This is a genomic window from Neobacillus cucumis (assembly GCF_023715505.1).
The window spans coordinates 1-56988 of record NZ_JAMBOH010000022.1 but is presented as its reverse complement, the minus strand read 5'-3'; the positions used below and the strand labels follow the sequence as shown (position 1 = coordinate 56988).

At 40.8% G+C, this 56988-nt stretch carries 70 protein-coding genes, 1 rRNA gene and 2 other annotated features (1 of these 73 only partly in view); of the genes, 1 reads left to right on the top strand and 70 read right to left on the bottom strand.

What is annotated here, in order from left to right:
* The 3 genes from M3226_RS23430 to M3226_RS23425 all read right to left on the bottom strand — a co-directional run.
* Positions 1–28, bottom strand: partial view of a hypothetical protein gene (locus M3226_RS23430; protein ID WP_251571064.1) — the start only. 212 nt of this gene lie to the left of the window's left edge; the window shows 28 of its 240 coding nt (coding positions 1–28); its start codon is at positions 26–28; its stop codon lies beyond the left edge, outside the window.
* A gap of 55 nt (positions 29–83) precedes the next feature.
* A complete protein-coding gene (gene pqqA / locus M3226_RS32825; protein ID WP_368731454.1) occupies positions 84–158 on the bottom strand; it encodes a pyrroloquinoline quinone precursor peptide PqqA in 75 nt (24 codons plus the stop codon).
* Positions 159–685: 527 nt separating this feature from the next.
* Entirely contained in the window at positions 686–2668 is a 1983-nt protein-coding gene (locus tag M3226_RS23425) for an outer membrane protein assembly factor BamB family protein (RefSeq protein ID WP_251571063.1), read from the bottom strand.
* A 259-nt stretch (positions 2669–2927) separates the two neighbouring features.
* Between M3226_RS23425 and M3226_RS23420 the strand changes: the two genes are divergently transcribed.
* Entirely contained in the window at positions 2928–3389 is a 462-nt protein-coding gene (locus M3226_RS23420) for a hypothetical protein (RefSeq protein ID WP_251571062.1), read from the top strand.
* Positions 3390–3492: 103 nt separating this feature from the next.
* Here M3226_RS23420 and rpsI read toward each other — a convergent pair whose 3' ends face one another.
* From rpsI to rrf, 67 genes are all read right to left on the bottom strand, one after another.
* A complete protein-coding gene (gene rpsI / locus M3226_RS23415; RefSeq protein ID WP_098533175.1) occupies positions 3493–3885 on the bottom strand; it encodes a 30S ribosomal protein S9 in 393 nt (130 codons plus the stop codon).
* 22 nt (positions 3886–3907) lie between these two features.
* A complete protein-coding gene (gene rplM, locus M3226_RS23410; protein ID WP_098533177.1) occupies positions 3908–4345 on the bottom strand; it encodes a 50S ribosomal protein L13 in 438 nt (145 codons plus the stop codon).
* Positions 4346–4597: 252 nt separating this feature from the next.
* Entirely contained in the window at positions 4598–5338 is a 741-nt protein-coding gene (gene truA / locus M3226_RS23405) for a tRNA pseudouridine(38-40) synthase TruA (protein WP_251571061.1), read from the bottom strand.
* 12 nt (positions 5339–5350) lie between these two features.
* Entirely contained in the window at positions 5351–6148 is a 798-nt protein-coding gene (locus tag M3226_RS23400) for an energy-coupling factor transporter transmembrane component T family protein (RefSeq protein ID WP_251571060.1), read from the bottom strand.
* Complete coding sequence (locus M3226_RS23395; RefSeq protein ID WP_251571059.1) at positions 6145–7014, bottom strand: energy-coupling factor ABC transporter ATP-binding protein; 870 nt, start codon at positions 7012–7014, stop codon at positions 6145–6147. Before M3226_RS23395 ends, M3226_RS23400 begins: the two co-directional genes overlap by 4 nt.
* A complete protein-coding gene (locus tag M3226_RS23390) occupies positions 6990–7829 on the bottom strand; it encodes an energy-coupling factor ABC transporter ATP-binding protein (protein WP_251571058.1) in 840 nt (279 codons plus the stop codon). The genes M3226_RS23395 and M3226_RS23390 overlap by 25 nt, the downstream gene beginning before the upstream one ends.
* A gap of 412 nt (positions 7830–8241) precedes the next feature.
* Positions 8242–8604 carry a 50S ribosomal protein L17 gene (gene rplQ / locus M3226_RS23385; RefSeq protein ID WP_098533186.1) on the bottom strand — a complete coding sequence of 121 codons (363 nt, stop codon included), beginning with the start codon at positions 8602–8604 and terminating at the stop codon, positions 8242–8244.
* 52 nt (positions 8605–8656) lie between these two features.
* Positions 8657–9601, bottom strand: a complete 945-nt coding sequence (locus M3226_RS23380) for a DNA-directed RNA polymerase subunit alpha (RefSeq protein ID WP_098533188.1) — start codon at positions 9599–9601, stop codon at positions 8657–8659.
* Positions 9602–9775: 174 nt separating this feature from the next.
* Complete coding sequence (gene rpsK / locus M3226_RS23375; RefSeq protein WP_024027886.1) at positions 9776–10165, bottom strand: 30S ribosomal protein S11; 390 nt, start codon at positions 10163–10165, stop codon at positions 9776–9778.
* A 22-nt stretch (positions 10166–10187) separates the two neighbouring features.
* Positions 10188–10553, bottom strand: coding sequence for a 30S ribosomal protein S13 (gene rpsM / locus M3226_RS23370; RefSeq protein WP_098533190.1), 366 nt, complete (start codon positions 10551–10553; stop codon positions 10188–10190).
* A 21-nt stretch (positions 10554–10574) separates the two neighbouring features.
* On the bottom strand, positions 10575–10688 hold the full coding sequence (gene rpmJ, locus M3226_RS23365; protein WP_000868344.1) for a 50S ribosomal protein L36: 114 nt from the start codon (positions 10686–10688) through the stop codon (positions 10575–10577).
* 42 nt (positions 10689–10730) lie between these two features.
* The gene (gene infA / locus M3226_RS23360) at positions 10731–10949 is read right to left on the bottom strand and encodes a translation initiation factor IF-1 (RefSeq protein ID WP_034676129.1); all 219 of its coding nucleotides are present in this window, start codon (positions 10947–10949) and stop codon (positions 10731–10733) included.
* Between the two features lie 277 nt (positions 10950–11226).
* The gene (locus M3226_RS23355; protein WP_251571057.1) at positions 11227–11877 is read right to left on the bottom strand and encodes an adenylate kinase; all 651 of its coding nucleotides are present in this window, start codon (positions 11875–11877) and stop codon (positions 11227–11229) included.
* 55 nt (positions 11878–11932) lie between these two features.
* On the bottom strand, positions 11933–13228 hold the full coding sequence (gene secY, locus M3226_RS23350) for a preprotein translocase subunit SecY (protein ID WP_251571056.1): 1296 nt from the start codon (positions 13226–13228) through the stop codon (positions 11933–11935).
* Entirely contained in the window at positions 13228–13668 is a 441-nt protein-coding gene (rplO, locus tag M3226_RS23345; RefSeq protein WP_098533196.1) for a 50S ribosomal protein L15, read from the bottom strand. The genes secY and rplO overlap by 1 nt, the downstream gene beginning before the upstream one ends.
* Before the next feature lie 32 nt (positions 13669–13700).
* Entirely contained in the window at positions 13701–13880 is a 180-nt protein-coding gene (gene rpmD, locus M3226_RS23340; RefSeq protein WP_098533198.1) for a 50S ribosomal protein L30, read from the bottom strand.
* Positions 13881–13893: 13 nt separating this feature from the next.
* Positions 13894–14394 (bottom strand): 30S ribosomal protein S5, encoded by a 501-nt coding sequence (gene rpsE, locus M3226_RS23335; protein ID WP_251571055.1) that lies wholly within the window; start codon positions 14392–14394, stop codon positions 13894–13896.
* 24 nt (positions 14395–14418) lie between these two features.
* The gene (rplR, locus tag M3226_RS23330) at positions 14419–14781 is read right to left on the bottom strand and encodes a 50S ribosomal protein L18 (protein WP_251571054.1); all 363 of its coding nucleotides are present in this window, start codon (positions 14779–14781) and stop codon (positions 14419–14421) included.
* Between the two features lie 32 nt (positions 14782–14813).
* Positions 14814–15350, bottom strand: a complete 537-nt coding sequence (gene rplF, locus M3226_RS23325; protein WP_251571053.1) for a 50S ribosomal protein L6 — start codon at positions 15348–15350, stop codon at positions 14814–14816.
* 30 nt (positions 15351–15380) lie between these two features.
* Positions 15381–15779, bottom strand: coding sequence for a 30S ribosomal protein S8 (gene rpsH / locus M3226_RS23320; RefSeq protein WP_098533206.1), 399 nt, complete (start codon positions 15777–15779; stop codon positions 15381–15383).
* 29 nt (positions 15780–15808) lie between these two features.
* Positions 15809–15994, bottom strand: coding sequence for a 30S ribosomal protein S14 (gene rpsN / locus M3226_RS23315; RefSeq protein ID WP_007085277.1), 186 nt, complete (start codon positions 15992–15994; stop codon positions 15809–15811).
* A gap of 24 nt (positions 15995–16018) precedes the next feature.
* Entirely contained in the window at positions 16019–16558 is a 540-nt protein-coding gene (rplE, locus tag M3226_RS23310) for a 50S ribosomal protein L5 (RefSeq protein WP_251571052.1), read from the bottom strand.
* Between the two features lie 26 nt (positions 16559–16584).
* Positions 16585–16893 carry a 50S ribosomal protein L24 gene (gene rplX / locus M3226_RS23305; RefSeq protein ID WP_144568245.1) on the bottom strand — a complete coding sequence of 103 codons (309 nt, stop codon included), beginning with the start codon at positions 16891–16893 and terminating at the stop codon, positions 16585–16587.
* A 36-nt stretch (positions 16894–16929) separates the two neighbouring features.
* Positions 16930–17298, bottom strand: coding sequence for a 50S ribosomal protein L14 (gene rplN / locus M3226_RS23300; protein WP_034676100.1), 369 nt, complete (start codon positions 17296–17298; stop codon positions 16930–16932).
* 41 nt (positions 17299–17339) lie between these two features.
* Positions 17340–17603, bottom strand: a complete 264-nt coding sequence (rpsQ, locus tag M3226_RS23295; RefSeq protein WP_066094707.1) for a 30S ribosomal protein S17 — start codon at positions 17601–17603, stop codon at positions 17340–17342.
* A gap of 23 nt (positions 17604–17626) precedes the next feature.
* Complete coding sequence (gene rpmC, locus M3226_RS23290) at positions 17627–17827, bottom strand: 50S ribosomal protein L29 (protein ID WP_098533209.1); 201 nt, start codon at positions 17825–17827, stop codon at positions 17627–17629.
* Positions 17817–18251: a 50S ribosomal protein L16 gene (gene rplP, locus M3226_RS23285; protein WP_098533210.1), complete on the bottom strand. Its 435-nt coding sequence runs from the start codon at positions 18249–18251 to the stop codon at positions 17817–17819. Before rplP ends, rpmC begins: the two co-directional genes overlap by 11 nt.
* A gap of 2 nt (positions 18252–18253) precedes the next feature.
* On the bottom strand, positions 18254–18910 hold the full coding sequence (gene rpsC, locus M3226_RS23280; RefSeq protein ID WP_251571051.1) for a 30S ribosomal protein S3: 657 nt from the start codon (positions 18908–18910) through the stop codon (positions 18254–18256).
* Positions 18911–18913: 3 nt separating this feature from the next.
* Positions 18914–19255 carry a 50S ribosomal protein L22 gene (gene rplV, locus M3226_RS23275; RefSeq protein ID WP_251571050.1) on the bottom strand — a complete coding sequence of 114 codons (342 nt, stop codon included), beginning with the start codon at positions 19253–19255 and terminating at the stop codon, positions 18914–18916.
* 17 nt (positions 19256–19272) lie between these two features.
* Complete coding sequence (gene rpsS / locus M3226_RS23270; RefSeq protein WP_026565526.1) at positions 19273–19551, bottom strand: 30S ribosomal protein S19; 279 nt, start codon at positions 19549–19551, stop codon at positions 19273–19275.
* Between the two features lie 60 nt (positions 19552–19611).
* Entirely contained in the window at positions 19612–20442 is an 831-nt protein-coding gene (gene rplB, locus M3226_RS23265; RefSeq protein ID WP_251571049.1) for a 50S ribosomal protein L2, read from the bottom strand.
* 29 nt (positions 20443–20471) lie between these two features.
* On the bottom strand, positions 20472–20756 hold the full coding sequence (gene rplW / locus M3226_RS23260; RefSeq protein WP_098533217.1) for a 50S ribosomal protein L23: 285 nt from the start codon (positions 20754–20756) through the stop codon (positions 20472–20474).
* A complete protein-coding gene (rplD, locus tag M3226_RS23255) occupies positions 20756–21379 on the bottom strand; it encodes a 50S ribosomal protein L4 (protein ID WP_144568244.1) in 624 nt (207 codons plus the stop codon). The genes rplW and rplD overlap by 1 nt, the downstream gene beginning before the upstream one ends.
* Positions 21380–21409: 30 nt before the next feature.
* Positions 21410–22036: a 50S ribosomal protein L3 gene (gene rplC / locus M3226_RS23250; RefSeq protein ID WP_098533221.1), complete on the bottom strand. Its 627-nt coding sequence runs from the start codon at positions 22034–22036 to the stop codon at positions 21410–21412.
* Between the two features lie 38 nt (positions 22037–22074).
* Positions 22075–22383, bottom strand: a complete 309-nt coding sequence (gene rpsJ, locus M3226_RS23245; protein WP_007085291.1) for a 30S ribosomal protein S10 — start codon at positions 22381–22383, stop codon at positions 22075–22077.
* A gap of 389 nt (positions 22384–22772) precedes the next feature.
* The gene (gene tuf / locus M3226_RS23240; RefSeq protein WP_251571048.1) at positions 22773–23960 is read right to left on the bottom strand and encodes an elongation factor Tu; all 1188 of its coding nucleotides are present in this window, start codon (positions 23958–23960) and stop codon (positions 22773–22775) included.
* A 131-nt stretch (positions 23961–24091) separates the two neighbouring features.
* Positions 24092–26173 carry an elongation factor G gene (gene fusA / locus M3226_RS23235; protein WP_251571047.1) on the bottom strand — a complete coding sequence of 694 codons (2082 nt, stop codon included), beginning with the start codon at positions 26171–26173 and terminating at the stop codon, positions 24092–24094.
* Between the two features lie 48 nt (positions 26174–26221).
* A complete protein-coding gene (rpsG, locus tag M3226_RS23230; protein WP_101645932.1) occupies positions 26222–26692 on the bottom strand; it encodes a 30S ribosomal protein S7 in 471 nt (156 codons plus the stop codon).
* 41 nt (positions 26693–26733) lie between these two features.
* Positions 26734–27156 carry a 30S ribosomal protein S12 gene (gene rpsL / locus M3226_RS23225; RefSeq protein ID WP_026565517.1) on the bottom strand — a complete coding sequence of 141 codons (423 nt, stop codon included), beginning with the start codon at positions 27154–27156 and terminating at the stop codon, positions 26734–26736.
* 102 nt (positions 27157–27258) lie between these two features.
* The gene (locus M3226_RS23220; protein ID WP_251571046.1) at positions 27259–27507 is read right to left on the bottom strand and encodes a 50S ribosomal protein L7ae-like protein; all 249 of its coding nucleotides are present in this window, start codon (positions 27505–27507) and stop codon (positions 27259–27261) included.
* Positions 27508–27669: 162 nt separating this feature from the next.
* Complete coding sequence (gene rpoC, locus M3226_RS23215; protein ID WP_251571045.1) at positions 27670–31269, bottom strand: DNA-directed RNA polymerase subunit beta'; 3600 nt, start codon at positions 31267–31269, stop codon at positions 27670–27672.
* A 150-nt stretch (positions 31270–31419) separates the two neighbouring features.
* Entirely contained in the window at positions 31420–34980 is a 3561-nt protein-coding gene (gene rpoB, locus M3226_RS23210; RefSeq protein ID WP_251571044.1) for a DNA-directed RNA polymerase subunit beta, read from the bottom strand.
* A 254-nt stretch (positions 34981–35234) separates the two neighbouring features.
* Positions 35235–35834, bottom strand: coding sequence for a class I SAM-dependent methyltransferase (locus M3226_RS23205; protein ID WP_251571043.1), 600 nt, complete (start codon positions 35832–35834; stop codon positions 35235–35237).
* A gap of 111 nt (positions 35835–35945) precedes the next feature.
* Complete coding sequence (rplL, locus tag M3226_RS23200) at positions 35946–36308, bottom strand: 50S ribosomal protein L7/L12 (RefSeq protein ID WP_101645926.1); 363 nt, start codon at positions 36306–36308, stop codon at positions 35946–35948.
* 210 nt (positions 36309–36518) lie between these two features.
* Entirely contained in the window at positions 36519–37019 is a 501-nt protein-coding gene (gene rplJ / locus M3226_RS23195) for a 50S ribosomal protein L10 (RefSeq protein ID WP_251571042.1), read from the bottom strand.
* A 127-nt stretch (positions 37020–37146) separates the two neighbouring features.
* Positions 37147–37292 (bottom strand) — a sequence feature (ribosomal protein L10 leader region).
* A gap of 53 nt (positions 37293–37345) precedes the next feature.
* The gene (gene rplA / locus M3226_RS23190) at positions 37346–38044 is read right to left on the bottom strand and encodes a 50S ribosomal protein L1 (RefSeq protein ID WP_251571041.1); all 699 of its coding nucleotides are present in this window, start codon (positions 38042–38044) and stop codon (positions 37346–37348) included.
* A gap of 180 nt (positions 38045–38224) precedes the next feature.
* Positions 38225–38650, bottom strand: a complete 426-nt coding sequence (rplK, locus tag M3226_RS23185) for a 50S ribosomal protein L11 (RefSeq protein WP_141561102.1) — start codon at positions 38648–38650, stop codon at positions 38225–38227.
* Positions 38651–38898: 248 nt separating this feature from the next.
* Positions 38899–39432, bottom strand: a complete 534-nt coding sequence (nusG, locus tag M3226_RS23180) for a transcription termination/antitermination protein NusG (RefSeq protein ID WP_251571040.1) — start codon at positions 39430–39432, stop codon at positions 38899–38901.
* A gap of 184 nt (positions 39433–39616) precedes the next feature.
* Positions 39617–39799, bottom strand: a complete 183-nt coding sequence (gene secE, locus M3226_RS23175) for a preprotein translocase subunit SecE (RefSeq protein WP_251571039.1) — start codon at positions 39797–39799, stop codon at positions 39617–39619.
* Positions 39800–39854: 55 nt separating this feature from the next.
* Entirely contained in the window at positions 39855–40001 is a 147-nt protein-coding gene (gene rpmG / locus M3226_RS23170; RefSeq protein ID WP_251571038.1) for a 50S ribosomal protein L33, read from the bottom strand.
* A 115-nt stretch (positions 40002–40116) separates the two neighbouring features.
* Positions 40117–40767, bottom strand: coding sequence for an RNA polymerase sporulation sigma factor SigH (sigH, locus tag M3226_RS23165; protein ID WP_251571037.1), 651 nt, complete (start codon positions 40765–40767; stop codon positions 40117–40119).
* Positions 40768–40837: 70 nt separating this feature from the next.
* Complete coding sequence (locus M3226_RS23160) at positions 40838–41347, bottom strand: NYN domain-containing protein (protein ID WP_251571036.1); 510 nt, start codon at positions 41345–41347, stop codon at positions 40838–40840.
* Positions 41348–41349: 2 nt separating this feature from the next.
* Positions 41350–42093, bottom strand: coding sequence for a 23S rRNA (guanosine(2251)-2'-O)-methyltransferase RlmB (gene rlmB, locus M3226_RS23155; protein ID WP_251571035.1), 744 nt, complete (start codon positions 42091–42093; stop codon positions 41350–41352).
* Positions 42090–42512, bottom strand: a complete 423-nt coding sequence (locus M3226_RS23150) for a Mini-ribonuclease 3 (RefSeq protein ID WP_251571034.1) — start codon at positions 42510–42512, stop codon at positions 42090–42092. The genes rlmB and M3226_RS23150 overlap by 4 nt, the downstream gene beginning before the upstream one ends.
* Positions 42513–42515: 3 nt before the next feature.
* Positions 42516–43913: a cysteine--tRNA ligase gene (gene cysS, locus M3226_RS23145; RefSeq protein WP_251571033.1), complete on the bottom strand. Its 1398-nt coding sequence runs from the start codon at positions 43911–43913 to the stop codon at positions 42516–42518.
* The gene (gene cysE, locus M3226_RS23140; protein WP_251571088.1) at positions 43894–44568 is read right to left on the bottom strand and encodes a serine O-acetyltransferase; all 675 of its coding nucleotides are present in this window, start codon (positions 44566–44568) and stop codon (positions 43894–43896) included. The genes cysS and cysE overlap by 20 nt, the downstream gene beginning before the upstream one ends.
* A gap of 49 nt (positions 44569–44617) precedes the next feature.
* Positions 44618–44876 (bottom strand) — a binding site (T-box leader).
* 111 nt (positions 44877–44987) lie between these two features.
* Positions 44988–46445, bottom strand: a complete 1458-nt coding sequence (gene gltX / locus M3226_RS23135; RefSeq protein WP_251571032.1) for a glutamate--tRNA ligase — start codon at positions 46443–46445, stop codon at positions 44988–44990.
* Positions 46446–46732: 287 nt separating this feature from the next.
* The gene (ispF, locus tag M3226_RS23130; RefSeq protein WP_251571031.1) at positions 46733–47215 is read right to left on the bottom strand and encodes a 2-C-methyl-D-erythritol 2,4-cyclodiphosphate synthase; all 483 of its coding nucleotides are present in this window, start codon (positions 47213–47215) and stop codon (positions 46733–46735) included.
* Between the two features lie 135 nt (positions 47216–47350).
* Positions 47351–48055, bottom strand: a complete 705-nt coding sequence (gene ispD / locus M3226_RS23125) for a 2-C-methyl-D-erythritol 4-phosphate cytidylyltransferase (protein WP_251571030.1) — start codon at positions 48053–48055, stop codon at positions 47351–47353.
* 78 nt (positions 48056–48133) lie between these two features.
* Positions 48134–49222, bottom strand: a complete 1089-nt coding sequence (locus tag M3226_RS23120) for a PIN/TRAM domain-containing protein (RefSeq protein ID WP_251571029.1) — start codon at positions 49220–49222, stop codon at positions 48134–48136.
* Between the two features lie 203 nt (positions 49223–49425).
* Positions 49426–50499, bottom strand: coding sequence for a DNA integrity scanning diadenylate cyclase DisA (disA, locus tag M3226_RS23115; protein ID WP_251571028.1), 1074 nt, complete (start codon positions 50497–50499; stop codon positions 49426–49428).
* 3 nt (positions 50500–50502) lie between these two features.
* Positions 50503–51885 carry a DNA repair protein RadA gene (gene radA / locus M3226_RS23110; protein ID WP_251571087.1) on the bottom strand — a complete coding sequence of 461 codons (1383 nt, stop codon included), beginning with the start codon at positions 51883–51885 and terminating at the stop codon, positions 50503–50505.
* 153 nt (positions 51886–52038) lie between these two features.
* Entirely contained in the window at positions 52039–54480 is a 2442-nt protein-coding gene (gene clpC, locus M3226_RS23105) for an ATP-dependent protease ATP-binding subunit ClpC (protein WP_251571027.1), read from the bottom strand.
* 17 nt (positions 54481–54497) lie between these two features.
* Positions 54498–55568, bottom strand: coding sequence for a protein arginine kinase (locus tag M3226_RS23100; protein ID WP_251571026.1), 1071 nt, complete (start codon positions 55566–55568; stop codon positions 54498–54500).
* A 1-nt stretch (position 55569) separates the two neighbouring features.
* Positions 55570–56118, bottom strand: a complete 549-nt coding sequence (locus M3226_RS23095) for a UvrB/UvrC motif-containing protein (protein ID WP_251571025.1) — start codon at positions 56116–56118, stop codon at positions 55570–55572.
* Positions 56119–56145: 27 nt separating this feature from the next.
* Positions 56146–56607 (bottom strand): CtsR family transcriptional regulator, encoded by a 462-nt coding sequence (locus M3226_RS23090; RefSeq protein ID WP_251571024.1) that lies wholly within the window; start codon positions 56605–56607, stop codon positions 56146–56148.
* Between the two features lie 244 nt (positions 56608–56851).
* Positions 56852–56968 (bottom strand): 5S ribosomal RNA (rrf, locus tag M3226_RS23085).
* Positions 56969–56988 lie beyond the last annotated feature (20 nt).

Genomic DNA, 56988 nt, shown 5'->3' with positions numbered 1-56988 from the left:
CCATCAGTGATTTTGAGTAACGATTCATTTGGCACACCCCCTGTGTTTTAGTTAAAATCATAACAAGAGGCAAGCAGTCTGCGCTACTTGCCGATGTAGGAATACATCGTCACCTCGCAAGAAGTATTGATTACTTCGTACTCAGGCTTTATCCACATGTGCCCCCCCCCTTTCACGACACTTTCAAATGATTATTTTTTAAAGGAGTGTCTGATTTACCTTTCGAAACTATCTTATGTCGGCGGAAACGCCAAAATAACTAGAATTTCAACTTGAAGTTGTCCAAAAATAAGCCCGTGTTTTGCAAAATGCTGCAAAAAAGGACAAGCTTGGAGGCACCACTCCTTAAAGTCTAAGAAAAGCGCAACGCGCCTTGGTCAGCCCCGACAAGCACAAGACGAGCCGGCCGAAAGGTTGCTCTTTAACCTTTTGGACGGATTGACCTAAATATGGAGGCGACTGTCCTGGGACTCAAGGTTAAGACGGCCCCTGCAAGAAGGCGGTTTTGGCCTTCTTCAGGGGATGGCTAGACTTGCGTCCCAAGGAGCCGCAACTGGATATGCTTGTGACCTCGAGGGGCTAGGCGCTGGAACTGGACAATTCTCTAGGTGAAAACTTTTATACTTTTTACCTGACCAAAAAAAAACCTGAGTCCGTAAACTCAGGTTGTCTTGGTTCCATTAAATTACTTCTTCTGAGACAGCCATTTTGCCAATACTTCGGCCTGATCCTTATCAACAAGACCTCCAGGCATACGTCCGCCTCCGTTAATGATTTGATTTAATATCTCTTCTTCAGTCATGGATACACCAACATGTCTTAGGTCAGGGCCTGCCCCTCCTTCTAGATTTCCACCATGACAGGACATACAGCTTTTTTTGTAAATTACTTCAGCATTCATAGCAGAAGGCTGCTTCTTATCTTTTTCTTTATTCCCGTGGCTGCCATGATTGGCGTTATCAGTTTTCCCTGAGCCTTCTGGATCGGCGCCTCCCGGATCTTTTGAAGGAGCTACTGATTTATTCCCCCCCAGTCCGTAGGTTACAACCTTTGTCCCAGTAACAAAAGTAACGTATTGTTTACCACCATCCATATAAATAGTCGGTGCCATCATAATCTGAGCCCCGCCGCTTTTCATGTTCCATAAAACTTTTCCAGTTTTAATATCAAGGGCATTTACCGTTCCATCCAATTCGCCGTAAAAAGCAAGTCCTGTAGTCGTACTTGTAAAACCTCCGCGCATTGGTTGTTTAGTCTTATTCTGATAGGCACGCTTGCCAGTATTTACATCAATGGCGGTGATAGTACCGGATATGTCTTCACCTTTTGGCCCCAGCGTTATCGCAGTTCCTGGGAATAAACCATTTTTTTGCTCGATTTCATTTTCATCTTTCGCTGCAACCTCTAAAGATGGCTTATTAATACCAGGAATCAATACATAATTCGTTTTAGGATCATAAGTTTCCGGAGCATAGTTTTGTCCGCCTTCTGCTCCCGGCCATTGCATCGCGGGTTTATTTGGATCCGTCGGCTGTGACGTGTGCTGGATTTTGACGAATGGAACGCCATTATAAATGGTATCTCCTGTTTTGGCATCCCACGCAAACCATTTCCCGTTCTTTCCGCCGTGTACGACGATTTTTTGCTTTTTGTTGTTGACCGTAGCATTGAGAATCATCGGAGTCGAGGTCGCATCATAATCCCATTCGTCCTCCTCATCCATCTCTGAATTTGCCCAAATCAATTTGCCTGTTTTACTTTCAAGAGCAACGACCGAATCTGTATAAGGGTTTTTACCTGGACGTATTTTCTTAAAAAAGTCAGGAGCCGGATTACCCGTGCCAAAATACATCACGTCAGTGTCCGGGTCAAAGGCAATCTCTCCCCAGACGGCTCCGCCCCCTGTATATTTGCCCTTCACCCAACCTTCCCCCTTCTCAGGGACTGTCCAGAAGGGTCCATTCCAGGCTGGCGTCAAGTCACTTGCTTTATAGGCCATCACAAAGCCGCGAACGCCATTATCACCGCCGCTGCTTCCCACGTAGACAGTTCCTTTATAGTACATCGGAGCCATTGTTTCATAATATCGGTTTTCAAGCTTGGCTCCTGGTACTGTATCCCAAAGGTTGATCATTTTAATCAATTTTCCGTCTTTCGCGTTAAGTTTGGCTAAGCGATTATCCGCAATAAGGACAAACACATTGCCTTCCGCAACAGCTACACCCCGGCTGGCAACAACCTCTAAAAGGCTTAGATCCGCATGGTCAAGATGGTCAAGTACATCTTTTGGCGGCGTCCATTGCCAAATTTTCTTCCCATTTGAGGCATCAATAGCAAACACCCGGTTCATTGATGTCGTGACATACATGACACCATCTTTCACTACCGGGAAATCCTCCGAGGCATTAGGAATCTTCTTATCCCAATTTGCCAAATCTGCCTGCCAGACAATACCTAAATCCTTCACATTGTCTTTTGTAATTTTGTTATAAGGGACATGCCGAGTTTGTTGTAAGTCATACCCCCAAAGTGGAAAACCTTTATCTTTTTTAGAACTGGTGGTTTGTTTATTGGCAGTGTCCTGCTTTTTTGTAGGTTTCTGCTGACAGCCAACAATTAATACGACCGCCAATAAAGCTACCATTATCGCTTTTAAATAACGATTCAAAAAAAGACCCTCCTTATGCTTATAAGTTCAGAGTGATTGCCTCTATTTTTGGATGTCTCTGAATTTTCCCATTCTGGGAGAACCCTACTTTATTGGTCCTCACTCTTTTTTCTATATTGAGTAAAAGATTCCTTAATTATGCAAAAGGTCATTTAAATCACATTAATTATTTTTAACCATGGTGGGTGAGGAATATTTACCAAATGTGGAGACATTCTATATTTGAAATGAATTTTAAGAATCTCAGGATGGTGATTGAATGAAGGCTTTCTCAAAAATGACAAATCGTTTGGGTGGGTTTGTCTTATTACTTGGCTTTCTCGTTGGGGGAGCATGGGCTTCTTCCCAAAGCGCTTTGGCCGCACCGGAAAAAACGGTCGGTTCCGTGGAAAATGGCGGGATCAAACTTACGATTACTAACTATGCGATCAAAAACTACGGTCAAGAGATGGTTCTGTATTATACCGTAGAATCTACAAAAGGTAATTTGATGGATGAAAACGGGAAAGGGCTGTTAAAAAACCTGGAAATTTCCATTGCGGATAATCGTCTTCAGGGGAATGATGCCGAGCATAAAAAAATAAGCAGCCAAAAATATCAAGGTGTGGTCAAGGTGAACATGCCGCAATATATACCTGCAACTTCAAATGCGGCAATTAGTACAGATGCAATTCTAAATCAAAAAGGACAGTGGACAATTAACTTCCAAATTAAAAAATAGTCAAAAAAATATACTTTTAGATCCCTAGGCCAAGCCTGGGGTTTTTATTTGTAAAAAAGACCCCCAACCAAAAGGTTGAGAGTCTTTGTATGTTCGCAAAAGATTAACGTTTTGAGAACTGAGGCGCACGACGAGCACCTTTAAGACCGTATTTCTTACGCTCTTTCATACGTGCATCACGAGTTAATAAACCTGCGCGCTTTAATGTTGGACGGAATTCTGGGTCAGCTTGAAGTAATGCACGAGCAATACCGTGGCGGATTGCGCCAGCTTGACCAGTGTATCCACCACCGCTTACGTTTACAAGAACATCATAGCTGCCAACTGTTTCAGTTGCAACTAGTGGTTGTCTTACAACAACACGTAATGCTTCAAATGGGATATAATCTTCAATTTCACGACCATTAACTACAATTTTACCTGTGCCTGGAACTAAGCGCACACGTGCGACAGAGCTCTTACGACGACCAGTACCGATATATTGAACTTGTGCCATAGTTTTTGTCCCTCCCTCTAAATTAACCGCGAAGTTCGTAAACTTCAGGTTTTTGTGCTTGATGTGGATGCTCACTGCCAGCATACACGTGTAATTTTTTGAACATTTGACGACCAAGAGAATTCTTTGGAAGCATGCCTTTAACAGCAAGCTCAATCATTTTCTCAGCGTAGTTTGTACGCATTTCAAGAGCCGTTCTAGTTTTTAAACCACCTGGGTGCATTGTGTGACGGTAGTAGATCTTGTCAGTTAATTTCTTACCGGTTAGTTCTACTTTAGAAGCGTTAAGAATGATTACATTATCACCAGTGTCAACATGTGGTGTAAAAGTTGGTTTGTTTTTACCGCGTAAAATTGAAGCTACTTCAGAAGCAAGACGACCAAGAGTTTTGCCTTCAGCATCAATCACATACCATTTACGCTCGATATTGTTGGCATTTGCCATAAACGTTGAACGCATGAGTTTCCCTCCTATTAAATCCATTAAAGATTATTATTTTCGCACTTTTAAAGCTATTAGCGTTCTATTCTGTTCCGGGAATAAACATCTAATGCCCTTGTGCAGTAATTTTTCAAATCATATATTTTCAATCACGATGAAGACTTTCCGGGGCTTTATCGTGGGATTAAAAACACGCACATCTAATATAATAAATACTACAGGTCTAAATGTCAAGAAAATGTTACACCAGGTCGGGTTGCTTTAGAAAATTTATTCATAGAATACTTTCCAGAGGTATAGACCCTGGGCTGGAGCAGTTTTTCCGGCAAAGCGGCGGTCCTTTTTAACCAAAATATCCGCCATTTCTTCCGGTCTCAGCTTTCCACTGCCCACTTCCAATAGCGTTCCTGTAAGAATACGCACCATATTATATAAAAATCCATTGCCCACAAAACGTAGAGTAAGGAAATTATCTTCTAGTAAAAAATCAATCGTCTCGATGGTGCGAATTTTATCCTTTACTTCCGTCTTTGCCGAACAAAAACTAGTAAAGTCATGGGTTCCAATGAAAAAGCAGCTAGCTTCCTTCATGGCCTCTATATTTAAATCATAAGGGAATAGAAAAGAGAAATTCCGTTGAAAAGGATCCCTCTTTTTCGAAAGCTGCAGGACATAGCGATATTCTTTTCCAATCACATCAAAACGGGCATGAAACAATGAATCTACTTTTATGACAGAAAGAACAGATATATCTTCCGGCAGCATCGAATTAAGAGCTAATTCCCATTTTTGCTCCGAAATCGGAAGTGGAGAATCAAAGTGTATAACCTGCCCTTTTGCATGGACGCCGGCATCTGTTCTTCCAGATGCAGAAACTTTAATATTTTCCCCTTTATGCATTTTGGCTAAGACAGCTTCCAAATCCGATTGAACGGTCCGTTTATTTGGTTGAACTTGGTAACCGGAAAATCCTGAACCATCATATGAAATAATCGACTTATACCTTTGCATTATTTCGCTCCATTATGACCGTAATAGAATTAGTAAAATAGTTAAAACAACTAATAAAAGGATTTGGAGCGTATCCACAGTCCTCCAGCTCAGCTGACGATATTTTGTCCTTCCTTCACCGCCGCGGTAACCGCGTGCCTCCATGGCGATTGCAAGCTCCTCGGCCCGTTTAAAGGCGCTGACAAACAAAGGAATTAAAAGTGGAATGACCGACTTAATTCGCTCCTTTAGGGGTCCGCTGTCAAACTCCACTCCACGGGCCATTTGCGCTTTCATAATCTTGTCTGTTTCCTGCATCAGCGTTGGGATAAACCGTAAGGAAATAGACATCATTAGCGCCATTTCATGTACTGGAAACCGGACCTTTTTTAAAGGATTTAAAAGTGTTTCCATCCCATCGGTGATTTCTATTGGACTAGTCGTTAGAGTTAGTAAGGAAGTCATGAGGATTAAGAAAAAAAATCTTAGCGAAATAAAGATCCCCTGTCTTACTCCTTCTTCATATATCTCCAATGGACCAAATTTAAATAGGAGGTCACCCTGCTTCGTGAAAAATAACTGGAGAACTAATGTAAATAAAACAAGCCATATGACAGGTTTGAGTCCACCGTATAAAAAGCGAACCGGAATCTTCGACATACCAAGCATATAAAAAGTATAAATACCAATAAGTGCATAAGTCATCCAGTTATTAGCAAAAAAGATAATACAGACAAATAAAAAGATAATTAATAGTTTTGATCGAGGATCCATTTTGTGGACGGTCGAATCAGCAGGTACATAACGGCCAAAAATCATTTTTTCCATCATGAGCGAACACCTCTGCTTAATACCTCGGTTATTTTAGACGATAACTCGTCAATTGTAAGATAGATTTTATCTAGTTTTATGCCTGTTTGTTTTTCTAATTTGAGCTGAAACCGGACTACTTCTGGAACATCAAGTCCCATTTGCATTAATTCAACCGGCGAAGAGAAGATTTCCTCAGGTGTTCCCTTTTTAGCGACTTTGCCTTGCTGCATGATGACGATCTGGTCGGCATACCTTGCTGCATCTTCCATACTATGAGTAACTAGTATAGTGGATAACTGTCTCTCTTGATGAAGTGCATAAAACATATCCATGATTTCTTTCCGGCCTCTCGGATCTAACCCCGCTGTAGGCTCGTCTAGGACAATCACATCAGGTTCCATCGCTAATACACCAGCAATTGCTACACGCCGCATTTGTCCCCCTGAAAGGTCAAATGGGGATTTTTCTAGGATGTCCTCCCCAAGACCCACTTGTTTTAATGCAAGCCGCGCCCGCTCTTTTGCCTCTGTTTCAGATACACCAAAATTCATAGGCCCAAAAATAATATCCTTTTCAACTGTTTCTTCAAATAGCTGATGCTCTGGAAATTGAAAGACGATACCGACCTTTTGTCGGACCGATTTTAAATGTTTATTTTTCTGCCCTGATTTAATTTCATGATCACCGATTCTTACAGTCCCCTTCGAAGGCTGCAGCAATGCATTTAAGTGCTGCAGGACAGTTGATTTTCCCGAACCCGTATGGCCGATAACCGCCATATACGTGCCAGCTGGGATATCAATTGAAACATCTTCAATGGCCAGCCGCTCAAAAGGGGTGTTGGCCTGGTACCGGTATTCTACATTCTGAAGCGAGATGTCCATAACTCTGTCACCAACTCTTCTTCCGATAAATAATGCTTTGATAGTGTAATCCCATTTTGACGAAAAGCTTTGCTCATTTTTACAGAGAAGGGAATGTCCAAACCCAATTGAACCAATTGATCATCCATGGCAAAAATTTCTTCCGGAGTACCCTCACGATATACTTCTCCCTGATTCATAACAATAATCCGATCAGCCTTGGCTGCCTCCTCAAGGTCATGAGTAATGGAAATTACCGTAAGAGACTTCTCTTGTTTGAGACGACGTACGGTCTCCAATACCTCCTCACGCCCCCTTGGGTCTAGCATAGAAGTGGCTTCATCGAGGATAATAATGGACGGTCTTAATGCCAATACTCCAGCAATCGCTACACGCTGCTTCTGTCCCCCTGAAAGATGGTGGGGCTCTTGATATAGAAACTGATCCATTTTCACTCTTTTTAATGAATCCTCAACACGCTGCACCATTTCTTCTCGGGGTACCCCATTATTTTCTAAACCAAAAGCCACATCATCTTGTACAGTTGTCCCAACAAATTGGTTGTCAGGATTTTGAAAGACCATACCGACCTTCTTTCGAACATCCCATATCGTCTCTTCATTCAACATTACGTTAGAGATGGTGATTTCACCTTCTTGGGGAAACTGAAGACCGTTTAATAATTTCGCCATCGTTGACTTACCAGAACCATTATGTCCAACGATCGCAAGCCATTCCCCTTCATAGATATCAAAGCTTACATTTTTCAAGGCATACCGTTCCTGTGTATCATACTGAAAGGATACTCCTTTAAGAGAAACAATTGACTTTTTCATCTCGTTTTTCTCCCTAGCTAGACTATACTCCGCTCTTCGTTGCAAAAAAAATTGAACTTTCTATATAACAAAAAAAGCCTGCACCTCGTCCCTAAGCAGCACGTATTCAACTGCAGAAAAAGGGATTTCTAAAAGAAATGGGAGGAGGTGCATGAGCTAGACGAGACGTATTTCAATCAACGCATTCAAGTGAATGCGATATATTAAAAGAATCAAGAAATCAGGCAAATCAACATAATGAATATCCGATATCAACTTGGACTCTTAAGATCTCTCCATGATAATGGAGTTACGCTCATCATAACACTCGTTTGGCTTGTGTCGGACAATTATAAAAATTCCACACAGAAAAAGGGCAAAGAACAAGTTTGATTGTAAACTGTCCAGCGCCCTTGTTGTCTGTTAAAGTGTATTAAACTAACTCGATAATAACCATTGGCGCACCGTCACCGCGGCGAGGTCCAAGTTTCATAATACGAGTGTATCCACCTTGACGCTCTTGGTAACGTGGAGCGATATCAGCGAAAAGTTTTTGAACAGCATCTTGACCATTTTCAGCATTAGCAACTTCATTACGAACGTAAGAAGCAGCTTGACGGCGAGCATGTAGATCTCCGCGCTTACCAAGTGTGATCATTTTTTCAACAGTCGAACGAATTTCCTTCGCACGAGTTTCTGTTGTTTCGATGCGCTCGTTGATAATTAAATCTGTAGTTAAATCACGTAGCATAGCTTTACGCTGTGCACTTGTGCGTCCTAACTTTCTGTATGCCATGAAGGGTTCCCTCCTTTGTTGAAGTCATAAAGCGGATATAAGCAACGCTTGACTAGTCGTCTTTACGTAAGCCTAATCCAAGCTCTTCTAGTTTTGCCTTCACTTCTTCGAGTGATTTGCGGCCTAAGTTACGAACTTTCATCATATCTTCTTCAGTCTTATTTGCTAATTCCTGAACAGTATTGATTCCAGCACGCTTTAAGCAGTTATAAGAACGAACAGAAAGATCTAGTTCTTCAATTGTCATTTCAAGAACTTTTTCTTTTTGATCTTCTTCTTTTTCAATCATAATTTCAGCATTTTGAGCTTCGTCGGTTAAACCTACGAATATATTCAAATGCTCGGTCAAAATTTTCGAACCAAGAGCAATCGCTTCTTTTGGCCCAGTGCTTCCATCTGTCCAAACATCAAGTGTTAGCTTATCATAGTTTGATAATTGACCTACACGAGTATTTTCAACCTGATAGGATACACGAGAAATTGGCGTAAAGATAGAATCAATAGGAATAACACCAATCGGTTGATCTTCTCTTTTGTTCTGTTCAGCCGGTGTATATCCACGTCCGCGTTTAGCCGTTAAACGCATGCGAAGATGTCCATTTGCAGCTAATGTAGCAATATGAAGGTCAGGATTTAAAATCTCAACATCACTGTCATGGGTAATATTGCCAGCCTTGACAGGTCCTTCACCCTGTACATCAAATTCAAGTGTTTTCTCTTCGTCAGAGTAGATTTTTAAAGCTAATTTTTTAATGTTTAGTATGATGGATGTTACATCCTCTACGACGCCTTCAATTGTTGAGAACTCATGAAGTACCCCATCGATTTGAATCGATGTAACAGCGGCACCTGGGAGTGAAGATAATAGGATACGACGTAAGGAGTTACCCAAAGTGGTACCATATCCACGCTCAAGTGGCTCTACGACGAACTTCCCGTACTTGGCATCATCGTTGATCTCAATCGTTTCGATTTTTGGTTTTTCTATTTCGATCATCAAATAACCCTCCTTCAAAACGTCGAAACTTCATTAGGTATTCCTAGACTGAAATTCCCCCATGTATACGTTCCCGTTTTGTGCACAACAACTGGAATAAATCTTCTGTATTAGTGCAAATAATTAATATCATATCCCATTATAGACACATGATAAGAATCTTATACAGAAAAATTAAACACGACGACGTTTTGGTGGGCGGCATCCATTATGAGGAACAGGTGTAACGTCTTTAATAGCAGTTACTTCAAGACCAGCAGCTTGAAGAGCACGGATAGCAGCTTCACGGCCTGCACCAGGTCCTTTTACAGTAACTTCAAGAGTTTTCATACCATGTTCAATGGAAGTCTTAGCTGCAGTTTCTGCTGCCATTTGAGCTGCGAATGGAGTAGATTTACGAGAACCTCTAAATCCAAGCGCACCTGCACTTGACCAAGAAATTGCATTACCATGAACATCAGTGATAGTTACAATCGTATTGTTAAATGTTGAACGAATATGAGCGATACCAGATTCAATATTCTTTTTAACACGACGTTTACGTGTATTAGTTTTACGTGCCATTTAAATTAACCTCCTTTGCCGATTACTTCTTCTTATTCGCAACAGTCTTACGAGGACCTTTGCGAGTACGAGCGTTGTTTTTCGTATTTTGTCCACGAACCGGTAAACCACGACGATGACGTAATCCGCGGTAGCAGCCGATTTCCATTAAACGCTTAATGTTAAGAGAAATTTCACGGCGAAGATCACCCTCGACTTTTAATTTGTCGATGATGTCACGGATTTTATTTAATTCATCTTCTGTTAAATCACGTACACGAGTATTTTCAGAAACACCAGCTTCAGCCAATACTTTTTGTGCAGTAGCTTTACCAATACCATAAATGTAAGTCAAAGAGATAACTACACGTTTTTCACGTGGAATATCTACACCAGCAATACGTGCCATAATGAGCGCACCTCCTTAAAATTAACCTTGTTTTTGTTTATGTTTAGGGTTTTCACAGATAACCATAACTTTTCCGCGTCTACGGATAACTTTGCACTTTTCGCAGATCGGTTTGACAGATGGTCTTACTTTCATTATCCTAACCTCCTTAATAGTACGGAGTGCAAGCAAGCATTTTTATTTGAAGCGGTAAGTAATTCTTCCGCGTGTTAAGTCATATGGAGAAAGCTCAACTGTTACTTTATCACCAGGAAGAATTCGAATAAAATGCATACGAATTTTACCGGAAACATGAGCCAGCACTGTATGACCATTTTCTAATTCTACCTTAAACATCGCATTCGGCAAAGTTTCAAGTACTTTACCTTCAATTTCAATAACATCGTCTTTGGCCATCGTCTCGTCTCCCTTCTTCATCAAAAATTGTGTTCGAAAATGTATTGCAAACCTATCAATCGCGCAACAATAGCAACCTTATAATATTACCATATTGTTCGTCTTCTGTCCGCAAATATTTTTCTACATATGCAAGAATAAGTAATTCCTCATGTAAGTCTTGCCCAACTCTCGGTTCTACATACTCAATACTATAGAAAAGCTATTTTCTAGCACATACTTTTGAAGCTATTGGAAGAGTTATCGAGAGTCGCTCGCACGGTTATACCATTGACCATTAACGTAGATCTCCAAGTAATTGTTGAATATCAGCAAATACTTTTCGTATATCTTGTTGGCCATCAATCGTACGAAGATAGCCTTTTGTTTCATAAAAAGTTAGTAATGGCTCTTGTTGTTTGATATTAACATCTAAACGGTTCTGAACAGTTTCAGCATTATCATCTGCTCTTTGGTACAGTTCTCCGCCACATTTGTCGCAGACACCCTCTTTTGCAGGAGGATTAAAGATTAGATGATAGGTTGAACCACATTCTTTACAAATCCGACGTCCTGTCAAACGATCCATTAAGATACTTTTATCAACATTGATATTTAAACAATAATCGATCTTTTTATTTAAATCAGTTAGTAGGTTTTCCAAAGCATCAGCTTGAGGTACAGTTCTAGGAAATCCATCTAAAAGGAAACCTTTTTGACAATCTTCCTTGCTAAGTCTTTCACGAACGATACCGATCGTTACCTCATCTGGAACAAGTTCGCCTTTATCCATGAAAGATTTTGCTTGTAAGCCTAGGTCTGTTCCTTCTTTCATCGCTGCACGGAACATATCTCCAGTCGAGATATGAGGGATGCCGTATTCCTCGACGATTCTTTCAGCCTGTGTGCCTTTACCGGCACCTGGAAGCCCCATTAATACTATGTTCACACGTATTCCCCCTCGTGCTTTAAGTGGGTTTCAGGGGCCAAAGGGTCCCTAAAACCTATTTTATAAAGCCTTTATAATGACGTTTAACAAGCTGTGCCTCAAGCTGTTTATACGTATCGAGGGCAACACCGACAACGATTAACAGACTTGTTCCACCAATTTGAGCCGATTGCGGTAAATTCGCTAATTTTATAAAAATAGTTGGAAGAATCGCAATAATGGTTAAGAATAGGGCACCAACAAAGGTTAAACGGTATAAGACGCGAGTTAAGTATTCCTGTGTACTCTTTCCTGGCCGAATACCAGGAATATAGCCGCTCTGCTTTTGTAAGTTTTCCGCTGCTTGTTCAGGGTTAACTTGGATAAAAGCATAGAAATAAGTGAACGCGATAATTAATATTGCATATAGCGTCATCCCAATAGGATGAGTATAATCAAGGTTTTTTGTAATCCAGAGCGTTACATCATTTGTTGGAAAAAATGAAGCAATCGTTCTTGGAGTTACAATAAATGAAACCGCAAAGATAACTGGGATAACACCCGCAGCATTCACCTTTAACGGCATATGTGTGGACTGTCCGCCAACAGGATTACGTCCTGTAACCATACGTTTTGCATATTGAATTGGTATTTTACGATTGGCTTGTTGGATAAAAATAACACCAAAAACGATAGCGATAATCGCAATAACGATTAGAACAACCGTCACAATACGTAAGAATAATGCTTCACCGGCATTCTCAAACTGTTGAACATAAATTTGATTAACAGTGGATGGGATCCCAGCAGCAATCCCCGCAAAGATGATAATGGAAATTCCATTTCCAACACCCTTTTCAGTGATTTGCTCACCAAGCCACATTAAAAATGATGTACCAGCGGTTAATGTAACAGCAATTAATAAATACGTACCGATACCTGGATTCTCAATCAATTGTCCGCTGGCTAGGTTATTAAAACCGTAGGACATACCTAATGCTTGGATAAATCCAAGCACAACAGTAAAGTATCTGGTAATCTGAGCAATCTTACGACGGCCAGATTCACCTTGCTTGGACCATTCCGTGAATTTTGGAACTACATCCATTTGTAAAAGCTGAATGATAATCGAAGCAGTGATATACGGCATAATACCCATTGCAAAGATGGAGAATTGTTTTAATGCTCCACCTCCGAAGGTATTAAGAATACCGAAAACACTTAGTTTATCTTGATTAGCAAGAACATCAGCATTTACGTTCGGTACTGGAATAAAAGTACCTAGTCGAAAAACGACTAACATTAAAAGGGTGAATACTATTTTACGTCTTATCTCACCCACGCGCATAAAATTGGAGATTGTCTGGAACATTAGATCACCTCAGTAGTTCCACCAGCAGCTTCGATAGCTTCCTTAGCAGCAGAGGAGAATTTGTGAGCTTTAACAGTCAACTTTTTCTCTACGTTCCCTTTAGCAAGTATTTTGATCCCTGCTTTTTCATTACTTACAACACCTGTTTCGATAAGAAGTTCTGGAGTAACTTCTGTACCTTCTTCAAAGCGATTTAAAGCATCAAGATTGACAACAGCGTATTCTTTGCGGCTGATATTGGTAAAACCACGTTTTGGTAAACGACGGAATAAAGGTGTTTGACCACCCTCGAAACCTAAGCGTACACCGCCGCCAGAACGAGCGTTTTGACCTTTATGACCTTTACCTGCTGTTTTACCTTGTCCAGAACCGATACCACGGCCTAAACGCTTGCGCTCTTGACGAGAACCTTCTGCAGGTTTTAATTCATGAAGTTTCATATTGGCACCTCCTTATGAAAGAAAACAATTAATTATTGTTCTTTAACTGTTACAAGGTGAGCAACTTTATTGATCATACCGCGAATAGCAGCGTTATCTTGATGCTCAACTGTTTGATTTAATTTACGCAAACCTAGCGCTTTAACTGTTTCACGTTGGTCCTCAGGGCGACCAATTACGCTTCGGTTAAGGGTAATTAAAAGTTTCGCCATTTGATTTCCCCCCTTATCCTAACAGTTCTTCTACTGATTTACCGCGTAATTTCGCTACGTCTTCAGCACGTTTTAATTGTTTTAAACCATCAATTGTTGCGCGAACCATGTTAATCGGAGTGTTTGTTCCAAGTGATTTAGAAAGGATGTCAGCAACACCGCCTAATTCTAGGACAGCACGAACTGGTCCCCCAGCGATAACTCCAGTACCTTCAGAAGCAGGTTTTAATAGAATTTCGCCAGCTCCAAAACGTCCAATTACTTGGTGAGGAATTGTAGTTCCAACCATTGGTATTTCGACTAAGTTTTTCTTCGCATCTTCGATGGCTTTGCGGATTGCATCTGGTACTTCTTGTGCTTTACCAGTGCCAAAACCTACATGACCGTTTTTATCCCCAACTACTACAAGAGCAGAGAAACGGAAACGACGTCCACCTTTAACAACTTTCGCAACACGGTTAACTGTTACTACGCGTTCTTCTAGTTCAAGTTTGTTTGGATCAATACGACGCATCTTTTTATGTCCCTCCTTTGTCTATTAAAATTGTAAGCCGTTTTCACGGGCAGCATCAGCTAATGCTTGCACACGTCCGTGATATAGGTATCCCCCACGGTCAAAGACAACAGCAGTGATACCTTTTTCAACCGCACGTTTAGCGACTAATTCTCCGACCTTTTGTGCAGCTTCAACATTACTAGTAGATTCAAGACCGAAATCTTTTTCTATTGTAGAAGCACTTGCTAAAGTGACTCCATTCATGTCATCGATTAATTGAGCATAAATGTGCTTATTTGAACGGTACACATTTAGACGTGGACGAGCAGAAGTACCGCTAAGTTTCGCACGAACACGAGCGTGTCTTTTCTTGCGATTAGCGTTCTTATCTTGCTTCGTAATCATTTACGTCACTCCTTTCGTTTACTTATGCGGCATTACTTACCGGTTTTACCCTCTTTACGACGGACAAATTCGCCTTCGTAACGGATTCCTTTGCCTTTATATGGCTCTGGAGGACGAACTTTACGGATATTGGCTGCTAATGCACCAACACGTTCTTTGTCAGTACCTTTAATAACGATTTTTGTATTAGCAGGTACTTCGATTTCAAGGCCAGCTTCAGGTTCAATTTCAACCGGATGTGAGTAACCAACGTTTAATACAAGTTTGTTACCTTGCTTTTGGGCACGGTAACCAACCCCGATTAATTCTAAGCCTCTTGTGAAGCCAGTGGAAACACCTTCAACCATATTAGCGATCACAGCGCGAGTTGTACCATGTAATGCGCGGTGTTCTTTCACGTCAGAAGGACGAGTAATTGTTACAGTGTTTTCTTCTACGTTAATTGCAATATCAGGATTAAAAGTACGAGTAAGTTCGCCTTTAGGTCCTTTAACTGTTACAGTATTGTTGTTTAAAGTAACCGTAACTCCTGCTGGAATTTCGATTGGTTTTTTTCCTACGCGAGACATTTAGTGCACCTCCATTCATTCAAAAACTGATTACCAAACGTAAGCTAAAACTTCGCCGCCAATTTGTTTTGCACGAGCTTCTTTATCTGTAACAACACCAGTAGATGTTGAAACTAATGCGATACCAAGACCGTTAAGTACGCGTGGTACTTCATTTGATTTAGCGTAAACACGAAGTCCAGGCTTGCTTATGCGCTTAAGACCAGTAATTACACGTTCGTTATTTGCACCGTATTTTAAGAAGATACGGATGATACCTTGTTTATTGTCTTCGATAAACTCAACATCACGTACGAAACCTTCGCGCTTTAAAATTTCAGCAATTTCTTTCTTTAAATTAGAAGCAGGCACTTCTAACTTTTCGTGACGTACCATGTTCGCATTACGAATGCGAGTAAGCATATCAGCAATAGGATCTGTCATGACCATTATTTTTACCTCCTTCCCAACTTCTAGTTTTACCAGCTAGCTTTCTTTACACCAGGAATTTGTCCTTTGTATGCTAATTCACGGAAACAAATACGGCAAAGCTTAAATTTACGGTATACAGAGTGTGGACGTCCGCAACGTTCGCAGCGAGTGTACTCTTGTACTTTGAATTTAGGCGTGCGTTGTTGTTTCGCAATCATTGACTTTTTAGCCACGTTTTCGCCTCCCTTATTTAACGATTACTTTTGGAATGGCATTCCAAATTGAGTTAAAAGTTCACGAGATTCTTCATCAGTGTTTGCAGTCGTTACGATAACGATATCCATACCACGAACTTTGCTTACTTTATCGTAATCAATTTCAGGGAAGATTAATTGTTCTTTAATACCTAAAGTGTAGTTACCGCGACCATCAAAAGCTTTCTTAGAAATACCACGGAAGTCACGTACACGAGGTAAAGAAACGGATACTAATTTATCCAAGAATTCGTACATGCGCTCACCGCGAAGTGTAACCTTTGCACCGATTGGCATACCTTCACGAAGACGGAAACCAGCGATAGATTTTTTCGCACGAGTTACAACAGGTTTTTGGCCAGTAATAGTTGCTAGCTCTTCAACAGCATTGTCTAATGCTTTAGCATTTGCAACTGCGTCACCTACACCCATGTTGATCACGATTTTCTCAAGTTTTGGTACTTCCATAACTGATTTATAGTTGAACTTGCTCATTAGAGCAGGTGTTACTTCTTTAACAAATTTTTCTTTTAGGCGGTTCATTCATTGTACCTCCCTTCTTTTTTAAACTATTTATCTAATACTTCACCGGATTTTGCTACGCGTACTTTTTTGCCATCAACCGTAGTGTAACCTACACGAGTAGGGTTACCTGTTTTAGGATCGATAGGCATAACATTTGATACATGGATTGGAGCCTCAAAGCTGACAATTCCGCCTTGTGGATTCACTTGAGAAGGCTTAGAGTGTTTCTTAACGATGTTTACACCTTCGACAAGAACACGGCTTTCTTTAGGATAAGCAGCAAGAATTACTCCTGTTTTGCCTTTATCCTTACCAGAGATCACTCTGACCTTATCACCTTTTTTAACATGCATCCGTAAGCACCTCCTTAAAGGCAATTTGGATTTAAATTATAGTACTTCTGGAGCTAAAGATACAATTTTCATAAAGTTGTTGTCGCGAAGTTCGCGGGCAACTGGTCCGAAGATACGAGTTCCACGAGGGCTTTTATCATCTTTAATAATGACACATGCGTTTTCATCAAAACGAATGTAAGAACCATCAGGACGACGCGCACCGCTCTTTGTACGAACAATAACCGCCTTAACAACGTCACCTTTTTTAACAACGCCACCAGGTGTTGCTTGTTTTACTGTACAAACGATCACATCACCAATACCAGCAGTTTTGCGACCAGAACCACCAAGGACTTTAATCGTAAGTACTTCACGAGCACCAGAGTTGTCAGCAACTTTTAAACGTGATTCTTGTTGAATCATGTGTGTAACCTCCCTTCGGAAATGTTGCGTTATCCGAACAATTAAATAATAACTGCTTTTTCTACGATTTCAACTAAACGGAAACGTTTAGTAGCTGAAAGTGGGCGAGTTTCCATGATGCGTACAACATCGCCAATTTTTGCTTCGTTTTGCTCATCATGAGCCTTAAACTTTTTAGAGTATTTCACGCGTTTACCGTATAAAGGATGCTTTTTATGTGTTTCTACTAGAACAGTAACGGTTTTATCCATTTTGTCAGAAACAACGCGTCCAGTGTAAACTTTGCGCTGGTTACGTTCACTCATTGTGTGAACCTCCTCTCGGATAATTACTTGTTAACGCTGATTTCTCTTTCACGAACAACTGTTTTCATGCGAGCAATCGATTTGCGTACTTCACGAATACGAGCTGTGTTTTCAAGTTGTCCTGTCGCCAATTGAAAGCGAAGGTTAAAAAGCTCTTCTTTTAAAGATTTAACTTTTTGTTCAATTTCAGCAGTGGTAAGTTCACGTAGTTCATTAGCTTTCACTTGATTCACCACCAATTTCTTCACGTTTTACAAACTTACATTTTACAGGAAGTTTGTGCATTGCAAGACGAAGTGCTTCACGAGCGATTTCTTCAGAAACACCAGCGATTTCGAACATGATTTTTCCAGGCTTAACAACAGCTACCCAGCCTTCAGGTGCCCCTTTACCGGAACCCATCCGCACTTCAAGTGGCTTAGCAGTGTAAGGCTTGTGAGGGAAAATTTTAATCCAAACTTTACCGCCACGTTTCATGTAACGAGTCATTGCAATACGAGCAGCTTCAATTTGACGGTTTGTGATCCATGAAGCTTCTAAAGCTTGCAGGCCGTATTCACCGAAAGTTACTTCAGTGCCGCCTTTAGCTTGACCACGCATCTTTCCACGGTGTTGACGGCGATATTTTACGCGTTTTGGCAATAACATAATTATTTGCCTCCTTCCGCATTTTTCTTCTTAGTAGGAAGGACTTCTCCCTTATAGATCCATACTTTAACGCCTAGCTTACCATAAGTAGTATCAGCTTCAGCTGTAGCATAGTCGATATCTGCACGAAGTGTATGAAGGGGAACGGTTCCTTCGCTATAGTGTTCAGAACGAGCGATATCAGCTCCACCTAAACGACCAGATACCATTGTTTTAATACCTTTTGCACCTGCACGCATTGCACGTTGAATAGCTTGTTTTTGTGCACGACGGAAGGATACACGGTTTTCTAATTGACGAGCAATATTTTCTGCAACTAGTTTAGCATCAAGGTCAGCTCTCTTGATTTCAAGAATGTTGATATGAACGCGTTTGCCAGTTAATTGATTTAATGCTTTACGAAGTGCTTCAACTTCAGTACCGCCTTTACCGATAACCATACCAGGTTTCGCAGTATGAACTGTTACATTCACACGGTTAGCAGCACGTTCGATTTCTACTTTAGAAACAGAAGCATCTTTTAAACGCTTCGTGATATACTCACGAACTTTAAGGTCTTCGTGTAAAAGATCAGCGAAGTCTTTACCTGCGTACCACTTAGATTCCCAATCACGGATGATTCCGATACGCAAACCGACTGGATTTACTTTTTGACCCACAGCTTATCCCTCCTTCTTTTCTGTTAAAACGATTGTAATATGGCTTGTGCGCTTGTTAATTTGGCTTGCACGGCCCATAGCACGAGGACGGAAACGTTTTAAAGTCGGTCCTTCGTCGACGAATGCTTGTGCAACAACTAGATTGTTAATGTCCATTTCATAGTTGTGCTCAGCGTTTGCCATAGCAGATTTTAATACTTTCTCTACGATTGGAGAAGCAGCCTTAGGAGTGAGATTTAAAATCGCCACCGCTTCACCAACTTGCTTACCTCGGATTAGATCAACGACTAAACGTGCTTTACGAGGAGCAATACGAACTGTTCTTGCAACAGCTTTAGCTTGCATTTGGATGCCCTCCTCTCTTAACGTCTTGTTTTCTTGTCATCATTACCATGGCCTTTGTAAGCACGAGTTGGAGCGAATTCTCCAAGCTTGTGTCCTACCATGTCTTCAGTAACATATACAGGCACATGTTTGCGACCATCATAAACAGCGATAGTGTGGCCGATAAATTGTGGGAAGATCGTAGAACGGCGAGACCAAGTTTTAATAACTTGCTTACTCTCGGTTTCATTTAACTTTTCGACCTTAACCATTAAATGATCATCAACAAACGGTCCTTTTTTCAAGCTGCGACCCATGAAGGAACCTCCCTTCGTGACTGTTCTACGGTTCTTCTATGAACCGTAGCTCTAGTCCCGTTATTTTTTACGACGACGTACGATAAACTTATCTGATTTGTTTTTCTTCTTACGAGTTTTGAATCCAAGAGTTGGTTTACCCCATGGAGACATAGGTGACTTACGTCCGATTGGTGAACGTCCTTCACCACCACCGTGTGGGTGATCGTTAGGGTTCATTACAGATCCACGTACTGTTGGGCGCTTGCCTAACCAGCGTGAACGTCCTGCTTTACCAATGTTAATAAGTTCGTGCTGCTCGTTACCTACTTGACCGATAGAAGCACGGCACTCAGCAAGAATCATACGAGTTTCACCAGAAGTTAAACGTACAAGTACGTATTTACCTTCTTTACCAAGTACTTGTGCGCTTGTTCCAGCAGAACGAACTAACTGGCCGCCTTTACCTGGTTTTAATTCGATGTTGTGCACAACAGTACCAACAGGAATGTTAGCTAATGGAAGGGCGTTACCTACTTTAATATCAGCCTCAGGGCCAGACATAATTTCCATGCCAACTTCTAAGTTTTTAGGAGCTAAGATATAACGCTTTTCTCCATCAACATAATTAATTAATGCGATATTCGCAGAACGATTTGGATCGTACTCAATTGTAGCAACGCGTCCTGGAATGCCATCTTTGTTACGTTTAAAATCAATTAAACGATATTGACGCTTATGGCCGCCACCTTGATGACGAACAGTTAACTTACCTTGGTTATTACGGCCGCCTTTGCTCTTTAATGGAGCTAATAGAGACTTTTCTGGAGTGCTAGTTGTGATTTCAGCGAAATCAGAAACTGTCATTCCGCGACGACCATTGGAGGTAGGTTTGTACTTTTTAATCGCCATTTTATTTCCCTCCTCTTCTTGATAGCTTCTTATGCTTCAAAGATTTCGATTTCTTTGCTATCAGCAGTTAATTTCACAATAGCTTTACGACGCTTGTTTGTGTAACCGCCGAATTTACCCATACGCTTGAACTTACCTTTATAGTTCATGATGTTTACTTTATCAACATCTACGCCAAAGATTTCTTCAATAGCATCTTTAACTTGTGTTTTGTTAGCTCTAACATCAACTTCAAACGTATATTTTTTTTCAGACATTAGGTCAGTAGACCGCTCAGTGATAACGGGGCGCTTAATGATATCGCGTGCATCCATTATGCAAGCACCTCCTCTACTTTTTCAACAGCTGCTTTAGTCATGATCAATTTATCATGATTAACAACGTCTAATACGTTAATTCCATCAGCTGTCACAACTGTTACACCAGGGATGTTACGTGCAGACAATGCTACATTCTCATCTAGGTCAGCAGTAACGATAAGTGCTTTCTTCTCAACAGAAAGGCCACCTAATACTGATTTGAATTCTTTAGTTTTTGGTGCATCGAAAGTTAATGTTTCAAGTACCAAGATATTTTCTTCCAACACCTTAGATGAAAGTGCAGATTTGATCGCTAAGCGACGTACTTTTTTCGGTAATTTATAGCTATAGCTGCGTGGTGTAGGACCAAATACTGTACCACCTCCGCGCCATTGTGGTGAACGGATTGACCCTTGACGAGCACGGCCAGTTCCTTTTTGTCTCCATGGCTTACGGCCACCGCCTGCTACTTCTGAACGAACTTTAGTTTTATGAGTTCCTTGACGTAAAGAAGCTCTTTGCATAACAATCGCTTCAAATAATACGCTTTGGTTAGGCTCAATACCAAAAACCGCTTCATTAAGTTCGATATCACCAACTTGTGAACCGTTTTGGTTTAATAATGCTACTTTAGGCATTCCTTTGTTCCTCCTTTCTTACAAAGTGACTTATGCTTTAACCGCACCTTTGATTTTTAATAATGCTTTTTTTGCACCTGGTACGTTACCTTTGATTAAAAGTAAGTTGCGTTCTGTATCAACCTTAACGATTTCAAGGTTTTGAACTGTAACTTGATCTCCACCCATACGGCCAGGTAATAATTTACCTTTGAATACACGGTTTGGAGCAACAGGTCCCATTGAACCAGGACGACGATGATAACGTGAACCGTGAGCCATTGGGCCGCGTGATTGTCCGTGGCGTTTGATAACACCTTGGAAACCTTTACCCTTTGAGATTCCTGTTACATCTACGATATCTCCTGCAGCGAAAATATCAACTTTGACTTCCTGACCAACTTCAAGTGCTGCTAAGTCATCTCCGCGGAATTCGCGAATGAAGCGCTTAGGAGCAGTATTTGCTTTCGCAACATGTCCTTTTTCAGGCTTGTTAGCTAACTTCTCACGCTTATCTTCAAAACCTACTTGAACAGCAACATATCCATCGCTATCAACTGATTTTTTTTGAAGTACAACGTTTGGAGCTACCTCAACAACAGTTACAGGAATTAAGTTCCCGTTTTCTGCAAATACTTGAGTCATACCAATTTTTCTTCCTAAGATTCCTTTGGTCATGTAAGTCACACCTCCTAATTTTATAATAGTTTATTTGATTAAAGTTTAATTTCGATATCAACACCAGATGGTAAATCTAAACGCATTAACGCATCAACTGTTTGTGGAGTTGGGTTAACGATGTCGATTAGACGCTTATGTGTCCGCATTTCAAATTGTTCACGAGAATCTTTGTACTTATGAACCGCACGAAGAATTGTGTAAACAGACTTTTCAGTTGGAAGTGGGATCGGACCCGAAACTGCTGCACCTGAACGTTTTGCTGTTTCAACGATTTTTTCCGCTGATTGATCAAGGATTCTGTGATCATATGCTTTAAGACGGATACGTATTTTTTGTTTTGCCATTATTTTCCCTCCTTTATTCGCCTATTTTAAAAATAGACATTCTCAGTGAAAATTTCCCACACACTCGCCATGGCAAAGCGGCCGGGTGTGTCAGCAACCTTTCACATCATCGCAGTCAAAGACCAACATTGTCTATTATACATAAAACATAAAGCAAACGCAACAATTATTATGTTTTTTTCTTTATGTTTCTGTTTTGAACACTTTTCCTATTATAGCGGCTGTTTACACGTTTTTCAACTATTAATAGCAATCTCCAAAAATTCCTAGTTATTAAGTGAACGTTATAATATTTTGAATAAATATTATAATAGAAGAAACACGGTTATCCACTTTACTTGACATTAAAAAAGCAGATGGATCGTCATCCATCTGCTTTTATAAAGTTATTACTCTTGAATTGTTGTGATTGAACCTGAACCTACTGTACGTCCGCCTTCACGAATAGAGAACTTTGTTCCTTCTTCGATTGCAACTGGAGCAATAAGTTCAACAGTCATTTCGATATGGTCGCCAGGCATTACCATTTCAGTACCTTCTGGTAGGTTACAGATACCAGTAATATCAGAAGTACGGAAATAGAATTGTGGACGATAGTTTGTGAAGAATGGAGTATGACGTCCACCTTCTTCTTTAGATAATACGTAAACTTGTGCTTTGAACTTTGTGTGTGGAGTGATTGATTTTGGCTTAGCCAAAACTTGTCCACGCTCGATTTCTTCACGCGCTACACCACGAAGAAGGGCACCAATGTTGTCACCAGCTTCAGCGAAATCAAGAAGTTTACGGAACATTTCTACACCTGTTACAGTAGTAGATTTTGGCTCTTCAGTGAAACCAACGATTTCAACCACGTCACCAACTTTAACTACACCACGCTCAACACGGCCTGTAGCAACAGTTCCACGACCAGTGATTGAGAATACATCCTCAACTGGCATCATGAAAGGCTTATCAGTGTCACGAGTTGGAGTTGGGATGAACTCATCAACTGCGTTCATTAATTCGATAACTTTTTCTTCCCATGCAGCTTCGCCTTCTAATGCTTTAAGAGCAGAACCTTTGATAACCGGAGTGTCATCGCCAGGAAAATCATATTCAGTTAATAGGTCACGAATTTCCATTTCTACTAACTCAAGAAGTTCTTCGTCGTCAACCATGTCACATTTGTTCATAAATACAACAAGGTAAGGTACGCCTACCTGACGAGAAAGAAGGATGTGCTCACGTGTTTGCGGCATAGGACCATCAGTAGCAGATACTACAAGGATACCGCCGTCCATTTGAGCTGCACCAGTGATCATGTTTTTTACATAGTCAGCGTGTCCTGGGCAGTCAACGTGTGCATAGTGACGGTTATCAGTTTCATACTCAACGTGTGCAGTTGAGATTGTGATACCACGCTCTTTTTCTTCTGGTGCACCATCAATTTGATCGTATGCACGAGCTTCAGCTTTACCTTGCTTTGCAAGAACAGAAGTGATTGCAGCAGTTAAAGTAGTTTTACCGTGGTCAACGTGTCCGATTGTACCAATGTTAACGTGTGGCTTAGAACGGTCGAATTTAGCTTTTGCCATTTGGAAAATCCTCCTTTGGATTATAAAAGTTATAAGTATATTAGGTAGAAACTGCGAATATAGTTATATCCATATGTCACAGTCTCTATTCTTACATAAGTAGTTATACTTTAAACAAAGGTGAAAATCAATTATTCACCTTTATTTTTTTTGATTATTTCTTCAGAAACAGATTTTGGAACTTCTTCGTAGTGATCGAAGTGCATAGAGAATACTCCACGACCTTGAGTGCTTGAACGAAGTGCAGTTGCATAACCAAACATTTCTGAAAGTGGAACCATCGCACGAACAACTTGAGCATTACCACGAGCTTCCATACCTTCTACGCGGCCGCGACGTGCAGTGATTTGTCCCATGATATCCCCTAAATATTCTTCAGGTATTACAACTTCAACCCTCATCATAGGTTCAAGGATAACAGGGCTACACTTAGAAGCAGCATTTTTAAGTGCCATTGACGCAGCAATCTTAAACGCCATCTCAGATGAGTCAACATCATGATATGAACCGTCAAATAGACGTGCCTTTATATCGACTAACGGGAATCCGGCAAGAACACCACGATTAAGTGCATCTTCTAAACCAGCTTGAACAGCAGGGATGTATTCACGAGGAACAACACCACCAACGATACCGTTTTCGAATTCAAATCCTTTACCTTCTTCATTAGGTGAGAATTCAATCCAAACGTGACCATACTGACCACGACCACCAGATTGACGCGCGAATTTACCTTCCACTTGTGCAGAGGCACGGAAAGTTTCGCGGTAAGCAACCTGAGGAGCGCCTACGTTAGCTTCAACTTTAAATTCACGACGCATACGGTCAACGATGATATCTAGGTGAAGTTCACCCATACCAGCGATGATTACTTGTCCAGTTTCCTGGTCAGTGTGTGCGCGGAATGTTGGATCTTCTTCTTGTAGTTTTTGTAGAGCTGTAGTCATTTTGTCCTGGTCAGCTTTTGACTTTGGTTCAACTGAAAGTTGAATTACAGGCTCTGGAAATTGCATTGACTCAAGGATAACAGGGTTTTTGTCATCACATAGAGTATCACCAGTAGTTGTATCTTTCAAACCTACAGCAGCAGCGATGTCACCAGCATAAACCTTAGAGATTTCTTGACGGCTGTTTGCGTGCATTTGCAGGATACGTCCGATACGCTCACGCTTACCTTTAGTTGAGTTCTGAACGTAAGATCCAGATTCTAAAGTACCAGAGTAAACACGGAAGAACGTTAATTTACCAACATAAGGGTCAGTCATAACTTTAAAAGCAAGAGCTGAGAATGGCTCTTCATCGCTTGAATGACGTTCAACCACATCGTCTTCATCATCAATAGCATGTCCTTTGATTGCAGGAACATCTAATGGAGATGGTAGGTAGTCAATAACGGCATCTAGCATTAACTGAACACCTTTATTTTTGAATGCTGATCCACAAATTACTGGGTAGAATTCAACGTTAACAGTACCTTTTCGAATAGCAGATTTAAGCTCTTCTTTAGAGATTTCTTCTCCACCAAGGTATTTTTCCATTAACTCTTCATCTAACTCTGCAACTGCTTCTACTAATTTCTCATGGTACTCTTCTGCTTGAGCACGGTATTCCTCAGGGATTTCGCGTACTTCAATGTCTGTACCTAAGTCATTGCTGTAAAATACTGCATTCATTTCAACAAGGTCAATAATAGCTTCGAATTGGTCTTCTGCACCAATTGGAAGTTGAATTGGGTGTGCGTTCGCTTGAAGACGGTCATGAATGGTTCCTACAGAATATAAGAAGTCCGCTCCGATTTTATCCATCTTGTTAACGAAAACAACACGTGGTACACCGTAAGTTGTTGCTTGACGCCAAACTGTTTCAGTTTGTGGTTCAACACCAGACTGTGCATCAAGAACGGCAACCGCACCATCAAGTACACGTAGGGAACGTTCAACTTCTACTGTGAAGTCTACGTGTCCTGGAGTGTCAATGATGTTAACACGGTGGCCTTTCCATTGTGCTGTTGTTGCTGCGGAAGTGATTGTGATTCCGCGTTCTTGTTCCTGCTCCATCCAGTCCATCTGAGAAGCACCTTCATGTGTTTCGCCGATCTTATGAATACGGCCAGTGTAATAAAGGACACGCTCAGTGGTAGTCGTTTTACCGGCATCGATGTGAGCCATGATACCGATATTACGAGTATTTGCTAAGGAGAACTCTCTTGCCATTGGGTCTTTCTCCTTCCTAGTATGAAAGTTTTTATATTGAAGGTTAAATTACCAACGATAGTGAGCAAACGCTTTGTTTGCTTCTGCCATTTTATGCGTATCTTCACGCTTCTTAACAGATGCACCAGTGTTGTTAGCTGCATCCATGATTTCGTTTGCTAAACGCTCTTCCATTGTCTTTTCACCGCGAAGACGCGCATAGTTCACTAACCAACGAAGACCTAAAGTTGTACGGCGATCAGGGCGCACCTCAACTGGTACTTGGTAGTTCGCACCACCTACACGACGAGCTCTAACTTCAAGTACAGGCATGATGTTTTTCATAGCTGCATCAAAAGTTTCCATTGGCTCTTTGCCAGTACGTTCGCGAATTGTGTCAAACGCAGAATAAAGAATTTCTTGAGATTTACCTCTTTTACCATCGATCATCATTTTATTGATTAGACGAGTAACTAATTTTGAATTGTATAGTGGATCAGGTAACACGTCTCTTTTTGCTACAGGACCTTTACGTGGCATTTTGTTTCCTCCTTTCAAAGAAGCTTCTATTTTAGTGTGATTTATTTCTTAGCTGCTTTTGGTCTCTTAGTACCATATTTAGAACGTCCTTGCATACGGTTGTTTACACCAGCAGTATCAAGTGCTCCACGTACGATGTGATAACGTACCCCCGGTAAGTCCTTTACACGTCCTCCACGAATAAGAACAACACTGTGCTCTTGAAGGTTATGGCCGATACCAGGAATGTATGCAGTCACCTCGATACCATTTGTCAAACGTACACGAGCATATTTACGTAACGCTGAGTTTGGTTTCTTTGGAGTCATTGTACCAACACGAGTACATACTCCGCGTTTTTGTGGTGAAGATACATTTGTTTGTGATTTCTTGAAGCTGTTGTAACCTTTGTTAAGCGCAGGTGATTTTGACTTTTCCTCTTTTGATTGACGAGGCTTGCGCACTAATTGGTTAATAGTAGGCATGAATTTTTCCTCCCTTCGTTATTTGTAAGCCCACACATCCAGGTGGTTCATTTTTTTGCAAAAACAAAGTCTTTGCAGATCCTCTATCTACAAAAACAGTTTTTAACGGATAATAGCAACAGTTGCAGCACCAACTTCTATTCCACATGCTTTTCCAAGTTTTTTCATCGAATCGACATAGTGGAGAGGGACTTCCATCAAGTTTGCTTCTTCAACGACTTTTGTCGTTAATCTATGCTCAGCGTCGCTTGCAACGAGAATCTCTTGAACAGTTCCTTCTTTTAGTGCTTTCACTGCTTGTTTTGTTCCTATAACAATCTTGCGTGCTTGTAATACTTTTTCATAAGACATAACTACATCCTCCAAAGTATCTGGAATAGAAGCACCTTTGATATAATATCATCTTACCAAAAAGATGTCAACTAATGTTTTGATTTTTTATTCAAACCAGCTATTGGTAATTAATATTCATAAATTCGGTACCTGCTTAATTGGCAGGTACCGAAAAATTAATTAATCAATTGCAACAGTTTCTTCAGACGTAGTATCGCGTAATACCGGCTCTGCTTTACGGTAACGCTGCATTCCTGTTCCAGCAGGAACCAGTTTACCGATGATAACATTTTCCTTCAAGCCGAGTAACTCATCACGTTTTCCTTTAATTGCTGCATCAGTAAGAACTCTAGTTGTTTCTTGGAAGGATGCTGCAGACAAGAATGAATCTGTTTCAAGTGATGCTTTTGTAATACCAAGTAGAACTGGACGTCCAGTGGCAGGTAGTTTACCTTCAAGAAGTGCCTTCTCGTTAGCATCAGTAAACTGATGAATATCAAGAAGTGTACCTGGAAGAACATCTGTTTCCCCTGCATCGCTGACGCGGATCTTACGCAGCATTTGACGAACCATTACTTCGACGTGCTTATCGCCAATTTCAACCCCTTGCATACGGTAAACTTTTTGAACCTCACGCAATAGGTATTCTTGAACAGAAGTAACGTCTTTTACTTTGATTAATTCTTTGGGATCAATCGAACCTTCTGTTAGTTCCTGACCACGTTCAACATGATCATTGATCGCTACTTTCAAACGGGCGGTATATGGGGCATTATAAGTACGAGATTCCACTTCACCTTGAACCACGATTTCGTGCTGGCGGTCACGGCCTTCATTAATCCCGACAACAATGCCTTCAATTTCAGAGATGACTGCTTGACCTTTAGGGTTACGCGCTTCAAAAATCTCTTGGATACGCGGTAAACCTTGGGTAATATCGTCTCCGGCAACCCCACCGGTATGGAATGTACGCATTGTTAACTGTGTACCTGGTTCACCGATCGATTGGGCAGCAATAATTCCGACCGCTTCACCGACTTCAACCTCTTGGCCTGTTGCCAAGTTACGGCCATAACACTTCTTACATACACCATGACGAGTGTTACATGTAAAGGCAGATCTGATTTTTACTTCTTCAATTCCTGCATTTACGATCACTTCTGCTAGGTCCTCAGTAATTAAGCCATTTTCAGGTACAATGACTTCTTTTGTCTCAGGATGTCTAATTGGTGTACGAGCATAACGGCCGATTAGACGTTCATCCAAACCTTCGATTATTTCTGTTCCATCTTTTAAGGCACTAATTAAGAAGCCGCGGTCAGTACCGCAATCGTCCTCACGAACAATGACATCTTGGGCAACGTCAACTAAACGACGTGTTAAGTAACCAGAGTCAGCAGTTTTAAGAGCGGTATCGGCAAGACCTTTACGTGCACCGTGAGTCGAGATAAAGTACTCTAATACTGTTAATCCTTCACGGAAACTTGATTTAATCGGTAATTCAATGATACGTCCTGCCGGGTTGGCCATCAGACCACGCATACCAGCAAGCTGTGTAAAGTTAGAGGCGTTACCACGGGCACCGGAATCACTCATCATAAAGATTGGATTTGATTTATTCAAGGACTTCATCAGTTTACCTTGAATAGTGTCTTTCGCAGCACTCCAGATCGCAATAACACGATCGTAACGCTCATCTTCAGTAATAAGACCACGTCTGAATTGCTTCATTACGTTATCTACTTTTTCTTGAGCCTCATGGAGAATTTGCGGTTTTTCAGGAAGTACGACAATATCAGCCACACCAACTGTTAAACCAGCTTTAGTTGAATGCTTAAAGCCTAAATCCTTCATGCGGTCAAGCATTTTTGATGTTTCAGTAATTTTGAATCGTTTAAAGACCTCAGCGATGATATTTCCAAGAATTTTCTTTTTAAATGGATCAATCAACGGCATTTCTTTAATTCTAGCTTTTACGTCTTCACCTTTTTCAATAAAATACTTGGCAGGTGTTTCGACTTCTAAATTATGCCTTGTCGGCTCATTAATATATGGGAATGACTTCGGGAGAATTTCATTAAATATAAGTTTACCAACCGTTGTCATTAATAACTTATTATTTTGTTCCTCTGTAAATGTTTCATTGCCTAATGAGCCAGCATGAACAGCAACACGTGTATGGAAGTGTACATAGCCGTTTTGGTAGGCAAGGATCGCTTCACTAGTGTCTTTAAAGACCATACCTTCACCAACCGTGCCTTCACGCTCTAGGGTTAAGTAATAGTTACCTAATACCATGTCCTGAGAAGGAGTAACAACTGGTTTACCATCTTTAGGGTTCAAGATATTTTGAGCCGCTAGCATCAAAAGACGAGCCTCTGCTTGAGCTTCAGATGATAGTGGTACGTGAACAGCCATTTGGTCACCGTCAAAGTCAGCGTTGTAGGCAGTACATACCAGTGGATGCAGACGAATTGCCCGTCCTTCAACAAGTGTTGGTTCAAATGCCTGAATCCCTAATCTGTGCAATGTAGGGGCACGATTCAATAGAACCGGATGCTCCTTGATAACATCTTCAAGTACATCCCATACATCTGGAGATACTCGTTCGATTTTACGTTTCGCAGATTTAATGTTGTGTGCCAATCCTTTTTCAACAAGCTCCTTCATCACAAATGGCTTGAATAGTTCAAGTGCCATTTCTTTAGGAAGTCCACACTGATACATTTTTAAGTTCGGACCTACAACAATAACGGAACGGCCGGAATAGTCAACACGTTTACCGAGCAAGTTTTGACGGAAACGCCCTTGTTTACCTTTAAGCATATGAGAAAGCGATTTTAACGGACGGTTACCAGGACCAGTAACTGGTCGGCCGCGGCGGCCGTTATCGATTAATGCATCAACTGCTTCTTGAAGCATACGCTTTTCATTTTGAACGATAATGCTAGGCGCACCAAGATCCAATAAACGCTTTAAGCGGTTATTACGGTTAATAACTCGGCGATAAAGGTCGTTTAGGTCAGATGTTGCAAAACGTCCCCCATCCAATTGTACCATTGGACGAAGCTCAGGCGGGATTACTGGAAGTACGTCCAGAATCATCCATGATGGTTCGTTTCCTGAGTTACGGAAGGCCTCGAGCACTTCAAGGCGTTTAATCGCGCGAGTACGGCGCTGGCCTTGTGCTGTCTTAAGTTCTTCCTTTAGGATGTCTACTTCTTTATTTAAATCAATATCAGAAAGAAGCTTTTTAATCGCTTCTGCCCCCATGGCAGCTTGGAATTTATTTCCGTACTTTTCACGATAGGCACGATATTCTTTTTCGGATAAAAGATGCTTTTTATCAAGTGGAGTATCACCTGATTCTGTCACAACATAAGAAGCAAAGTAGATAATTTCCTCTAAGGCACGAGGGGACATGTCTAATACAAGACCCATTCGGCTTGGAATCCCTTTAAAATACCAAATATGCGAGACAGGTGCAGCTAGCTCGATATGACCCATACGTTCACGACGTACTTTTGCACGTGTTACTTCAACACCACAGCGGTCACAAACGACACCTTTGTAACGGACGCGCTTATATTTTCCGCAATGACATTCCCAGTCTTTTGTTGGACCAAAGATTCGCTCACAGAATAAGCCGTCTTTCTCAGGTTTTAACGTACGATAGTTAATGGTTTCTGGCTTTTTCACTTCTCCGAATGACCATGACCGGATTTTATCCGGTGAAGCAAGACCAATTTTCATGTATTCAAAATTATTAACGTCAAGCAAGGGGCCTACCTCCCTTTCGATATCCAGGTTCTACCCTTATTAGAAAAGCGGAAGCGCACGTCTTAGCCCCGACCGGGGCTGTGCGCTGCAGCTAGACAATCATTTAAGCCGAAGCGCACACACATGTTGTGTGCGCTGCAGCTCGAGAAATTACTCTTTTGAACCTACTTTTTCAGATTCGAAACTTGGTGCATCTGGTGCGATGTTTAATGTGTCGACTTGTTGTAAGTCGTCATCATCTTCCGTATCTCGCATTTCAATTTCTTCTTCATCACCAGAAAGGATTTTTACATCCATACCTAAGCTTTGAAGTTCTTTAATTAATACTTTGAATGATTCAGGAACACCTGGCTCCGGAACATTTTCGCCTTTAACGATGGCTTCATATGTTTTCACACGGCCAACAACATCATCGGACTTAACTGTAAGGATTTCTTGAAGTGTATAGGCTGCACCGTATGCTTCAAGCGCCCAAACCTCCATCTCACCGAAACGCTGACCACCGAATTGAGCTTTACCACCCAACGGCTGCTGTGTAACAAGTGAGTATGGTCCTGTAGAACGGGCATGGAGTTTATCGTCAACCATGTGCGCCAATTTAATCATATACATGACACCAACGGATACACGGTTATCAAATGGTTCCCCTGAACGTCCATCATACAGCACAGTTTTGGCATCACGAGCCATTCCTGCTTCTTCAATCGTACCCCAAACATCTTCTTCCCGCGCACCGTCAAATACCGGTGTTGCCACATGAATGCCAAGGTATCTTGCCGCCATACCTAAATGGAGCTCAAGCACCTGACCGATATTCATACGAGATGGTACCCCTAATGGGTTTAACATGATATCTACCGGTGTACCGTCTGGTAAGTAAGGCATATCTTCTTCCGGTAAAATCCGCGAAATAACCCCTTTGTTACCGTGACGTCCCGCCATTTTATCCCCTTGGTGAATCTTACGTTTCTGAACGATATAGACACGTACAAGCTGGTTTACACCTGGTGGCAATTCATCGCCATCTTCACGGTTAAAGACTTTAACATCATGTACGATACCGCCGCCGCCATGTGGAACTCTTAGTGACGTATCGCGGACTTCACGAGCTTTTTCACCAAAAATAGCATGGAGAAGGCGTTCTTCTGCAGTTAATTCAGTTACACCTTTTGGCGTAACTTTACCAACAAGAAGGTCACCGTCTTTTACTTCTGCACCTGTACGAATAATACCGCGTTCATCCAAATTACGAAGAGCATCCTCCCCTACATTTGGAATATCACGGGTAATTTCCTCAGGTCCAAGTTTTGTATCACGAGATTCTGATTCATATTCTTCAATATGAATAGAAGTATAGACATCATCTTTTACAAGGCGTTCGCTCATAATGATGGCATCTTCATAGTTATAACCATCCCATGTCATGAAGGCAACGAGAACGTTTCGTCCAAGGGCTAACTCTCCCAATTCCATGGATGGACCGTCAGCTAAAATTTCGCCTTTTTTCACACGGTCGCCAACAGCCACGATTGGACGTTGGTTATAGCACGTACCTTGGTTCGAACGAATAAATTTCAACAAACGGTATTTTTTAAGATCGCCTTTTACTTCTTGGCCATCAACTTCTTTCACTTCACGAACCCAAACTTCACGGGCCTCAACATGTTCAACAATACCTTCCTGCTTACAGATGACCGCTGCACCGGAGTCTTTACCGGATACATATTCCATACCGGTACCAACTCTTGGTGCCTCCGGCTGCATAAGCGGCACTGCTTGACGCTGCATGTTTGCACCCATCAAGGCACGGTTTGAGTCATCATTTTCAAGGAACGGAATACACGCAGTCGCTGCAGAAACTACCTGCTTTGGTGATACATCCATGTAGTCAATTCGTTCACGTTTAACTACTGTGTTTTCACCACGGAAACGAGCCACTACCTCTTCATCGAGGAATGCACCATCATCACCAAGACGAGAGTTCGCCTGTGCAACTACATAGTTATCTTCTTCATCCGCTGTCAGGTAATCGATTCGGCTTGTAACCTTACCGGTATCTGGATCAACACGGCGGTATGGGGTTTCAATAAATCCAAACCGGTTTACCTTCGCATAAGATGAAAGCGAGTTGATCAAACCAATGTTTGGACCTTCAGGCGTTTCAATTGGACACATACGTCCGTAATGGGAATAGTGTACGTCACGTACTTCCATTCCTGCCCGTTCACGCGTTAAGCCACCGGGTCCTAATGCTGATAGACGGCGCTTATGAGTTAACTCAGCAAGCGGGTTTGTTTGGTCCATGAATTGTGATAATTGCGAGCTTCCGAAAAACTCTTTGATTGATGCAATAACCGGACGAATGTTAATCAATTGCTGCGGTGTAATGGTTGCAGTATCTTGGATAGACATTCTCTCACGGACAACACGTTCCATACGGGATAATCCAATCCGGAACTGGTTCTGCAATAGTTCACCAACAGAACGTAGTCGTCTGTTACCTAAGTGGTCGATATCATCTGTATCGCCTACTCCATGTAATAAATTAAAGAAGTAGCTAATCGATGCAATGATGTCGGCAGGTGTTATATTTTTAATTGGCTCAGCAACATATGCATTACCTAATACGTTAATAACCTTTTCATTTTCATCACCAGGTGCATAAATCTTAATGCCTTGAAGAATGATTTCTTCTTCTACTACACCACCAACAGGATTATGGCCTCTGAAATTAATATTCTTTTCAAGGGCAGGTATAATTCTGTCAAGATTTCTCCTATCAAGGAGGGTTCCCTTTTCTGCAATGATCTCACCAGTTTCAGGATCCGCAAGTGATTCGGCTAAACGTTGGTTGAATAAGCGATTTTTAATATGAAGCTTTTTATTGATTTTGTAACGACCAACGTTCGCTAGATCATAACGCTTCGGATCAAAGAAACGAGAAACTAACAAACTCTTAGCGTTATCAACTGTTGGCGGTTCGCCCGGACGAAGACGCTCATAAATTTCCAATAGTGCTTTGTCAACACCCTCTGTATTATCCTTCTCAAGGGTATTGCGGATGTACTCGTTATCACCAATCAATTCAATGATTTCTTGATCCGAACCAAAGCCTAATGCACGCAAAAGAACCGTAACGGGCAGTTTCCGAGTACGATCTATTCTTACATAAACAACATCTTTGGCATCTGTTTCATACTCGAGCCAAGCTCCGCGGTTCGGAATTACAGTCGCAGTAAAACCCTTTTTGCCATTTTTATCAAGTTTTCCACTAAAGTAAACGCTCGGTGAACGCACTAACTGTGATACTATAACGCGTTCTGCCCCATTTATGACAAATGTACCTGTTTCAGTCATTAGTGGGAAATCACCCATAAATACATCTTGGTCTTTTACTTCACCAGTTTCTTTGTTTACAAGACGTACTTTTACACGTAATGGAGCAGAATATGTAACGTCCCGTTCTTTAGATTCTTCTACAGAATACTTTGGATCGCCAAGGCTGTAATCAATAAATTCCAGTGATAGGTTACCAGTAAAATCCTCAATCGGTGAAATATCCTGAAACATTTCACGTAATCCCTCATCCAGAAACCATTGATAAGAAGAGGTTTGGATTTCAATGAGATTTGGTAATTCTAAAACTTCACTGATTCGTGCGTAACTTCTACGTTGGCGGTGTCGTCCATACTGAACTAGTTGACCTGTCAACTGATTCACCCCTCAAATCAAGCGTTTTTTAATAAATCTATTACGTCTAACAGTAGAACCAAAGACTCCACCAATTAGACAAAAAGAAAAAGGGTTTTTTACTAAAAACCACATTTTCACATTTTGATTATTATTTTGTCATCATTTCCTTATTATGCCGTTTTTATACTTAAGGTAAAAGTATTTTAAGGAATAATTCGGAAATTATTATGATGGCATTTTATAATGCTACCACAACGACAAATACGAGTCAACTATTTTTTAGCTTTAATAATAAAATAACCTTTGGATTTGTCAACGGTCTCCACATCAGAAAAAAGGTTTTTTAATTTTTCAATTGCAGACGGTGCTCCTTGTTTCTTTTGAATGACAATCCAAAGCTCACCACTTGAAACAAGATGCTCATAGCTTTGTTCAAAAATATCATGAACAGTCTGTTTACCAGCTCTAATGGGCGGATTTGTTATGATGGCTGCGAAAGTATCCTCTTTAACATTTAACAAGCGATCACTTTCATAGATGTCGACATTTGTAATCTTGTTTAAGGAGGCATTTTCTTTTGCCAGTTCAATCGCTCGTTCATTTACATCGACCATGTGGACAATGCGGTTACTAAATTCTTTTGCTATCGATAAACCAATGGGTCCATAGCCGCAGCCTACATCTAGAATGCTGCCTTCCACCTCTGGCATGATAAATGACTCTATGAGTATACGTGAGCCAAAATCTACTTCTCTTTTTGAAAAAACACCATTATCGGTTTTAAAACGAAAAGTATGCTTTCGCAATGTAAAGTCCCAAAATTTCGGATCACTTTCCACCTTTTGAGTTCGAGAATAGTAGTGTTCTGACATAAGCTCACCTCCGGAGAGTAGTAATTGAAGAATAAAAGAGGACTGGCGTAATTGTTAATTAATTTAAGCCAAAAAAAGCCCGCTTATGCAGCGAGCTTTTTTATAGTAGAATTACTTAACTTCAACGTTAGCTCCAACTTCATCAAGCTTAGCTTTGATTGCTTCAGCTTCTTCTTTAGCAACGCCTTCTTTAATTGCTTTAGGAGTGTTATCAACAAGGTCTTTTGCTTCTTTAAGACCAAGACCAGTGATTTCACGAACAACCTTGATAACTTTGATTTTTTGATCGCCAGCGCTAGCTAGGATTACATCAAATTCAGTTTGCTCTTCAACAGCAGCAGCTCCAGCTCCGCCTACCATTGCTACAGGAGCAGCAGCAGTTACGCCGAATTCTTCTTCGATTGCTTTTACAAGATCGTTAAGTTCTAAAACAGTCATAGATTTAACTGCTTCAATGATTTGTTCTTTAGTCATGATTAAGTTTCCTCCTTAGTTTTCGTTACGTTTTATTAGTGTTTAACGCTTAAAATTGTCCAGCTTCAGCTCCCAGCAGCTAGTGTCCTTCGCTCTTCTCCCTACGATAAGTCAACATCGGTTCGCTAACGCTCTCCGTGTTTCCTTTATCTCAGTTGAATTGCTCCAGGCCATACGCTGCTAAACGGTCGCTTCAGCTTTTCTATTAACTTACGCGCCTTGTTCTTCTTTTTGGTCTGCCACCGCTTTTGCAGCAAGGGCAAGATTGCGAATTGGAGCTTGTAGTACGCTGAGTAGCATAGAAAGCAAGCCTTCGCGTGATGGTAGATCAGCAAGAGCCTTAATTTCTTCAGCTGTTGCGACGTTACCTTCGATAACACCTGCTTTAAGTTCTAGTGCTTCGTGTTTTTTAGCAAAGTCATTCAAGATTTTTGCTGGTGCTACTACATCTTCAGTACTGAACGCAATTGCGTTCGGACCTGTTAACGCATCATTCAAGCTAGAAAGCTCAGCTGCATCAGCAGCACGGCGTACCATTGAGTTTTTATAAACTTTAAATTCAACGCCTGCATCACGAAGTTGTTTACGAAGTTCAGTTACTTCTGCAACTGAAAGACCACGGTAATCAACAACGACAGTTGATACACTTGCTTTTAACTTATCAGTAATTTCGTCAACTAATTGTTTCTTAATTTCGATTACACTGCTCATCTTTACACCTCCTGTAGATTATCTACATTTATACCAGGTAAAGTAAACTTGCCGACTGACAAGCCGTCAGGCGAGGACAAGGCATAGTTGCACTTATACAAATAATAATTTAGACAACAAATTTTTATTTGCCAAGTAAAAACCTCCACATCAATCGAGACATGGAGGCAGCATACAACAGCTGAATAATCAGCCGATTCTATATCGCTCTACCTCGGCAGGAAATTAAGCGAATATCGCACCTGCTGTCTACAGTACAAATGTTTTATTTTAAACAACAAAATAGATTATATAAAATATACTCTAAAATGTCAATTGGTAATAAATTACTTAGCTACAACAGTAGATGGATCTACTTTTACGCCAGGTCCCATTGTTGAAGATACAGTTACGTTCTTCATGTAAGTACCTTTTGCAGCTGCAGGTTTAGCTTTAAGCATTGTTTCGAAAATAGTGTTGAAGTTTTCAACAAGCTTTTCGCTTTCGAAAGATGATTTACCGATAGGAACATGAATGTTACCAGACTTATCTACACGGTATTCAACTTTACCTGCTTTAATTTCATTGATTGCTCTTGTTACATCAAATGTAACAGTACCAGTCTTAGGATTTGGCATTAAACCTTTAGGTCCTAATACACGACCAAGTTTACCAACTTCACCCATCATGTCAGGAGTTGCTACGATTACATCAAAATCAAACCATCCTTGTTGGATTTTGTTGATGTATTCAGAATCTCCAACATAATCAGCACCAGCTGCTTCTGCTTCTTTCACTTTTTCACCCTTCGCAAATACTAAAACGCGTTGAGTTTTACCAGTTCCGTTAGGTAGCACAACTGCACCACGGATTTGTTGGTCAGCTTTCTTAGGATCTACGCCTAAACGGAAAGCCACTTCAAGAGTTGCATCAAACTTTGTGAAGTTTGTTTTCTTTGCAAGATCAATTGCTTCTGCAATTGGGTATGCTTTTAAGCGATCTACAAGCTTTGAAGCTTCTAAATACTTTTTACCTTTTTTAGCCATTTTTATTTCCTCCTAGATTGTGGTTTTAGCGAATTATTCTCCCACGCCGAAAAGCCGAGGCACTTCTTATAATCATCTTATGACTTAAGTAATAGTGCCACTGCTAGACAGAACAAAGGTTGCGAGTATATTAAAATATCGCAACCCCCTCATTTTACCTTTGTGCTTCAGTAACATGGATTAGTCTTCGATAACGATACCCATGCTGCGTGCAGTACCTTCGACCATGCGCATTGCTGCTTCAACGCTAGCTGCGTTTAGGTCAGGCATTTTTTGTTCCGCAATCTCGCGTACTTTATCACGCTTTACTGTTGCTACTTTATTACGGTTAGGCTCACCTGAACCAGACTGAATTCCAGCTGCTACTTTTAAAAGAACGGCAGCAGGAGGAGTTTTCGTAATAAATGTAAATGAACGGTCTTCAAATACCGTAATTTCAACAGGAATGATTAATCCAGCTTGATCTGCTGTACGAGCGTTAAATTCCTTACAGAATCCCATGATATTAACACCTGCTTGACCTAGTGCAGGACCAACCGGTGGCGCTGGGTTTGCTTTACCAGCAGGAATTTGTAATTTAACGACTTTAATTACTTTTTTAGCCACGAGACACACCTCCTTAAAGTCCGTGATGTGGTAATAGGGACCTTTTGACCCCTCCCACTCATCATATGTCTTTATATATTAATCATAAAGAACTTAAAACATTGGTCTCGTCTCACATTGGAGACATACTGACCTATGAAATAGTAACACTTTTTTAAAATGATTTCAAGTTTTTTTACAATAACAGTTTATTTTCTTTTAAATTAGATTAATATATTCATCGAAACTACATCGTGCATTTCGGCTTTTTATAATTTTTCAATCTGTGTGAAATCTAGTTCTACTGGGGTATCTCGGCCAAACATATTAACAAGCACCTTAAGTTTTGCACGGTCCTTGTCCATTTCTTCAATAGATCCAGTAAAGTTCGCAAAAGGACCTTCCTTTACGCGAACCGTTTCCCCGATTTCATAATCGACATCCACACGTTTTTCTTCTACGCCCATACGCTTAAGTAATACGGTTACTTCTTCAGGCAGTAACGGTGTTGGTTTGGATCCTGAACCCGCTGAGCCGACAAATCCCGTTACACCAGGAGTATTACGGACGACATACCAGGAATCATCTGTCATCACTATTTCAACTAATACATAACCAGGGAACACCTTGCGTTTGACAACCTTCTTTTTGCCGTTTTTAATTTCTGTTTCTTCTTCTTCAGGTACAACGACACGGAATATCTTATCCGCCATGCCCATTGATTCAACCCTTTTTTCTAAGTTTGCTTTTACCTTATTTTCATAACCAGAGTAAGTATGAACAACGTACCAATTCTTTTCCATTTAAGAGGACTAGTTCGTCCGTCCCTCCCTCATTTTTGTGGAAATTTCAGTGCCTATTTACCTGCGTCTACCGACTCTAAAACGAACGTTTCCGCCTTTTTTAGACAAATTAAAAAACCCGTTTATACGGGTTTTAGATAAAACTTCCTTTATTAATTTCCATTATACCATGAATGATGACTAATTATTCAAGAATTATACGAATCAATTTTGAGATTCCTAAATCTAGAACAGCAAAGAACGCTGCGAAAAAGACTACTGTTGTTAAAACAGTAGCAGTTGAACGAATCAATTCCCCACGCTTGGGCCAGCTGACTTTTCTCATTTCACGGAATATATCACTGAAGAATTTCGTTATGCGCTGCATTATTTCGTAACCCCCAACAAACTTAAGTAAGCAATGCTAGTATCTATTTCTATATTTATTTTGTTTCACGGTGGATAGTATGGGTCGCACAAGTCTTACAATATTTTTTAAGTTCTAAACGTTCTGTTTGTGTTTCTTTGCCGGCTGTTGAATAATTTCGTGTGCCGCATTCCACACAAGCTAAGATGACTTTTTTGCTCATTTTTGTTCACCTAACTGTTCTTCTTGTGTATCACTAAAAATGTAACATGACCCCTATTTAATGTCAATAACTCCTAAAATACATTAATAATATTGACAAATAATGTTTTTTTACCCTACAACGAAAATTCTCGGATTTCCAGATACCGCTCTAGTTTTCGCTTTACACGCTGCAGGGCATTATCGATGGATTTCACATGACGTTTTAGTTCTTCAGAAATTTCCTGATACGATTGGCCATCTAAATATAGTGCCAATACCTTTCGTTCTAGGTCACTTAATAATTCAGTCATTTTTACTTCTATCTGATCGAATTCCTCTTGATTAATGATTAATTGTTCCGGATCCAGCACCTTGGTACCCGATAAAACATCCATTAATGTGCGGTCAGATTCTTCATCATAAATAGGCTTGTCCAATGATACATACGAGTTTAACGGAATATGCTTTTGCCGTGTTGCTGTCTTAATTGCCGTGATAATTTGGCGGGTAATACATAGTTCAGCAAACGCTTTAAAAGAAGTCAGCTTGTCCTCACGAAAGTCACGAATCGCCTTATATAAGCCAATCATTCCTTCCTGGACAATATCTTCTTTATCTGCTCCAATTAAAAAATAGGATCTTGCTTTTGCACGCACAAAATTACGATACTTGTGAATTAAATAATCCAATGCTTCACTCTCACCTTGGTGTACCAAGTCAACAATTTCCTCGTCTTCCATTACGAAAAAATGTTCGTTAATCCTTGTTCCGAAGTCCGTATTCAAAGTAGATCCCCTCCACCGAACATGCATACATATTACTAGTATACATTAGAAAAATTTTGAAGTCGAGAGCTCATTTTTTGTCTCTGCGCCATTTTTCAAAAATTTCAGCCATTTCATCACTAATCGCTATCTTCGAGGCAGGTTTTTTCTCTTGAATCTTTTTAACTTTCTTTTCTATTCCTTTTTCAACGGAGGACATTTCAATCAACAATTCACGTGCGGACTTTCTTAATGCCCCTTGTCCAAATATCGCCCATTGCTCCGTAAAATCGGAGGTTGCTACGTGGATTTGTGTTCTTCGGTTGCTTAAGCTAATCGCCATTTTTTCAATCCGCTCGTCGGCCGTTTCATTTTCCTTTGTAAAGATGACCTCTACCTTATGATTTTTATACTTTTTCTCTATTCCTTGTACATAATAGGCATCAAAAACAACAATTACACGAAAACCAGAGTAGGCTTGATATTCGGCCATTTTTTCGATTAGTCGATCCCTTGCGGCCGGCAGGTCCCTATCCTTCAATGCTTTTAGTTCTGGCCATGCTCCAATAATGTTATATCCGTCGACAAGCAGGATGTCCATAACTACCTGCCGAGCGGATGACGTTTGCGATATACCTCATACATGAGCAGGGATGCAGCAACAGAAGCATTCAGCGAAGTTACTTTTCCAGCCATTGGCAAATGGATGAGAAAATCACATTTTTCTCCGATTAACCTTCCCATTCCTTTCCCTTCACTGCCGATCACTAAGCCAAGTGGAAGTGTCCCATCCATTTGACGGTAATCTTCTTTTCCCTTCGCATCAGTTCCAGCAATCCATACGCCCCGTTCTTTCAATTCGTCGATCGTTCGTGCCATATTCGTTACTCGTACCACAGGTATATATTCAATTGCACCTGTTGATGCCTTTGCAACAGTTGCGGTTAATCCGACGGCTCTGCGTTTTGGAATAATTATTCCATGTGCTCCGACAGCATCCGCGGTTCTCATAATAGAACCTAGGTTGTGGGGATCTTCTATTTCATCCAGCAGTAAAAAGAACGGTGCTTCATTTTTCTTCTCTGCCGCAGCAAACAAATCATCTATTTCTGCATATTGGTAAGCTGCCACATAGGCAAGCACACCTTGATGATTTTCCTCCGATATTTGGTCTAACTTTTTCTTTGGAACAAATTGTACAAGGACATTAGCTTCTTTGGCTAATTGCGTAATCTGCTGCATTTGTCCTCTTTGTGAGCCTTCAGCAATTAATATTTTGTTAATATCCCTTTCTGATTTAAGTGCTTCAATCACCGGATTTTTTCCAACGATGTATTCTTGACTCATATGGACATGCCCCCTTTCTCATCTACATATTTAAACGCCGTCTCAACAAGCTCTTCTAATCGTTCTAATCTTCCTTCTAAAAATAAATATCCCATTAACGCTTCAAACGCGGTGCTATATCGGTAGGTTTGGACATCTGTATTTTTAGGGACCGTTCCTGATTTTGCATTTCTGCCGCGCATGACAACAGCTGTTTCCTCCTCATTCAAGAGCTTCTCATCCATCATTTGAAAGAGTATTTGGCACTGTGCCTTTGCTGATACGTATCGTGTCGCAAGCCGGTGCAATTGATTGGGCCTTACCTTGCCACTATACAGGAGATGCCGTCTTACATATGATTCAAAAACGGCATCCCCCATATAAGCAAGGGCAAGACTATTCAATTGTTTGGCATCGACATTATTCTCATAGTCAAGCATGTATTAGCCTCTTTTCCACCTTGTACCTTGGGGTGTGTCCTCTAAAATAATATTCATTTCTTTTAATTGATCGCGAATTTGATCTGACAATTGGAAATTTCGTTCTCTCCGTGCCTGGTTCCGCTTTTCAATCAGCGCATCAATTTCTTCATCTAGCATTTCTTCACTTTCAAGCGTTAATCCTAATACCCCGAATAACTCTTCAAATTTATTTGTAAAAGCCTCAATCACTTCAACAGCCGTATTTTTTTCTAGAAGATAATAATTCGCTAATTTAGATAGGTCAAATAGAACTGAAATGGCTAAAGCTGTATTAAAGTCATCATCCATCGCCTCAATAAATTGTTCATGCAAGACAGTCAGCTTATCCAGCCACTCTTGATTATGGTCAGTTAAATCGGTACTTGCCTCTTTTCGATGGTTTAAATTTTGATAAGAGGTTGTTAATCGTTCAAACGCAGCCTTTGTACTTTCTAATAATTCTTCACTGTAATTAATAGGATTCCGATAATGCACTGACAGCATAAAGAACCGCAATACTTGTGGATTATGTCTTTTGATAATGTCATGAACAAGGACAAAGTTCCCAAGTGACTTTGACATTTTTTCGTTATCGATATTAATATAACCATTATGCATCCAGTACCTAGAGAATAATTTACCTGAAAGAGCTTCTGATTGAGCAATCTCGTTTTCATGATGGGGGAATGTTAAATCCTGTCCGCCAGCATGGATATCAATCGTTTCACCAAGGTACTTCTTTGCCATTGCTGAGCATTCAATATGCCAGCCTGGGCGTCCTAGTCCCCAAGGGCTTTCCCAATAGATTTCCCCTTCTTTAGCCGCTTTCCAAAGGGCAAAGTCTAAGTCATCTTCTTTCCTATCACCCACCTCGATTCTAGCACCTACTTGGAGGTCATTAATTGATTGATGTGAAAGTTTTCCGTATTCATCAAAGCTTCTGGTACGGAAATATACATCCCCTTCTGATTCGTAAGCAAAGCCCTTATCTACTAACCGGCTGATGAAATCGATAATGATGTCCATATTCTCCATTACGCGAGGATGGACATCCGCCTTTTGGCAGCCTAATGCTGAAACATCTTCAAAGTAGGCATCGATAAAACGATTTGCAATGGTCGGAACATCCTCCCCAAGCTGATTAGCTGCGCGAATTAATTTATCATCGACGTCTGTAAAGTTTGAAACATATTTCACATCAAAGCCTCGGTATTCCAAGTATCGCCGTACAGTATCAAAAACGATGGCCGGACGGGCATTTCCTATATGAATATAATTATAGACAGTTGGACCGCAGACATACATTTTTACCTTTCCTTCTTCCAGTGGAACGAAGGTTTCTTTTTTTCTAGATAATGTATTATATATTTGAATGGCCATTGACTTTTGTCCTTTCATTTCTTAATTCTTGAAGCTCTTGTCTTAACAGATATACTTCACTTTCCATCTCACGAATACGGTCAGCGACTGGATCAGGAAGATCACAATGATTTAAATCTTTTACTTTTGGTATCCGGACGCCATCTTGAATGACTACCCTTCCTGGTATCCCGACTACGGTTGAGTTGGGCGGCACCTCTTTTAATACAACCGAACCGCCGCCAATTTTAGAATTTTCACCAATTGTAATAGCGCCCAGCACCTTAGCACCAGTCGATATAAGGACATTATCCTTAATGGTCGGATGGCGTTTCCCCTTTTCTTTCCCTGTCCCGCCAAGTGTAACACCTTGGTATATAGTTACATTATCCCCAATTTCACAGGTTTCCCCTATGACAACCCCCATACCATGGTCAATAAAAAATTTTCTGCCTATTTTTGCCCCGGGATGAATTTCAATTCCGGTAAAGAAACGGCTTACTTGTGAAATCACACGTGCAGGGAAATATAATTTTCGCTTGAAGAGTGCATGTGCAATCCGATGTGCCCAAATGGCATGTAAACCTGAATATGTCAAAACAACTTCTAAAGTGCTCCGCGCCGCAGGATCTTGTTCAAAAACAACCTCAATGTCCTCCCTCATCTTTTTGAACATCGCTCTTCCCCCTTTGTTTTTATATATAAAAAGCGCCCCTGTCGCAATCGACAGAGACGCATAATACGTGGTTCCACTCTGATTAGGCCTCACCCTAGCTAACTCCCAAGTTGATAGGAATTCGGGCAAAAAAAGACCTCACTCTACTTGTTAACGGATTGCTCCGCCCAGATCTACTCGAGTTGACTCCTTTCGAAATGGGGCTCAGAGGTGCATTTCAAAAAATGGGAGGCTTAAACCACTTTCAGCCGGTGATGGTTCTCTCTTTAAAGCGTCATTTTTTTACTTTTCCTCTTCTTCGCTTTGGCTTATATGATTAGGATTCTAACATTGGACCTCGATAACTGTCCAGCTTCAGCATCCAGCGGGTACTTCCGCTTTTCTTATTTCTTTTACTATATTACATTTTCTTTATCTTGTTAACTAATAATTTTATTAATTCTGTTTTGAACTTTAGCTTTCCCCAATAATTCGATTGCCTGAGGCAGGTCTGGCCCATGTGTTTGACCTGTTACAGCCGCACGGATCGGCATAAACAGGTTTTTCCCCTTTTGACCAGTGGATTTTTGGACGGCCTTCATGGCTGCTTTGATTCCATCTGCGCGGAAGCTGTCAAGTTGGTCAAGTTCATGAGAAAAGGCCCTTAATACTTCAGGGACCGTTTCACCCATTAAGACTTCCTTTGCATCTTCTTCATAAACTGCATCATCCTGGAAGAACATATCAGACAATTCTACGATTTCAGCACCAAAGCTCATTTTTTCCTGTAAAAGAGCAACTAGACTCCGAGCCCATTGATGTTCCTCATCTGTTAAACTTTCACTTAGACGGCCTGCTTTAATTAGGTGCGGCAAAGCAAGCTCCAACGCGCGATCAACCTCAATTTTTTTCATGTATTGATTGTTCATCCATGTTAGCTTTTGCTGGTCAAATAATGCAGGTGATTTTGAGAGGCGATTCGCATCAAAAATCTCGATAAATTCCTCTTTAGAGTATAGTTCCTCTTCACCCGCAGGTGACCATCCCAATAGCGTAATAAAATTAAATAATGCTTCTGGAAGATATCCTAGTTCCTCATATTGTTCAATAAATTGAATAATCGACTCATCACGCTTACTCAATTTTTTCCGGCTTTCATTTACAATAAGGGTCATATGTCCAAAAACAGGCGGCTCCCAGCCTAATGCATCATAAACCATTAACTGTTTTGGCGTATTTGAAATATGGTCATCACCACGGAGTACATGGCTAATTTGCATTAGGTGATCATCGATAGCAACCGCAAAGTTATAGGTTGGGGTTCCATCCTTTTTGACCATGACCCAGTCACCCATACCTTCAGATTCGAACGAAACTGCCCCTTTGACCATATCGTCAAATGTATAGGTTTTACCTTCTGGTACAGCAATCCGAAGACTTGGCTGTCTGCCTTCTGCTTGTAATTGACGGCGCTGCTCTTCTGTTAAGTGGCGGCATTTACCAGAGTAGTGAGGAGTTTCGCCTCTCTCGGTTTGTGCTTCACGTTCTGCTTCAAGCTCTTCTTCCGTACAATAGCATTTATACGCATGGCCGGTTTCTAATAACTGATTATAGTAAGTTTCATAAATATCATTTCTTTCTGATTGGCGGTAAGGACCGTACTCGCCGCCGACATCAACGCTTTCATCCCAATCCATTCCGAGCCATTTTAAATATTTTAATTGGCTTTCTTCACCGCCTGCGATATTGCGTTTCTTATCGGTATCCTCTATCCGGATAATAAATTTACCGCCTTTATTCCGAGCAAATAAATAATTAAATAGTGCAGTACGGGCGTTCCCAATATGTAAATGTCCCGTTGGACTTGGAGCATACCTTACACGAACTTCATTTGACATAATAATGCCTCCATCTAGAAAAGCGGAAGCGCCTTGCTCAGGGGCGATATAGGGAGATTTAACGACTGGCAAGCATAGCGAAGCCAGAGTTTAGTCTCCCTTAATGCGTACAGAAGGCTATAGCTTTCTGTAGCCAAGCTTAAGACGAGCCGGCGGGAAGGTTGTTCTTTAACCTTTTCGACGGATTGGCTTAAGACCTCGAGCCCCTAGGCGCTGGAGCTAGACCATTTTTCTATTTATTATAATTTACCGATATATTTTACCATTGTGATTTGTATCTATAAAGTCTAACCATTAACCTTTTTTAATAAAACAACTGCTTGAGAGGCAATCCCCTCGCCTCTGCCGGTAAATCCCAGTTTTTCTGTTGTAGTGGCTTTTACATTTATTTGGTCTGGCGCCACCTCTAATAATTCAGCAATCCGCGCCCGCATCTGCTCAATATATGGAGCCATTTTAGGCTTTTGAGCAATAATCGTACAGTCGGCATTAACCAACTCATATCCTCTTTCTTTGACTAGCTGCCATACATGTTCGGTAAGCTTGGCCGAGTCGGCATCTTTAAAATTAGGGTCTGTATCAGGGAAGTGTTTGCCAATATCACCTTCGCCAATCGCCCCAAGACATGCATCACAAACGGTATGTAATAAAACATCTGCATCAGAATGTCCCAAGAGCCCTTTTTCATACGGGATTGTAATGCCGCCGATGATTAGCGGACGCCCTTCTGTTAATTGGTGTACATCAAAGCCCTGTCCAATTCGAAACATCAGTAAAACTCCTTTGTTTTATAAATAAACTTAATTCTTTGAACATCGATCCCTGTCCAGCTTCAGCGCTTAGGGACTCGGGGTCATAAGCCAATCCGCCAGGAAGGATAAATGCCGCCTTCTTTGCGGCTCGTCTTATGCCTGTCGCCCGTGCTCAAGGCGCTTCCGCTTTTCAAGTATCGCCTCTGCAAAGTATAAATCCTCGGGTGTTGTCAGCTTAATATTATCGTAATCCCCTTCGACAATGGAAACAGGGAAATTTAAACGTTCCACTAAACTAGCATCATCCGTTCCGAGAAATTTGTCCTCTTCTGCTTTTTGATAAGCCTTCTTAAGTAAGGAAATGCGAAAAGCTTGTGGGGTTTGAACAGCCCACAAGCTAGAACGTTCGACAGTTTCCACTACCACACCATCTTTTTGTTTTTTCATAGTGTCTTTGGCCGGAACGCCCATAATCGCAGCGCCTGTTTCTTCTGCTTTTTGTGTTAAGCGGTGGATATGGACCTTTTGAATAAATGGTCGAGCTGCATCATGTACAAGAATTATACCATCTGCTTCGACTGTTTTAAGAGCATTGAATATACTGTGTTGACGTTCGTCCCCACCCGGTACCAAATCAGAAACTTTCCCGATTTGGCACTTTTGAAGCAGCCTATTAATTTCCTTATAATCCTGAGGATGTATGGCTAATATTACTCCATCACAGGCTTCATCCTCTTCAAATACTTTTAAGGTATGGACCAGAATTGGCAGCCCATTAAGCTCTAATAAAAGTTTATTTTTCCCCGCCCTCATTCTTTTTCCCAGACCAGCAGCCGGGATAATGACTTGGTAAGTCATAAAAATACCTCTCTATCTGTCGCATCTTAGAAAAAATGTACTGCTTTTTTCCCTAATCAAAGCGCATCTGCTTTCTCTCTAAAGTGCTTTTTCTAGCAATTTTGGTTTGGCAAATATCATCCGGCCAGCAGAGGTTTGAAGAACACTTGTAACTAGAACTTCAATTCTCTTACCAATATATTCTCTTCCTTCTTCAACAACAATCATTGTTCCGTCATCTAAATAGGCAACACCTTGATGGTATTCTTTGCCATCTTTAATCACTTGAACGGTCAATTCCTCCCCAGGAAGGACAACTGGTTTCACTGCATTTGCCAAGTCATTAATATTTAATACAGAGACATTCTGTAATTCGCATACTTTATTTAAATTAAAATCATTAGTTACAAGGATCCCATTGGTTAATTTTGCGAGTTTCACGAGTTTTGAGTCAACCTCACTAATCTCATCAAAATCACCTTCATAGATTTCCACCTTAATGGATAGTTCTTTTTGAATGCGATTTAATATATCTAAGCCCCTGCGGCCGCGATTTCGTTTTAATACATCAGAGGAATCTGCGATATGTTGTAATTCCTCAAGAACAAACTGCGGAATAACAATTGTTCCTTCCAAAAAGCCAGTCTGACAAATATCAGCAACCCGGCCATCAATAATCACACTTGTATCTAATATTTTCAATTCTTTGCCGGCTTTGGGGTCTACCTCTTCTTCACCGGATTTTTTCTTGTTACTCCGATTTCCAAACAAACCTAAAAGTTCATCACGCTTTTTAAAACCAACTTGAAAGCCAAGATACCCAAATAATAAAGTCAATAGGATTGGTGCAACTGCATTTAAAATCGGCACCTGTACAGCATTAAGAGCAAAACTAATTAAAAAGGCAACAAATAAACCGAAAATTAATCCGACACTGCCAAATAGTACATCTGTTACAGGAATCTTAACTAAAGAATCCTCTGTCCATTTAATAAAATTAAAGACATAATCTACTGCCCAAAAGGTAATAAGGTAAAAAATAATAGCACCTATAATAGCAGTAACATATGAATTATTAATCAGTGGAATGTCATTGATATGAAGTAATTTGAACAATTCCGGCAGTAAAAGTATTCCCAGCGTACCCCCAATAATGAGGAAGCATGCCTGCACAATTCTTTTTAACATTCCTTCACCTCCTCTAATTCATTATAAACATATTCTTAAAATTGAAACGTCGATTTTGTGATTATTTTTCCTAACTGTAATCTTTTTGAAATAAATTTGTTTTGTAAAATTCTTACTCTCCATAGGGTATCATTGGAAATTTTCTCTGTCAAACAAATTGGGGCTGCACATTTTAGCATACATGTTTTTTTATTTCAATCATTTTATAAATGACGGTCCGTATATAGCCGCTCTTTAATTAACTTAAAGCCCTCTTTAATTTTTTTTGCTCGTACTTCCCCGATCCCCTCAACATCGTCAAGCTCTTCAACGGTAGCTGTAATTATTTTGGCCAGATCCCCAAAACTTGTGATTAAGTTCTCAATGATAATCGAAGGCAATCTCGGAATCTTATGCAATATCCGATAACCACGCGGAAATTTATTTTCATCAAGATGGACATAGCCTAGGTAGCCCATTAATTTCAACAAGACCATATCCTCAATAGTGCCGGTATTTGCCAATGACTGCATCCGCTGAAGTACATCCCGTGCTTGGATTTCCCGTTCGTTAGCATAATCTTTAATGATCAGCATAACTTCTTCTTCAAGGTCTATTAGAATCTCATTCATTTGCAGCCGAATCAGCCTTCCCTCTGTCCCCAGCTCATGTAAAAAGGTTAATAATTCATTTTTAATTTTCAATACCATTTCAAACCGATGAAGAACTAGTAAAAAGTCGTTATAGGTAACCGATTCTTCAAATTCTAATATACTTAAATTTGTGATGCTCTGTTCAAGTACAACTTTATATTTTTCAAGTGTCTGTATAGCTTGATTCGCCTTTGTTAACATGACACCAATATCTTTTAATGAATAACGAAAGTTCCCCTGATAAAGGGTAATCACGTTTCTTCTTTGAGAAATAGCAATTACCAGTGCTTTCGTTTGTTTGGCAACTCTTTCTGCTGTCCGGTGCCGCATTCCGGTTTCCGATGAAGGTATCTCGGCGTTAGGTGCCAGCTGGGCATTTGCAAATAAAATTTTGTTGCCTGCCTCATTTAAAATGATGGCACCATCCATTTTGGCAAGTTCATATAAAAAGCTGGGGGAAAAAGGGCAATTAATTGAAAAACCGCCATCGACAATGCTTTTTACTTTTTCGTTATAACCTATCACAATCAGACCGCCGGTATTGGCTCTTAATACATTATCAATTCCCTCTCGAAGCGGGGTGCCAGGGGCAATTAACTGTAATACATCGCTTATAGTAACCTCACCATGCTTCTTATTTTCCATCTGCTACCCTCCTAACGCTGCCTGCAGTGCCTCACCGACAGAGGAAACACCGATAAGTTTAATACCCTTTGGGCCCGTCCAGCCGCTTAAATTATTGGCTGGTAGAATCACGCGCTCAAAGCCTAACTTTGCCGCTTCCTGAACGCGCTGCTCTATTCTTGACACCCTTCTTACCTCACCTGTCAAACCTACTTCACCGATAATACAGTCGGTTGGGTTTGTCGGGCGGTCTCTAAAACTGGAAGCAATGCTTACCGCAACGGCTAAATCAATCGCCGGTTCATCTAACTTTACTCCTCCGGCTACTTTTAAGTAGGCATCCTGGTTGGCAAGAAGCATTCCAACCCGCTTTTCTAAGACCGCCATTAAAAGCGGCACTCGATTATGGTCGATTCCAGTCGCCATTCTTCGTGGATTTCCAAAACTCGTAGGTGAAATAAGTGCCTGTATCTCGACCAGAACCGGGCGTGTCCCTTCCATTGAAGCGACAACCGTCGAACCTGCTGCTCCGCGGGACCGCTCTTCCAAGAAGATTTCCGATGGATTTTCTACTTCCTCGAGTCCAAATTCTTTCATTTCAAAAATGCCCATTTCGTTTGTGGAACCAAAACGGTTTTTAACTGCTCTTAGGATTCGGTAAGTATGGTGTCTTTCCCCTTCAAAATAAAGCACCGTATCGACCATATGTTCCAATAGTCTTGGTCCAGCGATGGAACCTTCCTTGGTCACATGACCAACAATAAAAATGGCAATCCCTTTGGTTTTTCCAATCCTCATCAATTCTGCGGTACATTCTCGTACTTGCGAAACACTCCCTGGTGCTGAAGTTACTTCTGGATGAAAAACCGTCTGAATAGAGTCAATAATGACAAAGCTTGGATTCTCTCCGTCAATCGTTCGGCTTATCTCCTCAAGATTAGTTTCCGAATAGACTAACAAATTTTCAGACGAAATTCCCAGTCGTTCTGCGCGAAGCTTCGTCTGTCTTAATGATTCTTCACCAGATATGTATAGAACCGAATTCCCATTATTCGCAAGTTGTGAAGACACCTGCAGAAGAAGTGTAGATTTTCCAATCCCCGGGTCGCCGCCAATTAAAACTAACGAGCCCTTAACAACTCCACCGCCCAAAACACGGTTAAGTTCATTTAAATCGGTCAAAATTCTCGGTTCATTCTCCATTTCAATAGCATTAATTTTCATTGGTTTTGTAAGTAGATTTGAACCTGGCTGTGCATGAGCAAACGCTCCTCTTCTTTGAGCCCCTGTTATTTCTACTTCCTCGACCATCTTATTCCATTGTCCACAGCCTGGGCATTTTCCCATCCATTTTGGAGATTCATAGCCGCATTCTTGGCAGATGAACTTTGTTTTTCTTTTCACCATTACCTTCAAACCTTTCCTAACCATCATGCACTATTTGTTCCTATGATGGCGGTTATTTAAAAATGAAAAAAGAGGTACACGGGTTGACTTTATTCACGTGTACCTCTTGCATGTGTTGTTAGACACTTAAAATTATTCGTTAGCCGTGTAATTCTATTTTGCTAAGCTTGTTTTTTCTGCCATTCTAACAACGAACTCACCATCAACTACATCAATTATAGCATGCTGACCTGTTAATAATGTTCCTTTTAATAATTCTTCAGAGAGACGATCTTCAATATGCTTTTGAATAGCACGGCGCAGTGGTCTTGCACCATACTCTGGATCGTAACCTTCCTGAGTGATCTTCTCTTTTGCTGCAAGGGTTAATTCTAACGAAATATTTTGCTCTTTTAATCGTTTTACCAGCTGATCAGATAATAGAGTCACAATTTCTTCAAGATGCTTTTTCTCTAAAGCATGGAAGACAATAATTTCATCAATACGGTTCAAGAATTCCGGACGGAAGGCTTTTTTCAGTTCATCCATTACCTTGCCCTTCATATCTTTATAATCCTGTGCTCCGTCTTGAATATTGAAGCCCACATACTTATTTCGTTTTAAAGCTTCCGCTCCGACGTTGGAGGTCATAATGAGTACAGTATTTCGGAAATCAACAGTTCTTCCCTTTGAATCTGTTAAGCGGCCATCTTCAAGAACTTGCAGCAAGATATTGAAGACATCTGGATGTGCTTTTTCAATTTCATCCAGCAAGATAACAGAGTATGGTTTTCTGCGAACCTTCTCTGTTAGTTGGCCGCCTTCTTCATAACCAACATATCCTGGAGGAGATCCGACAAGGCGGGATGTGGAGTGTTTCTCCATATACTCCGACATATCAATTCGAATCATCGAATCCTCATCACCAAACATGGCTTCCGCAAGGGCACGGGCTAATTCCGTTTTCCCTACTCCAGTAGGACCAAGGAATACAAATGAACCAATTGGACGTTTTGGATCCTTTAATCCTGCTCTCGCACGGCGAACTGCCTTAGAAACAGCTATAACCGCTTCCTCTTGCCCAATAACACGGGAGTGTAAGGCTTCTTCTAAATTCAATAATTTCGCCGTTTCAGTTTCCGCAAGCTTAGAGACCGGTACACCCGTCCAGCTTGAGACAACACTGGCAATATCCTCTACCGTCACTTCATTATTTTCTTTACCTTGTTTTTCTTTCCAAGTTTTCTTTGTTTCTTCTAACTGTTCACGGAGGCGCTGCTCTGTATCTCTTAACGAAGCAGCTTTTTCAAATTCTTGACTTTGAACAGCTGAATCCTTTTCTTTTCTAACGTCCTCAAGTTTAACCTCTAACTCTTTTAAATTTGGAGGCGTTGTATAGGAACGAAGTCTTACCTTTGAACCGGCTTCATCAATTAAATCAATAGCTTTGTCAGGCAGGAATCGGTCAGAGATATAACGGTCCGATAACTTAACTGCTGCTTCAATTGCTTCATCCGTGATTGAAACGCGGTGATGGGCCTCATAACGGTCACGTAAGCCTGCTAAAATTTGAATCGATTCCTCAGCAGTTGGTTCATCTACCCGAATCGGCTGAAAACGTCGTTCAAGGGCAGCATCTTTTTCAATATACTTACGATATTCATCTAGTGTAGTGGCACCAATACATTGAAGTTCTCCACGTGCGAGCGATGGCTTTAAGATGTTAGAAGCATCAATTGCCCCTTCTGCTCCACCTGCACCAATTAAGGTATGAAGTTCGTCAATAAAGAGAATAATGTTTCCGGCTTGGCGGATTTCATCCATCACTTTTTTCAGACGGTCCTCAAATTCACCACGATATTTAGTACCAGCAACTACAGTTCCCATATCAAGTGTCATCACACGCTTATCACGAAGGATCTCTGGTACTTCATTGTTGACAATTTGTTGGGCAAGCCCTTCCGCAATGGCGGTTTTACCTACACCGGGCTCCCCAATCAACACAGGGTTATTTTTTGTTCTACGGCTTAATACCTCAATAACACGTTGAATTTCTTTACTGCGGCCAATGACTGGATCCAGGCTGCCTTCACGGGCAATCGCTGTTAAGTCTCTTGCAAGGCTATCAAGTGTAGGTGTATTGGCACTCGCAGACGCACCGCCTTGGTGTGAGCCCGATTCATTACTGCCTAATAGTTGTAATACCTGCTGACGAGCCTTATTTAAGCTGACACCAAGATTATTTAATACCCTTGCTGCCACCCCTTCTCCTTCACGGATTAAACCGAGAAGAATATGCTCAGTTCCCACATAGGAGTGTCCTAATTTTCGAGCTTCATCCATTGATAGTTCAATAACCTTTTTAGCTCTCGGAGTATAGTGTATGGTTTGAGAAGTTTCCTGTCCTTTACCGATTAAATTTTCCACTTCTTTTTGAATCTTTTCTGAACCTAACCCAAGTCCATAAAGTGCTTTTGCGGCAATCCCTTCACCTTCGCGTACAAGCCCCAATAAAACATGCTCAGTTCCAATGTTATTATGACCAAGACGAATCGCTTCCTCTTGTGCTAGTGCTAGTACCTTTTGTGCTCTTTCAGTAAATCGTCCAAACATCATATCCTCTTCCTCCTCACCTATTTTTCATTCTCCAATTTTATACGATCCCTAATTAATGCGGCTCTTCGGATATCCCTTTCATGCGGTCGTAATGGACCGCCCGCATATTGCTGAAGAAAACCCGGCTGGGTTAAAATCATTAATTCATTTAGAATCGTCTTCGACATATTTTTTATATACCCCATATCTATACCAAGCCGAACATCCGATAAGCAGCGGGCTGCTTCCTTTGATTCAATAATCCGGCTATTAGATAACACCCCTAATGAGCGGAACACCCTGTCTTCTAATTGTATGTTAGAAGTTTTGCGTAATGCTTCACGAGCAGACCTTTCTTGTGAAATTAGCTGACTGGCTACTCCTTTTAAATCACGGCTGATATCTTCTTCTGATTTCCCAAGGGTGATCTGATTGGAAATTTGAAAGATATTCCCCAATGCCTCACTGCCCTCTCCATATATCCCTCTGACGACAAGTCCTAACTGGTGGATAGCAGGAATAATTCGATTAATTTGCTGCGTTAAAATTAACCCAGGCAGATGCATCATTACAGATGCTCTGAGACCCGTTCCAACATTGGTTGGACAACTAGTTAAATAACCGTACTTTTCATCAAATGCATAATGGATATGATTTTCAAGCCAATCATCTATTTCATTCGCAGCTTGTAAGGCTTCTGCTATTTGCAGACCTGGAAATAAACACTGAATTCGAATATGGTCCTCTTCATTTAACATAATACTAACTTCTTCATTTTCGGTTAACAGAACCGCGCCATATGGAGAATCCTCTGCCAATAATGGACTAATTAAATGCTTTTCTACTAAAACCCGTTTCTGAAGAGGCTGCATTTCATCCATTTTCAAAAGTTCCATGTTTCCGTAGTTCTCAACAGGAGAGTTATAAAGAATATCCTCCATTGTATCAATTATAACTTTTGCTTCTTCATGTGAAAAAACAGTCGGGAAATTATAAGCTTCAAAATTTCGTGCTAGACGGATCCTGGAACTAAGAACAATATCGGAATCCGGTCCTTCCTCGCTCATCCAAGAGCTGACGGCTTGATTAAAAAATCGTTCAAGCGACACGCTATTCCCCTCCTTCTTCGTTTCCAGCTAATTGTTTCTCTAATCTTCTGACTTGATCGCGAATTTCTGCTGCTTTTTCAAATTCTTCATGGTTGATGGCTTCTCTTAACTCCATTTTCAGCTCTTCAAGCTGTTTACGAAGTTGAAACTCTCCACCAATTCTTTTCGGAATTTTACCATTATGAGTCCAGTTTCCACTGTGCAGACGCCGTAAAACTGGCTTTAACTGATCTTTAAACGTCTCATAGCAATGAGCACAGCCAAAACGGCCTACCTTTAGAAACTGTGGAAAAGTCATCGAACAATCCTGACATTGAAGGATTTCCTCTTGTTGAAACGGACTTTGGCTCGGCTTTTGAAAAGTTGGGTCAATATTTAATAAACCGGCCAAAAGATTATTAAAGGCAAATCCTGTTTCTCCATTTAAGATAAACATTTCACCTTTTTCCTGAGCACACTTCTCACAAAGATGAACTTCTGTTTTTTCACCATTAATAATTTTAGTAAAGTGAAGTGCTGCAGGCCTTTGGTTACATTCCTGACAAATCATCTAAATTCACCTCTTTAGGCTGCACAATTATTTATATTTTAAGGAAGTTAACATTGCTTTTAACATTCTTGCTCTTAATTCATCGCGAAATGGAAGATCAATATATAATACAGAACGATCAATGACACTTAGCATGATTTTAGCCTCTCGTTTTGTAATGACCTCCTCTTGAACAAGTCTTATGATAACGTCTTCAGCACTCGTTTGACTTATTCGATTGTTGAAAAGGGAAAGCAAATGGTCAATTAAATGGGCTAAGTCGTGGGATTGGACCTTCATTATCCGAATATATCCACCGCCGCCCCGTTTACTTTCAACAATATATCCTCTTTCAATCGTAAAACGGGTATTTATAACATAGTTTATTTGTGAAGGAACACATTGAAATTTATCAGCAATTTCGCTTCTTTTAATCTCTACAAGGTCTTCTTCACTCATTTCTAAAACCTGCTTCAGATACTTTTCAATAATATCGGAGATGTTTCTCATCTTCCCACCTCCCATCTTCTGACTTTGACTATCTTTGACTTTGATTATACTGAAAATTTTTTGAAGATGCAACGATTCACTACTACAGATTTTCTCCAAATTTCACGGTTGTGAAACCTAGAAAGCCCAGAAAATAAGCTTTATATAATTCGACTATTTTCGTAATTACTGACTTCTATACGGAATAATAGAACTTAAAGATAAATATACAAAAAAAAGACAACCGTCTAAGGTTGTCTTTTTTGCCTGGCAATGTCCTACTCTCACAGGGACTCGCGTCCCAACTACCATCGGCGCTGAGAAGCTTAACTTCCGTGTTCGGTATGGGAACGGGTGTGACCTTCTCGCCTTAATTACCAGACTATAAAATTAGAGAGATCG

Bases quoted from the DNA above. Each gene is read 5' to 3' on its own strand.
- M3226_RS23420 (WP_251571062.1), top strand. From the start codon at position 2,928: ATGAAGGCTTTCTCAAAAATGACAAATCGTTTGGGTGGGTTTGTCTTA.
- rpsI (WP_098533175.1), bottom strand. From the start codon at position 3,885: ATGGCACAAGTTCAATATATCGGTACTGGTCGTCGTAAGAGCTCTGTC.
- rplM (WP_098533177.1), bottom strand. From the start codon at position 4,345: ATGCGTTCAACGTTTATGGCAAATGCCAACAATATCGAGCGTAAATGG.
- truA (WP_251571061.1), bottom strand. From the start codon at position 5,338: ATGCAAAGGTATAAGTCGATTATTTCATATGATGGTTCAGGATTTTCC.
- M3226_RS23400 (WP_251571060.1), bottom strand. From the start codon at position 6,148: ATGATGGAAAAAATGATTTTTGGCCGTTATGTACCTGCTGATTCGACC.
- M3226_RS23395 (WP_251571059.1), bottom strand. From the start codon at position 7,014: ATGGACATCTCGCTTCAGAATGTAGAATACCGGTACCAGGCCAACACC.
- M3226_RS23390 (WP_251571058.1), bottom strand. From the start codon at position 7,829: ATGAAAAAGTCAATTGTTTCTCTTAAAGGAGTATCCTTTCAGTATGAT.
- rplQ (WP_098533186.1), bottom strand. From the start codon at position 8,604: ATGGCATACAGAAAGTTAGGACGCACAAGTGCACAGCGTAAAGCTATG.
- M3226_RS23380 (WP_098533188.1), bottom strand. From the start codon at position 9,601: ATGATCGAAATAGAAAAACCAAAAATCGAAACGATTGAGATCAACGAT.
- rpsK (WP_024027886.1), bottom strand. From the start codon at position 10,165: ATGGCACGTAAAACTAATACACGTAAACGTCGTGTTAAAAAGAATATT.
- rpsM (WP_098533190.1), bottom strand. From the start codon at position 10,553: ATGGCACGTATTGCTGGTGTAGATATTCCACGTGAAAAACGTGTAGTT.
- rpmJ (WP_000868344.1), bottom strand. From the start codon at position 10,688: ATGAAAGTAAGACCATCTGTCAAACCGATCTGCGAAAAGTGCAAAGTT.
- infA (WP_034676129.1), bottom strand. From the start codon at position 10,949: ATGGCCAAAGACGATGTTATTGAAATTGAAGGTAAAGTACTTGAAACT.
- secY (WP_251571056.1), bottom strand. From the start codon at position 13,228: ATGTTCCAGACAATCTCCAATTTTATGCGCGTGGGTGAGATAAGACGT.
- rplO (WP_098533196.1), bottom strand. From the start codon at position 13,668: ATGAAACTTCATGAATTAAAACCTGCAGAAGGTTCTCGTCAAGAGCGC.
- rpmD (WP_098533198.1), bottom strand. From the start codon at position 13,880: ATGGCGAAACTTTTAATTACCCTTAACCGAAGCGTAATTGGTCGCCCT.
- rpsE (WP_251571055.1), bottom strand. From the start codon at position 14,394: ATGCGTCGTATTGATCCAAACAAACTTGAACTAGAAGAACGCGTAGTA.
- rplR (WP_251571054.1), bottom strand. From the start codon at position 14,781: ATGATTACGAAGCAAGATAAGAACGCTAATCGCAAGAAAAGACACGCT.
- rplF (WP_251571053.1), bottom strand. From the start codon at position 15,350: ATGTCTCGCGTAGGAAAAAAACCAATCGAAATTCCAGCAGGAGTTACG.
- rpsH (WP_098533206.1), bottom strand. From the start codon at position 15,779: ATGGTCATGACAGATCCTATTGCTGATATGCTTACTCGCATTCGTAAT.
- rplE (WP_251571052.1), bottom strand. From the start codon at position 16,558: ATGAACCGCCTAAAAGAAAAATTTGTTAAAGAAGTAACACCTGCTCTA.
- rplX (WP_144568245.1), bottom strand. From the start codon at position 16,893: ATGCATGTTAAAAAAGGTGATAAGGTCAGAGTGATCTCTGGTAAGGAT.
- rplN (WP_034676100.1), bottom strand. From the start codon at position 17,298: ATGATTCAACAAGAATCACGTTTAAAAGTTGCTGACAACTCTGGTGCT.
- rpsQ (WP_066094707.1), bottom strand. From the start codon at position 17,603: ATGAGTGAACGTAACCAGCGCAAAGTTTACACTGGACGCGTTGTTTCT.
- rplP (WP_098533210.1), bottom strand. From the start codon at position 18,251: ATGTTATTGCCAAAACGCGTAAAATATCGCCGTCAACACCGTGGAAAG.
- rplV (WP_251571050.1), bottom strand. From the start codon at position 19,255: ATGCAAGCTAAAGCTGTTGCAAGAACAGTTCGTATTGCTCCTCGTAAA.
- rpsS (WP_026565526.1), bottom strand. From the start codon at position 19,551: ATGGGTCGCAGCTTGAAAAAAGGACCGTTTGTTGATGATCATTTAATG.
- rplB (WP_251571049.1), bottom strand. From the start codon at position 20,442: ATGGCGATTAAAAAGTACAAACCTACCTCCAATGGTCGTCGCGGAATG.
- rplW (WP_098533217.1), bottom strand. From the start codon at position 20,756: ATGGATGCACGCGATATCATTAAGCGCCCCGTTATCACTGAGCGGTCT.
- rplD (WP_144568244.1), bottom strand. From the start codon at position 21,379: ATGCCTAAAGTAGCATTATTAAACCAAAACGGTTCACAAGTTGGTGAT.
- rplC (WP_098533221.1), bottom strand. From the start codon at position 22,036: ATGACCAAAGGAATCTTAGGAAGAAAAATTGGTATGACTCAAGTATTT.
- rpsJ (WP_007085291.1), bottom strand. From the start codon at position 22,383: ATGGCAAAACAAAAAATACGTATCCGTCTTAAAGCATATGATCACAGA.
- tuf (WP_251571048.1), bottom strand. From the start codon at position 23,960: ATGGCAAAAGCTAAATTCGACCGTTCTAAGCCACACGTTAACATTGGT.
- fusA (WP_251571047.1), bottom strand. From the start codon at position 26,173: ATGGCAAGAGAGTTCTCCTTAGCAAATACTCGTAATATCGGTATCATG.
- rpsG (WP_101645932.1), bottom strand. From the start codon at position 26,692: ATGCCACGTAAAGGTCCTGTAGCAAAAAGAGACGTGTTACCTGATCCA.
- rpsL (WP_026565517.1), bottom strand. From the start codon at position 27,156: ATGCCTACTATTAACCAATTAGTGCGCAAGCCTCGTCAATCAAAAGAG.
- M3226_RS23220 (WP_251571046.1), bottom strand. From the start codon at position 27,507: ATGTCTTATGAAAAAGTATTACAAGCACGCAAGATTGTTATAGGAACA.
- M3226_RS23205 (WP_251571043.1), bottom strand. From the start codon at position 35,834: ATGTCAGAACACTACTATTCTCGAACTCAAAAGGTGGAAAGTGATCCG.
- rplL (WP_101645926.1), bottom strand. From the start codon at position 36,308: ATGACTAAAGAACAAATCATTGAAGCAGTTAAATCTATGACTGTTTTA.
- rplJ (WP_251571042.1), bottom strand. From the start codon at position 37,019: ATGAGCAGTGTAATCGAAATTAAGAAACAATTAGTTGACGAAATTACT.
- rplA (WP_251571041.1), bottom strand. From the start codon at position 38,044: ATGGCTAAAAAAGGTAAAAAGTATTTAGAAGCTTCAAAGCTTGTAGAT.
- nusG (WP_251571040.1), bottom strand. From the start codon at position 39,432: ATGGAAAAGAATTGGTACGTTGTTCATACTTACTCTGGTTATGAAAAT.
- secE (WP_251571039.1), bottom strand. From the start codon at position 39,799: ATGCAGCGCATAACGAAATTCTTCAGTGATATATTCCGTGAAATGAGA.
- rpmG (WP_251571038.1), bottom strand. From the start codon at position 40,001: ATGAGCAAAAAAGTCATCTTAGCTTGTGTGGAATGCGGCACACGAAAT.
- M3226_RS23160 (WP_251571036.1), bottom strand. From the start codon at position 41,347: ATGGACATCCTGCTTGTCGACGGATATAACATTATTGGAGCATGGCCA.
- rlmB (WP_251571035.1), bottom strand. From the start codon at position 42,093: ATGAGTCAAGAATACATCGTTGGAAAAAATCCGGTGATTGAAGCACTT.
- M3226_RS23150 (WP_251571034.1), bottom strand. From the start codon at position 42,512: ATGCTTGACTATGAGAATAATGTCGATGCCAAACAATTGAATAGTCTT.
- cysS (WP_251571033.1), bottom strand. From the start codon at position 43,913: ATGGCCATTCAAATATATAATACATTATCTAGAAAAAAAGAAACCTTC.
- cysE (WP_251571088.1), bottom strand. From the start codon at position 44,568: ATGTTCAAAAAGATGAGGGAGGACATTGAGGTTGTTTTTGAACAAGAT.
- gltX (WP_251571032.1), bottom strand. From the start codon at position 46,445: ATGTCAAATGAAGTTCGTGTAAGGTATGCTCCAAGTCCAACGGGACAT.
- ispF (WP_251571031.1), bottom strand. From the start codon at position 47,215: ATGTTTCGAATTGGACAGGGCTTTGATGTACACCAATTAACAGAAGGG.
- ispD (WP_251571030.1), bottom strand. From the start codon at position 48,055: ATGACTTACCAAGTCATTATCCCGGCTGCTGGTCTGGGAAAAAGAATG.
- M3226_RS23120 (WP_251571029.1), bottom strand. From the start codon at position 49,222: ATGTTAAAAAGAATTGTGCAGGCATGCTTCCTCATTATTGGGGGTACG.
- disA (WP_251571028.1), bottom strand. From the start codon at position 50,499: ATGGAAAATAAGAAGCATGGTGAGGTTACTATAAGCGATGTATTACAG.
- radA (WP_251571087.1), bottom strand. From the start codon at position 51,885: ATGGTGAAAAGAAAAACAAAGTTCATCTGCCAAGAATGCGGCTATGAA.
- clpC (WP_251571027.1), bottom strand. From the start codon at position 54,480: ATGATGTTTGGACGATTTACTGAAAGAGCACAAAAGGTACTAGCACTA.
- M3226_RS23095 (WP_251571025.1), bottom strand. From the start codon at position 56,118: ATGATTTGTCAGGAATGTAACCAAAGGCCTGCAGCACTTCACTTTACT.
- M3226_RS23090 (WP_251571024.1), bottom strand. From the start codon at position 56,607: ATGAGAAACATCTCCGATATTATTGAAAAGTATCTGAAGCAGGTTTTA.